The 57,671-nt window shown below is 45.4% G+C and carries 47 protein-coding genes (1 of these 47 only partly in view); all 47 read left to right on the top strand.

Translation table 11 applies throughout. From position 1 onward, the window contains the following. Positions 1 to 381: 381 nt before the first annotated feature. Positions 382 to 4,107 (top strand): S-layer homology domain-containing protein, encoded by a 3,726-nt coding sequence (locus LQ229_RS02500; RefSeq protein ID WP_230190973.1) that lies wholly within the window; start codon positions 382 to 384, stop codon positions 4,105 to 4,107. Positions 4,108 to 4,231: 124 nt separating this feature from the next. Further along, a complete protein-coding gene (locus LQ229_RS02495; RefSeq protein ID WP_216536701.1) occupies positions 4,232 to 4,573 on the top strand; it encodes a hypothetical protein in 342 nt (113 codons plus the stop codon). A gap of 466 nt (positions 4,574 to 5,039) precedes the next feature. Continuing rightward, on the top strand, positions 5,040 to 8,129 hold the full coding sequence (locus tag LQ229_RS02490) for an S-layer homology domain-containing protein (RefSeq protein ID WP_230190878.1): 3,090 nt from the start codon (positions 5,040 to 5,042) through the stop codon (positions 8,127 to 8,129). 164 nt (positions 8,130 to 8,293) lie between these two features. Beyond that, positions 8,294 to 10,801, top strand: a complete 2,508-nt coding sequence (locus LQ229_RS02485) for a hypothetical protein (protein WP_230190877.1) — start codon at positions 8,294 to 8,296, stop codon at positions 10,799 to 10,801. Between the two features lie 21 nt (positions 10,802 to 10,822). Further along, positions 10,823 to 11,359 carry a hypothetical protein gene (locus LQ229_RS02480; protein WP_230190876.1) on the top strand — a complete coding sequence of 179 codons (537 nt, stop codon included), beginning with the start codon at positions 10,823 to 10,825 and terminating at the stop codon, positions 11,357 to 11,359. A 54-nt stretch (positions 11,360 to 11,413) separates the two neighbouring features. Next, positions 11,414 to 11,695 carry an alpha/beta-type small acid-soluble spore protein gene (locus tag LQ229_RS02475; protein WP_230190875.1) on the top strand — a complete coding sequence of 94 codons (282 nt, stop codon included), beginning with the start codon at positions 11,414 to 11,416 and terminating at the stop codon, positions 11,693 to 11,695. A 173-nt stretch (positions 11,696 to 11,868) separates the two neighbouring features. Continuing rightward, positions 11,869 to 13,071, top strand: a complete 1,203-nt coding sequence (gene metK, locus LQ229_RS02470) for a methionine adenosyltransferase (RefSeq protein WP_230190874.1) — start codon at positions 11,869 to 11,871, stop codon at positions 13,069 to 13,071. Positions 13,072 to 13,229: 158 nt separating this feature from the next. Continuing rightward, positions 13,230 to 13,658 (top strand): hypothetical protein, encoded by a 429-nt coding sequence (locus tag LQ229_RS02465; protein ID WP_230190873.1) that lies wholly within the window; start codon positions 13,230 to 13,232, stop codon positions 13,656 to 13,658. Between the two features lie 352 nt (positions 13,659 to 14,010). Then, on the top strand, positions 14,011 to 17,694 hold the full coding sequence (locus LQ229_RS02460; RefSeq protein ID WP_230190872.1) for a SwmB domain-containing protein: 3,684 nt from the start codon (positions 14,011 to 14,013) through the stop codon (positions 17,692 to 17,694). A gap of 413 nt (positions 17,695 to 18,107) precedes the next feature. Further along, positions 18,108 to 20,660: a hypothetical protein gene (locus tag LQ229_RS02455; protein WP_230190871.1), complete on the top strand. Its 2,553-nt coding sequence runs from the start codon at positions 18,108 to 18,110 to the stop codon at positions 20,658 to 20,660. Positions 20,661 to 20,688: 28 nt separating this feature from the next. Continuing rightward, the gene (locus LQ229_RS02450) at positions 20,689 to 21,372 is read left to right on the top strand and encodes a response regulator transcription factor (protein WP_216536710.1); all 684 of its coding nucleotides are present in this window, start codon (positions 20,689 to 20,691) and stop codon (positions 21,370 to 21,372) included. After that, a complete protein-coding gene (locus LQ229_RS02445; RefSeq protein ID WP_230190870.1) occupies positions 21,369 to 22,739 on the top strand; it encodes a HAMP domain-containing sensor histidine kinase in 1,371 nt (456 codons plus the stop codon). The genes LQ229_RS02450 and LQ229_RS02445 overlap by 4 nt, the downstream gene beginning before the upstream one ends. 275 nt (positions 22,740 to 23,014) lie before the next feature. Beyond that, positions 23,015 to 26,128, top strand: a complete 3,114-nt coding sequence (locus LQ229_RS02440; protein ID WP_230190869.1) for an efflux RND transporter permease subunit — start codon at positions 23,015 to 23,017, stop codon at positions 26,126 to 26,128. Further along, positions 26,121 to 27,191 carry an efflux RND transporter periplasmic adaptor subunit gene (locus LQ229_RS02435; protein WP_230190868.1) on the top strand — a complete coding sequence of 357 codons (1,071 nt, stop codon included), beginning with the start codon at positions 26,121 to 26,123 and terminating at the stop codon, positions 27,189 to 27,191. Before LQ229_RS02440 ends, LQ229_RS02435 begins: the two co-directional genes overlap by 8 nt. Before the next feature lie 619 nt (positions 27,192 to 27,810). Continuing rightward, positions 27,811 to 30,471, top strand: a complete 2,661-nt coding sequence (locus LQ229_RS02430; protein WP_356709349.1) for a stalk domain-containing protein — start codon at positions 27,811 to 27,813, stop codon at positions 30,469 to 30,471. Between the two features lie 112 nt (positions 30,472 to 30,583). Further along, positions 30,584 to 31,750, top strand: coding sequence for a sensor histidine kinase (locus LQ229_RS02425; RefSeq protein ID WP_216536714.1), 1,167 nt, complete (start codon positions 30,584 to 30,586; stop codon positions 31,748 to 31,750). Continuing rightward, on the top strand, positions 31,740 to 32,465 hold the full coding sequence (locus LQ229_RS02420; protein ID WP_216536715.1) for a response regulator transcription factor: 726 nt from the start codon (positions 31,740 to 31,742) through the stop codon (positions 32,463 to 32,465). The genes LQ229_RS02425 and LQ229_RS02420 overlap by 11 nt, the downstream gene beginning before the upstream one ends. A gap of 272 nt (positions 32,466 to 32,737) precedes the next feature. Next, positions 32,738 to 33,133 (top strand): hypothetical protein, encoded by a 396-nt coding sequence (locus tag LQ229_RS02415; RefSeq protein WP_230190866.1) that lies wholly within the window; start codon positions 32,738 to 32,740, stop codon positions 33,131 to 33,133. Positions 33,134 to 34,009: 876 nt separating this feature from the next. Then, a complete protein-coding gene (locus LQ229_RS02410; RefSeq protein ID WP_230190865.1) occupies positions 34,010 to 34,294 on the top strand; it encodes a helix-turn-helix domain-containing protein in 285 nt (94 codons plus the stop codon). Next, a complete protein-coding gene (locus LQ229_RS02405) occupies positions 34,291 to 36,300 on the top strand; it encodes a helicase-related protein (RefSeq protein WP_230190864.1) in 2,010 nt (669 codons plus the stop codon). The genes LQ229_RS02410 and LQ229_RS02405 overlap by 4 nt, the downstream gene beginning before the upstream one ends. Next, positions 36,297 to 37,112, top strand: a complete 816-nt coding sequence (locus tag LQ229_RS02400; RefSeq protein WP_216536719.1) for a ComF family protein — start codon at positions 36,297 to 36,299, stop codon at positions 37,110 to 37,112. The genes LQ229_RS02405 and LQ229_RS02400 overlap by 4 nt, the downstream gene beginning before the upstream one ends. 172 nt (positions 37,113 to 37,284) lie before the next feature. Beyond that, positions 37,285 to 37,701, top strand: a complete 417-nt coding sequence (locus tag LQ229_RS02395) for a TIGR03826 family flagellar region protein (protein ID WP_216536720.1) — start codon at positions 37,285 to 37,287, stop codon at positions 37,699 to 37,701. 78 nt (positions 37,702 to 37,779) lie between these two features. Beyond that, on the top strand, positions 37,780 to 38,064 hold the full coding sequence (gene flgM / locus LQ229_RS02390) for a flagellar biosynthesis anti-sigma factor FlgM (RefSeq protein ID WP_216536721.1): 285 nt from the start codon (positions 37,780 to 37,782) through the stop codon (positions 38,062 to 38,064). A gap of 9 nt (positions 38,065 to 38,073) precedes the next feature. Continuing rightward, the gene (locus tag LQ229_RS02385; protein ID WP_216536722.1) at positions 38,074 to 38,574 is read left to right on the top strand and encodes a flagellar protein FlgN; all 501 of its coding nucleotides are present in this window, start codon (positions 38,074 to 38,076) and stop codon (positions 38,572 to 38,574) included. A gap of 63 nt (positions 38,575 to 38,637) precedes the next feature. Continuing rightward, positions 38,638 to 40,218 (top strand): flagellar hook-associated protein FlgK, encoded by a 1,581-nt coding sequence (gene flgK / locus LQ229_RS02380; RefSeq protein ID WP_216536723.1) that lies wholly within the window; start codon positions 38,638 to 38,640, stop codon positions 40,216 to 40,218. Between the two features lie 13 nt (positions 40,219 to 40,231). Beyond that, positions 40,232 to 41,137, top strand: coding sequence for a flagellar hook-associated protein FlgL (gene flgL / locus LQ229_RS02375; RefSeq protein WP_230190863.1), 906 nt, complete (start codon positions 40,232 to 40,234; stop codon positions 41,135 to 41,137). Positions 41,138 to 41,151: 14 nt separating this feature from the next. Then, positions 41,152 to 41,556: a DUF6470 family protein gene (locus tag LQ229_RS02370; RefSeq protein ID WP_290370005.1), complete on the top strand. Its 405-nt coding sequence runs from the start codon at positions 41,152 to 41,154 to the stop codon at positions 41,554 to 41,556. After that, positions 41,556 to 42,005 (top strand): flagellar assembly protein FliW, encoded by a 450-nt coding sequence (gene fliW, locus LQ229_RS02365; protein ID WP_230190861.1) that lies wholly within the window; start codon positions 41,556 to 41,558, stop codon positions 42,003 to 42,005. The genes LQ229_RS02370 and fliW overlap by 1 nt, the downstream gene beginning before the upstream one ends. Next, entirely contained in the window at positions 41,999 to 42,241 is a 243-nt protein-coding gene (gene csrA / locus LQ229_RS02360) for a carbon storage regulator CsrA (RefSeq protein ID WP_230190860.1), read from the top strand. The genes fliW and csrA overlap by 7 nt, the downstream gene beginning before the upstream one ends. A gap of 33 nt (positions 42,242 to 42,274) precedes the next feature. Further along, positions 42,275 to 42,643, top strand: a complete 369-nt coding sequence (locus tag LQ229_RS02355) for a flagellar protein FlaG (RefSeq protein WP_230190859.1) — start codon at positions 42,275 to 42,277, stop codon at positions 42,641 to 42,643. A gap of 23 nt (positions 42,644 to 42,666) precedes the next feature. Further along, positions 42,667 to 44,064, top strand: a complete 1,398-nt coding sequence (gene fliD, locus LQ229_RS02350) for a flagellar filament capping protein FliD (protein WP_230190858.1) — start codon at positions 42,667 to 42,669, stop codon at positions 44,062 to 44,064. Positions 44,065 to 44,088: 24 nt separating this feature from the next. Beyond that, positions 44,089 to 44,490 carry a flagellar export chaperone FliS gene (gene fliS / locus LQ229_RS02345; protein ID WP_230190857.1) on the top strand — a complete coding sequence of 134 codons (402 nt, stop codon included), beginning with the start codon at positions 44,089 to 44,091 and terminating at the stop codon, positions 44,488 to 44,490. Next, on the top strand, positions 44,471 to 44,875 hold the full coding sequence (locus LQ229_RS02340) for a hypothetical protein (RefSeq protein WP_230190856.1): 405 nt from the start codon (positions 44,471 to 44,473) through the stop codon (positions 44,873 to 44,875). The genes fliS and LQ229_RS02340 overlap by 20 nt, the downstream gene beginning before the upstream one ends. Positions 44,876 to 44,980: 105 nt before the next feature. Next, complete coding sequence (locus tag LQ229_RS02335) at positions 44,981 to 45,796, top strand: flagellin (RefSeq protein WP_230190855.1); 816 nt, start codon at positions 44,981 to 44,983, stop codon at positions 45,794 to 45,796. Positions 45,797 to 45,898: 102 nt separating this feature from the next. Continuing rightward, positions 45,899 to 46,522 carry a hypothetical protein gene (locus LQ229_RS02330; RefSeq protein WP_230190854.1) on the top strand — a complete coding sequence of 208 codons (624 nt, stop codon included), beginning with the start codon at positions 45,899 to 45,901 and terminating at the stop codon, positions 46,520 to 46,522. Then, entirely contained in the window at positions 46,506 to 48,386 is a 1,881-nt protein-coding gene (locus LQ229_RS02325) for a 6-hydroxymethylpterin diphosphokinase MptE-like protein (RefSeq protein ID WP_230190853.1), read from the top strand. Before LQ229_RS02330 ends, LQ229_RS02325 begins: the two co-directional genes overlap by 17 nt. Next, positions 48,383 to 49,396: an NAD-dependent 4,6-dehydratase LegB gene (locus LQ229_RS02320; protein ID WP_230190852.1), complete on the top strand. Its 1,014-nt coding sequence runs from the start codon at positions 48,383 to 48,385 to the stop codon at positions 49,394 to 49,396. Before LQ229_RS02325 ends, LQ229_RS02320 begins: the two co-directional genes overlap by 4 nt. After that, entirely contained in the window at positions 49,393 to 50,586 is a 1,194-nt protein-coding gene (locus LQ229_RS02315; RefSeq protein WP_230190851.1) for a LegC family aminotransferase, read from the top strand. Before LQ229_RS02320 ends, LQ229_RS02315 begins: the two co-directional genes overlap by 4 nt. Beyond that, positions 50,579 to 51,247, top strand: a complete 669-nt coding sequence (locus tag LQ229_RS02310; protein WP_230190850.1) for a class I SAM-dependent methyltransferase — start codon at positions 50,579 to 50,581, stop codon at positions 51,245 to 51,247. The genes LQ229_RS02315 and LQ229_RS02310 overlap by 8 nt, the downstream gene beginning before the upstream one ends. A gap of 10 nt (positions 51,248 to 51,257) precedes the next feature. After that, a complete protein-coding gene (locus tag LQ229_RS02305; RefSeq protein WP_230190849.1) occupies positions 51,258 to 52,415 on the top strand; it encodes an ATP-grasp domain-containing protein in 1,158 nt (385 codons plus the stop codon). A 22-nt stretch (positions 52,416 to 52,437) separates the two neighbouring features. Continuing rightward, positions 52,438 to 53,346 carry an ATP-grasp domain-containing protein gene (locus LQ229_RS02300; RefSeq protein WP_230190848.1) on the top strand — a complete coding sequence of 303 codons (909 nt, stop codon included), beginning with the start codon at positions 52,438 to 52,440 and terminating at the stop codon, positions 53,344 to 53,346. Beyond that, positions 53,315 to 53,962, top strand: coding sequence for an HAD family hydrolase (locus LQ229_RS02295; RefSeq protein WP_230190847.1), 648 nt, complete (start codon positions 53,315 to 53,317; stop codon positions 53,960 to 53,962). Before LQ229_RS02300 ends, LQ229_RS02295 begins: the two co-directional genes overlap by 32 nt. Positions 53,963 to 53,964: 2 nt before the next feature. Next, complete coding sequence (gene neuC, locus LQ229_RS02290; RefSeq protein WP_230190846.1) at positions 53,965 to 55,125, top strand: UDP-N-acetylglucosamine 2-epimerase; 1,161 nt, start codon at positions 53,965 to 53,967, stop codon at positions 55,123 to 55,125. Continuing rightward, entirely contained in the window at positions 55,125 to 55,802 is a 678-nt protein-coding gene (locus LQ229_RS02285; RefSeq protein WP_230190845.1) for a PIG-L family deacetylase, read from the top strand. Before neuC ends, LQ229_RS02285 begins: the two co-directional genes overlap by 1 nt. Beyond that, positions 55,799 to 56,881: an N-acetylneuraminate synthase gene (neuB, locus tag LQ229_RS02280; protein WP_230190844.1), complete on the top strand. Its 1,083-nt coding sequence runs from the start codon at positions 55,799 to 55,801 to the stop codon at positions 56,879 to 56,881. Before LQ229_RS02285 ends, neuB begins: the two co-directional genes overlap by 4 nt. Before the next feature lie 14 nt (positions 56,882 to 56,895). Next, positions 56,896 to 57,540 (top strand): acetyltransferase, encoded by a 645-nt coding sequence (locus LQ229_RS02275; RefSeq protein WP_230190843.1) that lies wholly within the window; start codon positions 56,896 to 56,898, stop codon positions 57,538 to 57,540. 1 nt (position 57,541) lies between these two features. Further along, positions 57,542 to 57,671 carry the 5' portion of a nucleotidyltransferase family protein gene (locus tag LQ229_RS02270; protein ID WP_230190842.1) on the top strand. Its footprint extends 917 nt past the window's final position, so the window shows 130 of its 1,047 coding nt (coding positions 1-130); the start codon lies at positions 57,542 to 57,544; the stop codon falls past the right edge of the window.

Here is a 57,671-nt window from a genome sequence, read left to right as displayed (position 1 = left end):
TCCTTTCCGATTCTAACGGAACCCAGCACTCTTATTCGTTGTTTTTGGAGGGAGAAATGAACGTATTTACGGCCAATAAGGTCTCTCACATCCGTTAGATTTTAAAAAGTGTCGATTTTGATCAAATAGAGTCCCCTGGTTCCGTTAGCCGCGATATATATGTTTCCATCATTTACGAACCTCCTTAAATTTTGCCGCAACATCTAAAATTTCGCCAACTTTCGACCGATAACAGAAATACGTGACTATTTTTTGTAGAAAGGTCTCTTACCAAGGGGATTTCAAGTAAAATCAGGGAGAAGGTGGAGATGAATGGACAAGTTATCAAATCTGCTTCGTGCGGATGTTGAATATAAGAAGGAGGGACGAAGAGTGTCGAGAATGTGGAGCAAGTTGGTTATTATGATGTTGGTGCTTTCTCTAGTTGTCGCCTGGCTGCCCGTAGGGTCGCATCAAGCGGCGGCGGCATCGGATTATTTTCAAATTGCCAATTTTAACGATGACGTAAAGAATCCAACCGAAGTGAATACGCAAACGGTCGATTTGGTGGGGACGTTTACCGGGGTATCGGCGAATAGCATATCCTATGAGATCGATACGATTATTTTGAAAGAGGACGGTTCCATTGAAGTGGTGTCAAGCCGCAAAGGGACCGATGTCAAACCGGTGATCGAGAACTCGATGACGTTCCGTTTTCCTGGGATCAAGCTTGATTCGGGGCTAAACCGGATCACGGTGAAAGGGAACAATTCGTTAGGCAACGTTGTTACCGCGGAAGTATTCGTCAGATATTCGAACGCTCCGATGTTATATGATATTAAAGCGGCGGACGGACGCATTTTGCGAGACAGCACCGATCCGACGGTTATTGATACGAAATCGATCACACTGCGGGCGACCAATGCGAAAGAAGTTTACGTAAACGGCAAGAAAATGTATTCCGGAGACGGAAAAAATTACGTCGCATCGGACATTCCGTTGGTAGACGGGTTGAATACGCTGGTTATTACCGCGAGCAACGAAGGAAAGACGATCACAGAAACCCGCGAGGTCGTTTATTACGGCGGGGGACCGACCGCTTACAATTTGGAAATCGGCAATACGAAGGTTGAGAAAAACGGAACGGTGAACAAAACGGCTGCGAGCGCCGAGCCAGTAAAAGTTGCGGTTGTTTTTAAATTGGAGAACACTGCGCAAGAGCAATTAAATAACTTGAAATTGACTTTAACCGATCCGAATAACAATCTCGAATCGGTAACCGGTACAGCAAGCAATTTGAACAAGGTATCGAAAGACAGCCGGTTTATCACTTTCTTCTATTCCAATTTAAGCCCGGGATTAACCGTGAATGCGGAGGGGCGGCATAATGTGCACGTGCAGGGCGAATACGGGAAACAAACGGTCAACTATGCCATCAATTTCACGAATCGCACCTCTTCGTCAGCTTACATTACGGATATCCAACAGCTATTTAACGTCATTGACGACGGTTCCAAAATTACTTATGACAGAAGCGCGCCTTTGTCGTCCAATGCAACGTTTCTAGGGCTGCCTGTTTATATTTTGGTAAAAACGAGCGCCGCGACATCCGTAGATTTGAAATCTTTGGTCAACGGCAATGCTGCTTCTAATTTTAATTACGAATCGCGTACGCTTGCGAACGGAGAAACGGGGATTGTATTTAAAATAACAAGCATGCCTCCGGGGCAGCAAAATCTCGTGTTTACGCCGGGAGCAAGCGCGGCGGACAGCAGAACGGTTACGGTCAGTTATGTATCCGCGCCTTACCTGGAAATTGTGAATATTCAGGATGGAACGATCTTAAATAAGAATAAAGATCTTGAGAAAATTGTTATCAAGCATACGAATTTTTCCCAATCCGACTTGAGTTCGATTAAGCTGTCTATTAACGGCAGAGAATTGACGGGAGCGCCAAATAATAACAGTACAGATAACTTGTTGGAATATACAATTAGCGATGCCGAACAAAATTTATTGGTTGCCGGCCCGAATACGATCAAGATTACGGGAACGACCAACGGCATTCCGGTATCCACGACAATCACGATCTATATTTTCGCTAAATATTCGCCAGAGATCAGCGCAGTCTTCCCGGTTCCTTTCGTTGTAGATCCGGCCGGCATTCCGATTCGGCAAAACGACGATCCAAGCGGTTTGTTCAAGCTTGTATCGGATAACAAATACGCCACTTCGGAAAAAGCGCTGGAAGTGCTGTTCACGGTTCGAAGCGCCGATAAGTTTGACGTCCGGGTAGACGGAAAGTTATGGACTGACGCCAAACAGGACGGCGACGCATGGTTGTTTGACAATAACCGGCTCTTTATGGAAGGATCCGAACCGCTAAAAGACGAAAACGGGAATCCAATGACGGATGAAAACGGAAATGAAGTGATTCTGTATCATTTCCGCTTGCTTAAACAGCCGAACGAGAACACCGATGCGCTCACGCTTTCCAAAACGGGAGAGAAAAGCATTACGATCACCGCGCGCAAAGGTTCGGCCAACGTATCTCATACCATCACGATCGTCAAAGAGAACGCGTCTTTCTCGATTCTTTCTCCGAAACTGCCGGACGAAAGTGTCATCAACCAAAATTTCTTGAAGGTAAGCATCGAAGCGGAAGGCGCCAATCAAGTGCTTATCGGCAAGCAGGAGCTTGTTAAGGATAAGACGAACGATATTTTCCGCGGCGAAGTGAATAATTTAAAGGTAGGGAAAAATACGATCAAATTTACGGTCATTCAAGGCGATCAAAAAATTAACGGCCAATTTACCGTAAATTATGCCGGCGAGAAATTGCCCGGCGCATTATTTAAAACGGAAATTCCGAAATCAGGCAAAACGACGCTGTTTAAAGGCGACATGATCATAAGTTTGCCGAAAGGGACGTTGCTGAGGGAGGCTAACACCTTGCCTGGACAAGCGCCTCCTGAAATAAACATGTTCGACAATCAGCAAATCCTGTTCGGTATAGCGGATAAAAATGACGGCCGTATTCTCAAGAAGTATAATGCGGTAGGCGAGGAAGTTTCCGGAAGACCTCAAGACGGTATTATTAAAGAAATTCCGGCCGATTTTTCGGCTATTCAATGGTTGACTCTGCCAAGCCGTTACGGCTACGCTTCCGAGTTGTTCTGGATGGACGCGGGCTATATCGAGAAAGACAGCATGGGGAATGTCACGAAAGTCATTGAAGGAAAACTTCCGTATAAATCGTATAACGATCCGATCGAAGATCCCAACTTCTATGATCGTTCCAACATTCAATGGATGGAACCGACACAACGAGGAACCATTACGATGAAGTACGATCCGAACATTCGCGACGCGATTTCCGCAAACCTGGGGATATGGCGTTGGGTAGACCGCGACCAAATGTGGGTTCCGCTCGGAGGGACCATCGATGCGAAGAAACAAACGATAACTGCGCCGTTCGACGGTTTCGGTTATTATGCGATTCTTGGCCTTCGTTATACGTTTGACGATATTATCGGGCATCCATATGCGCGCAATAGCCTGGAAATTATGCTTTCCAGCAAAATTATGAATCCGATCGACGATTATGAATTCGGTGTATACGAGAACGTATCGAGAGGCGAATTCGCCACGATGCTGGTGAAAATACTGGACATCCCATTGGAGTACGATGAGAATAATCCTACATTCGACGATGTCGGCAATTATGGCGGTTTTAACGTACTATGGGATTACAGATATGTCGAGACAGCGGTTCGCAAAGGGATTATTCGCGGAATCGCTCCCCGGGTCTTCGACCCGAATGGCGATTTGACGCGGGAGCATGCGGCGACGATGATCGCGCGTGCGCTAAACTTGAAGTTAGGCACGAAGGAGAAAGACCTTCCGAAGTTGCAAAAGCAATTTACCGACGCGAATACGATCGATCCTTATATGGTTCCGGCAGTACTTGCTGTCAATAAAGCGGGGTATATCGAAGGTCTTCCGAATCAAATGGTGGAAGGACAGAAAAAACCGACGTACCGTTTTGATCCGACATCTAATTTAAAACGGGCCGATGCGGCTGTTATTGCCGAAAGAATCATGAGAAAGTTAAGGAAAATCAAGTAAATGAATGCTTTGGCAAGCTACTGGGAGCCCTGCGGGGCTCTCTTTTCCTCTCACTACCTTTTGTAATTCTCTGCGCTTTACGTTACAATAACGAAAAAAGGCATAAAGGGGAGAATCCGACTCGATGAAACTGATGAAATCGAAGCCTCAGTTAGAATACGACAAAGCCAAAACGAAATTTGAAGAGAAAGCCAAAATTCTTCAACAGAAAATTGAGGAAGTTCGCCAACATAAAGAAATTACGCAAGAAGTTATGGAAGAGATCGTTCTTGAAACCGGGTTTCATGACGCGTTCAACTCCTTGACGAAGGCGGAGAACGAACTGATTGATTGGTCGCATCGCACGATTAAGCATGAGAAAATGTACAAGGATAATCGCGAGCATTTCGACCGGATGTATGAAAATCTGCATACGAATCCGAAAGCGCGTGCCACGATCATCGAATTGGCCATGAAAATCAGATAATGTTGAGGCAGTTTGACCAGGACTAGGCGTCTTTTCTAAAGGCGCCTTTGTTTTTGGCTTGATTATTTTACAATTTTTTCTTAATGACGGGCTTCTAACACCGTGCTATACTAGCAACCGTGGCTTTAAAATATATCATGCCGATATGATCTGGACTGATAGCTGGCCATATGCAAAATTTCTCAAATTTTTTTTGAAAAAAGAACGCAACTTTTGCTCGTTTCATGCGTTTAAGATGATGACAAGAAAAAAATGAATAAATTTTAACCGATTCGACACAGGTTCTTCCTAACTTGCGAAATTATGGCTTTACGATTATTGGGACTCATTGTATAATGTTAGGGTAGGCTACGAATCTACATTTTTTTCATATGTCGCTTGTCTTGTTTACTAGTTTCTGTGATCGATTCGATTGCAGACATGATTATAGCAATTTGCTCAACTCGGGGAAGGGGGTGAATCGGCAATGAGTAACAAGAGCTACCATTTTACTAAACAAGGTTCTCATGATAATCAAGGAGGAGAAACAAAGGTTATGAAGAAAATTTTATCAGTCGCACTTTCTACAGCGATGGCATTCTCCATGTTCGCGTCTGTAGCGTTCGGTGCGGAGGCAGAAAAGAAACTTACTACTCAAGAGAAATATGATTTCCTGAAAGAGGAAGGCATATTCACTGGCTACAAAGACGGCACTGCCGGTCTTGACAAAACAATGACTCGCGCAGAGTTCGCAACGGTTGTAGCAAGATTGTTGGATCTTGACCTCAACTCCAGCACTGTATCTTACAACGATAAGCTTTCCGGTGGCGGTGTGTATAACACTGAATACTGGGCTCATGGAGCTATCGAAGCCGTAACAGCAGCTGGCTTGATGCAAGGTAAAAACGCAAAAGCTAAATTGTTCGATCCAAACGGCGACGTAACTGTTGAAGAAATGGCAAAAGTATTGGTGTTGGCACTGGACATCGAAGTTCCGGCTGAAGAGCCAGGCGCTAACTGGTCCAAACACTATGTTGCAGCAGCAGTTGAAGCTGGCTTGATCCCTGCAGGATCCGAACTGAAAGCTCCGGCTCTCCGCAGCTTGTTGGTTGACGCTTCCTATGCAGCGTTCCAAGCGATCGAAGACGCTAAGCTGAACGTTAAAACTGCAGAAGTTATCGATGCTAATAACGTAAAAGTAACTTTCACGGATGGTGAAGTTGTAGAGGTTAAACTTGAAGAAGCTCTTCAAGCTAACAAAGAAACTGAAATCACTGTAACTCATCCAAACGGGAAAGAATACAAAACTAAAGTTACTTATGTAGTGACTGCAGCTACTAAAATTGAGTCTGTTTCCGCGGATAACTTCAAAGAAGTCGTAATCAAATTCGACGGCGAAGTTGATGAAGCGAGCGCAGAGAATACAGCTAACTATGGACTCGATGGATTTAAATTCGAATCTGCTTCTTTGTCCGATGATAAAAGAGCTGTAACTTTGTTGTTGAAAAACGAAGTGGAAAGCACTCTTGAGAAACAAAAAGAGTATGAACTTTCCATTAAAGTTAAAAATTCCGACGGTTCCAAAACTTTTGATCAAAAAATCAAATTTACCCCAGTTGACTTGACTCTTCCTGAAGTTAAGGAAGTTGTAGGTCTTGGTACAAAAGCATTCAAAGTTGAATTTAGCGAGCCTGTTAACGAATCTAGCGTGAACACTTCTTCCAACTTTGAAATTGACGGCAAAGCAATTGCTGGATATGTAACATACTCTTATCCGAAAAAAGCAATTATTACTGCTGACTTATCCGTTGGAGAACATAAACTGGTTGTAAGAAATGTAGAAGATTTTGCTGGAAATAAAATTGCTCCTCGCGAAATTACATTTACTGTAGCTGAGGATACAGAAGCACCACAAATCGTTTCGGTTAAAACAAAAGATTTAACTAAAGTTGAAGTTGAATTCAATGAAACTGTTAAATCCGTCAGCAAAGCTTACCATACTTCGACATACAACGAAGCGAAAGAAATCAAAATTAATGACAACATCGTAACGCTTGAGTTTGAAGACGAGAAAAAGCTGAACCTGAATGAAACAACTGTTTACTTAGAAGGTGTAACTGACTACAGCAATAACACTGCTAACCGTGAAGCAAAAGTAACGCCTGCATTGGATTCCACTAATCCGGTTGTTACATCTATCAAAGCAGAACTGAACGAAGAGGAAAATGTTCATCAATTTGTAATTGAGTTCAGTAAAGAAGTAAATAGAACTGACGCTGAGAAGAACGAGTACTACACCTTGAAAAACGAAAAAGGCGAGTTAGTTAAAGGTACTGGTTTGGATTCGAAGGGTCATCCATCGCTGAAACCGAACCTTGATAGCAACAATAAAAAAGTCACTATCAAACTGTTAGGTAAACTGGATAGCGGTAAATACACGCTTGAAATTGCGGGTATTCGCGACAGAGCGGCGATTGCTAACACATTGATTCCTTACTCCGGTACAATTAACATCGGAGACATCGAGAGCCCACAAGTTGCGAACTCTTGGTTTAAGCAAACTCAAGTTGGAAGCAAATGGGACACTGAAATCTTTATTCAATTTAACAAAGATGTAGCAAATGATGGATCCGGTAAGGCTGATGACATTAACAAATATAACTACAACAAAAATTATGACGGCCAAACTGAGAGTGGTTTCTCGCCATTCCCAAAAGATTCAAAAGCTTACTTGACAGATGGTAGAACAGTTAAAATTGTATTACCTCGTCAAGACAATGCCTTCATCGGAAATGGTCAAGATCTTGGCCTGCGTATTATCAGCGTAGCTGATACAAAAGGTAACTTCCTGCAAGGATCCATTGCTTATACTGCAGTTAAAGATTATGACAACGCAAAAGTAGTTGTTAAAAAAGCGGAAGCTACTGCTAGAGACACATTTAAAGTTGAATTCGATGCAATTCTTTCCACTGTTTACGCGAAAGATTTCACTGTAGATGGAAAAGAATTGAAAGTTGACAAACGTGAAGAAGATAACGGTAAGTCAATCGTTACATTCAAATTTGTTGACAAAGACGCCAAAGTTAATCCGGATCCTACTAGCACTGAATTTGTAATTGCTGCTAAACCGCAATCTCAAACATCCTACGGTTTGAAAGTGGGTTATGGCACAGACGCAAGTGGCAATGATGAAAAAGTGTTCTTGCGAGACAAAATTAAACCTGAACTTGTTGAAGAGGGTACTTACAAAGGTTTAACAGTCGCTAGTGTAACTAATGGCGTATATGCAGAACTTGAATTCAACAAAGAAGTAACTGTTCTTAACAACCCGGATCTGTTCACAGTTCGCGTTGACGGCAAAAAAGTTGATTCCGACAAAATTGTTAGCGTAGCTTTGAAAAATCCTGTAAATGGAGCTTCTAAAGTTGTTGAAATTAAAGTGAATCTTGGCGAAGCAGTTCCTGCTGGTAAACTTGTAGAAGTGTTCTTGGAAGAGCATAATGCTGATTCCAGAAACCTTAGAGATACACATGGAAATGCTGCTGCAAGCTTCTACGTTTCCAAAACATTAAATTAATAAGATTTTTAAGAACTCATCTTCTTTCGAAGATGAGTTCTTTTTTACTTTATAAATTGAAATTAAGAATTTAAAAACAGAAGATTTAATAAGGTAAAAACGAAACTTTATGCCTCTTCAATACGTTTAATAAGATATAAGCATTTAAACAAGGAGGAGAAATCTTGAACAGAATGAAAAAAGTGGCCGCCGTACTGTCAGTCACCCTTTTGTTAGGACAAATGGCAGCAATAGCAGAGGCCAAGGAAGCTACTAATAAAAATGCCGTGACTATCAATAAGCCTCAACCAACATATACCTTGGATCAATTAAAACCTGTAAAAGTCTCGGCAAAAAGCAATGTTAAATTAACGGATGTCAATATTTTAACGACAGATGAAGGGGATGTGTTAACTTATACGTTAACCTTCTATAATAACGATGCTAAAGATATTTCGTTAATCGATTACTGGTCAAGAGTTAAATCAAAAAGCGGAACTGTGTATTCCAGCAATCTTCTCGCTAAGGATAAAGAGAAGAAACGGGTGTCACCGCAATCTCAAGTAAGTGTTACATATTTTTCGAAAATAGGCAAAAATACGAAACTTAACGATCTTATTTTTGAAGTTGTGAAATGGGATTTTAGTAAACCGAATTATGAGGATAAGCTAGGAACGTTTCAAATTCCAAACACGTTTACTACCGCAACTCAGTTCAATAAAATTAAAAATATGAACATTAACGACGTTTGGGGTAAAGTTACTGTAAACCAATTTTTCATGTATCAATCCGACGATTATTATTATGCGACGGTTGCATTACAAATTGAGAACGCCGGCTATAAAGTCATTGATGATCCTAAATACAAATTTATGATTAGAACTTCTGATGGAGCAAGCTATCCGTTGCAAGCAGACGCGACAAGCGTTGATTACAAAATACAACCGCATGATAAAAAAACACTAAATTTAATGACAATGATTCCGAAAAATGTAAAAACGGATAATCTGCAGTTACAGATTATCCAAGAAGATGGCGGAGGGGAGAAAGCGCCTTCCAGCAATTTGGCGGTCGCTACATTCCAATTGCCGAACAATAGTATGGAAGAAATGGTTACGGGAAGTTATGAAGCAAAGGATATTACTGTAGGCAATTCAAAAGTATCGACAAAAATTACAAATACTAGAATCAGTCAAGGAACCGACGAATATCAAGTGTCCTTAAACTTTAATTTTAATAATACCAGCTCGCAAACAGTGAAACTTCCTAACTATGAATTTGTTGTTTTGGGAACTGACGGTTATAAATTCCCGATAACGACAAAAGTTTTGGAAGGTACTACACTTAAGCCTTTGGAGGAAAAAGACATACGACTAAGTGTTTCCATTCCGAAGAGCGCGGGAATTCAAGATTTAAAACTTTCGTTAAACCAACCGACCGATCCGAATCAGAAAGAAGAAAAATTGGATTTTCCGGTAGCAATATATGATATTCCAGCAGTAAATCCGACAACAAATTCTCAAGGAATCAAGTATAATATTACAAATGAAAAAGGAAACTTTACAATTAAATTGTCGTCCATTCAACGGCTTCCCTGGGTAGATGGGGATATCGTTGCAGCGAATATGACCATTCAAAATGAGGGTGTTAAAGCGATCGAATTGCCTAAAATGGAAGGTGTATTCAAAATCGACGGGGCTTTGGCAAGCGGAGATAATAAATTGGTTCAAAGTAACAGCAGCATGGTCGTAGGTCCTAAATCTTCGCTAGATTTATATATGGTAGCAAAAGTTCCTAATGGATTAGACTTCAAAGAGTTACAAATTGACTTGATGGAAAAAATCGGGGAAACTAGTGCCGAACTAATTCAATTTATTAATACTGGAAAACTCAAAGAAATTCCTGAAGTAGAATTCGGAACCACTTATGATATTAATACCGCAGGACGCCAAGCGCAGATTAAAGCTAGAGAATCAATCATTTACCCTGGATCCGGAACAAATATCATTTACACTGATTTGGAAATGGAAAGCTTAGAATCCCGTCAGGCTAATCTTTCCCAACTTGTAGGCTACTATGCTACAGAGGATGGACAATATTATCAGGCAAATGCTATTCAAGTTGATCATGCTACAAGCCCAGGCGGAAAAAACATTGTCACATTATGGGCAAAAGTTCCAAAAAATATTAATACAACAAATATGAAGCTAATTGTCGGCGAAGGCATCACTGAAGATAAAATGACTCCACCTAAGGGTGAGTCGAGTGCTTATGTAAATGCTTCTGCTCTCAATTTGAAGTTCAGTACTAATCAATATAAACAAGTTTTCCAAGAAATTGAGATGTTCCCATACACCATTTCGATTACAAATATGAAGGGCACATTGGCTGGATCTTCAGTTACGATCGGCATAACTTATAACTTAAGAAGAGATTTAAGTTATGAAATGGGTGAATACGGACACAAACTTGTATTCGAGTTTATCGATGCAAGGGGTGTTTCCCATGAGAAAGAACTATCGTTTGATGGAGATCTTGAAGAAGGAAACAGCAGAACTGTAACAGTAAGTTTTAGCGGCTCGAGTATGGACGATATGAATGCTGGAGTTTACCATGTGAACATCCACGATAAATTCCAAGGGTTGAAACGCAAGCTTGCAAATAACGGTGTTAATTTGACGAATGAATTTTAGATCTGAAATAGGAGTCCTAAAATGAAAAGAAACATATACAAATTTGCTGTTGTACTGGGTATGCTAAGTGTTGGCTTCATCCTCGGCAACGTCCTATCCACCAGCGCGGACGGAGTCGCCTCGGGCGGCTCCCCCGGGTCGGCGGATGATCCGGTGGTGACGAAGAGTTATGTGGATCAGCAGATCCAGAAGGCGCTGAACGGCGGTTTGCCAGTGTCTAATAATGGCAATGCAGGACAAGGTTCCGAAAGCGGCCAAACAGGCAATGGAGGGCAATCGGCTAGCAAAGAACTGCAAATCGTCGATGTGAAAGTCGGGGAGAAGCTGATCGCCAAGGGAGGCACCGAATTTATCGTCCGTGCGGGCAAAGCGGTTGTACACAGCCCGGATGAGAATGGAATCTCCGATTTGACGGACGGTAAGGATATAAAAAATGGACAAGCAGTAACAAATAACCACTTGCTGCTGTTTCCGCGCGACGGAAGAGGCGTCATGCCTGATCCGGGGCAGAAAAACGGGCTGACGGTGATGGTTCGCGGCAATTATGAAATTCAATGATTCCACACATACTAAGGCTGTATCACCAAAATCATTATGGAGGTGCAGCTTTAGATGGCAAATCGCAATCAGTTAATTGTGAAGGAAAGCCGGAAAGCGATGGATCAACTGAAATACGAAATTTCGGCTGAACTGGGAACGCCGATTGGTTCGTCCTTCGGTTCTAGCGGATTCGGGGATACGGAGTTCGCTTCCGAACTGGGAGAGCAAGGAAGTGCCGGTCATGCGGTTCGCGGATATTACGGCCATATGACATCCCGGGAAACCGGCGCCATTGGCGGCCATATGACTAGGAAACTGGTCCGCGACGCGGAAAGCACCGTTTCCCATTCTTGAGCATATTATGGCTATTATCCCCAGTATTCATACATTGACATGCTAAGACAAATAAAGTATTATGTGTTTCGAAGGATTGTATAACAACCTTTTCCATACGGGAAAGGTTCATTTTTTGTGTAGGGACTCATTGTTTTTCGCATAATAATTGATGGTTGGAGGTTGAGAACGTTATGTCTGTAAAAGGGCGACATTTATTTACATCCGAATCGGTGACGGAAGGACATCCCGATAAAATTTGCGATCAGATCTCGGATGCGGTATTGGATGCGTTTCTGGAGAACGATCCGAATGCGCGCGTTGCATGCGAGGTATCCGTAGCGACAGGTTTAGTGCTTGTCATTGGAGAAATTTCGACGAAATCGGAATATGTCGATATTCCGTCAATCGTACGCAATACGATTAAAGATATCGGATATACCCGTGCCAAATACGGTTTCGATTATAATACCTGCGCCGTGCTGACTTCCTTAAACGAGCAGTCGGCGGATATCGCGCAAGGCGTTAACGCTGCATTGGAAAATCGCGATCCGAATCAAATGGATAAAGAAACCGAAAATATCGGAGCGGGCGACCAAGGGTTGATGTTCGGTTTTGCCACCAACGAAACGCCTGAGTTAATGCCGTTGCCGATTGCTTTATCGCATCGTATCGCTCGACGTTTATCGGAGGTTCGGAAGGACGGCACACTCGATTACCTTCGACCTGACGGCAAAACGCAAGTAACGATCGAATATGTTGATGAAAAACCGGTGCGTGTCGATACGATCGTCGTTTCCACACAACATGCGGAGAGCGTTACTTTAGATCAAATTCAAAAGGACATTATGGAGAAAGTTATTGCTCCGGTTGTCCCTGCCGAATTGCTTGACGACCAAACGAAATATTTCATTAACCCGACCGGACGCTTCGTCATCGGCGGACCGCAAGGCGATGCCGGACTGACGGGGCGCAAAATTATTGTCGACACATACGGCGGTTACGCGCGCCATGGAGGCGGCGCATTCTCCGGGAAAGATCCAACGAAGGTCGACCGTTCCGCGGCTTATGCTGCGCGCTACGTGGCTAAGAATTTGGTTGCCGCAGGTCTTGCCGATAAATGCGAAATCCAATTGGCCTATGCGATCGGCGTGGCGAATCCCGTCTCGATCAATGTAGATACTTACGGTACGGGCAAAGTGAGCGAGGAGAAACTGGTCGAATTAATCCGCAACAATTTCGACTTGCGTCCGGCAGGCATTATCAAAATGCTTGACCTGCGCCGGCCGATTTACCGTCAAACGGCGGCATACGGTCATTTCGGCCGTACGGATGTCGATCTTCCATGGGAACGCGTCGACAAGGCGGAGCAATTGAAACAGCAAGCGCAAAATTAATCTTGGAAATTATTAGAGCTGAGACTTGTCTCGGCTCTTTTTTATATTTTGGCTAAAACGTCGTATAACATCCCCTTTATTGGAAATGATATTACGTATCGTACATATTGTACAATTCGTACGAATAAGATACAATTGGAGGTGAAGGGGGAATGTTTATGATAGGCTATGCAATGAAATCGTCAGATGTCAGAGAACACTTTAGTGAATTTATCGATGAAGTTGTTCACAAGTCGCCTAAAATCGTAAATCGGCGTAGAGACCACTTTATGGCCATCAATTTGCAGCATATACAGCCTCTCGTTCAAAATGTGATATTAAATGCCTTTTTTGAACAAGACGAAGAGGGGAATTTTATTTCGTCATTTCACGAAATTACGGACTTGATTGGTTATGGCCGTACAAAAGAAGAATCTTTAGACCACTTGATCGATGATCTGATTGAATATGCCCAGGATTACTTATTTAACAGCTTCTCCTTATATATTCATGCTCCTAATAGACGAGAACACTTCCCTTTTGTTCTAAAAGTAATGATGCAGAAAGAGGCAAAGGAAGTAAGAGAATTCATAAATGTCGAATACTAGAGATCATCGGAAATTCTGTGAAAACGACGGTTGGGAACTATTCAAGTCTACTGACCATGATTTTTACAGAAAGAGGTTAGAAGACGGGAGCTATAAAATAACCAAGATATCTAGGGGATATCAAGATTATTCCAAAGGACTTTTTGCCAGAATACTAAAGGATCAACTCCAAGTTAGCCGAGATGAATTTAATAGAAAAATATAGCAAGTCACCTTTACGGTGGCTTTTCCTTATTCTGCTCTAAACTTCTTCCTCCTTTATGCCGATTTAATTTATACAGGTATGTTCAGATTGCCGACAGCAGGTCAAGAGATTCATGAAGCATTTTTAAACAATGGGGAGCGGAAATACATGAAGACAAAGATTGCAAAAGTCTTATCTGTTTTACTATTCTTTGAACTTTTTATAGGAATTCTAGCCGTTTCGGAAACCCCAGGGAGCAAATCGTGGGCTGGCGGCATCATGCCCTACGACATTCAAACTGTAACTGCTGCGACGGATGCGGTTTACTCTACTGATGTGTATCCGAGAGACAACGTGGAGCTAGGAGCGAGCTTAGTCATTACGTTTAACGAACCCGTTTCCAAAGCGTCTGGGTATATTCGAATTGACGATCTTAATAGCAATGTTTCATTCGATTCTTTTTCGGTTACTTCCAGCAGGGTTTCAATTAATAATAATGTAGTCACGATCCAACCTAGCAAAAATTTCAATTCGGGAAGGCGGTACCTCGTCAGCATCGACGCCGGCGCTTTTCGAGGCAATTCGGGCGGGCTCTCTAACAAGGTAGAGTGGAGCTTATCGACCAAAGGTTCCGCAGGCGCCCCTTACATTACTTCGCTGAGCCCGAGCAACGGATCGAGCGGTGCCGGCACCTATCCGACGCTGCGTATTACGTTCAACGAAGCCGTAAAATACGGTTCCGGGGATATTACGATTTACGAGGAACGGTACAATCGCTTGGTCAAGCGAATCCCGATATCTTCCAGCGACGTTAGCGGGGGAGGAACCTCGACGATTACGATTAATCCCCGGATAAACCTATCGACGGGAACTTGGTATTACGTAAAAATCGATAGCGGAGCTTTCAAAAATCTGTCGAACGTGAATTTCTCGGGCATATCCAGCACAAGCGACTGGAGATTTCGCGCAGACTCTTATTCCGGGTTGTACGTCACCGATTTGACGCCGTCAAATCGTTCGAGCAGCGTCCCGGTCAATTCCGATTTAACCATTCGATTCAACAACGAAGTTTCTATTTATTCGGGGACGATTCGTATTTACAAAATGGGCACTTCTTCTTCTATCATCGGCGATCCGATTATTTACTCGAATAAGCGGGAAGTGACGATTCGTCCCGAAACGAAATTCGATCATAACGCCACATATTATGTGGAGATCCCTTCGGGGCTTTTCAGAGACAATTCCGGCAATTATTATTCCGGCATGTACGGCAGCGGGGAATGGAGCTTTACGACCGGAGACCCGGATCGAACGCCGCCGACTTTATCGTCGGCCAAGATGCACAATAATAACACGATCAGGCTGCAATATAATAAGTCGCTGGATAGCTATTACGAATCGTCCGCCTCGAACTATACCGTTACCGTGAACGGCGAGAAGCGCGGGGTGTCATCCGTGAGAGTAAGCGGGGACAGCGTCTATGTTTCGCTTTCCAGCGGCGTCGCCGTTGGGCAGGTGATCAAAATCTCCTATACTGCCGGAGGATCTTGGCCGATTCAGGATTTATACGGAAATAAGGCCGCAGGCTTCAGCAATTATACGGTAACCAACACCGTAGATACGACATTGCCTAAAATTACAAGCGGAACTGTAAACGGAAAGTCTATGACTTTGTATTTCAGCGAGACATTGAAAAGCCCGTCGTCATATGCACATACGCAGTTCACGGTAAAGGCGGACGGGAAAACGATCGGCACGAGTAGCAACGGCACGAGCAGCAGTTCTTCCTTGGTTATCACTCTGGACACAAGCGTTGCTAACGGCGAAGTCGTACAGATTGACTATACGCCGGGATCGTATCCGCTCGAAACCTATAACGGCAATCGCGTAGCGACGGCTTCCGACCTTTTCGTGAAGAATGTTAACGACAATAAAGCCCCAGTGCTCAAAGAAGCGACGATTGCCGGGAATAAAGTTACGCTGACGTATAATAAACCGATGGATTCCAATAGTATACCGATGAACAGTCATTTCTCGGTACTTGTTGATAATGCGGCGCGCTACGTCAACAAAGTCGAGTTCGACAGCAACAAAGTCATACTGACGCTCGTGTCGTCCGTTGCCAAAACCCAGAACGTAACCGTTTCGTATGTGCCGGGAAGTCCGCGTTTAAGAGACTGGAATTACAACAATGCGCCGGCATTCGATGCGGTGAAGGCAACCAACGCGACGGATAGCCAAATCGCAACCGTCAAGACGGCAGTCGTACGCGAAGACGTATTGACTCTAACTTTAACAAAAACGGTGACGGCGACATCGGAACTTGCAAGCAATCAGTTTGCCGTAAGAGTAAACAATGCGCCGCGGCAAATCACATCGGTTTCTTTAAACGGAGCGACAATAACGATTATGCTCGCCCAACCCGTGGATGGCGGGCAAGCGGTAACGCTAACTTATGTGCCGGGGAACAATCCGTTGAAAGACTCTAGCGGCAACGCAATGAAAGGTTTTACGAACCAATCGGTCGTGAACCAGACGAATTTACCGGACGGTACGCCAGGGTTTATGACGACGTCGCCGCGAGATTTGTTTATAGACGAGATTTTTTTGCTTAAACCGGAAGGAGCGGCTAAGAGCGCGGACCGTTCGCGCGGAGGCAAAACGATTAACCGTTATACGATCAATAAAGAGCAATTGCAGCAAGCGTTCGAGTACATCATTGAAAATGCATACGGCGCCGATACGATCGAGTTGGCATTTGACGTTCCGGGAGGAGAAGGAGCCGCATCGGTAGCGGTTCCGTTAGAGACGCTGCAAGCGGTGTACAAGCTCGATAATGATACGGTAATGTCCGTACGATATGGCGATACCGTATATCGGCTGCCGCTGAAAAATATAAACGCGGACGCCATTGCACGACAATTCAACACAAATGTTAGTTCGATCCATTTGCTCTTCCAAATTGAGAGACAAAGCAGCTCGACCGGCGGCAGTTTCGGCATCTCTCAATTGAATGCCGAAGGCGCGAAACTTATCGTCGAGCCATATGAATATAGCATTTCCGTTCTCATCGGAAACACCACTAGAGCGTTGAATGTGAATACGGAGCATTTGTTGCGGGTGAGACAAAATATCGTGCGCGATCGCACGACGATGATAAGCTTTGACGCTCTGGTAAACAAATATACTTACGCCCCTACCTTCATTATCCAGGAAGGAACTTTGACGGTGATGAATTTTAAGGGCGTCAGCAACAATATTTATGCAGCCGTAACGAGAAACAAAGATTACAGCGATATTCGCAATCATTGGGCTGCCGCGGATATTCGGCAACTGGCTTCCAAATTCGTGATCGACGGGCAAACCGTGTCGTCGTTCGTGCCGGGCAAAAATATTACACGAGCGGAATTTGCCGTGTTTATAGCGCGGGCGCTTGGCCTTACCGGCGATCGAAGCGCCACGGCCAAATTTTCCGACGTCGCCCCGAATACCGCAACAGGCGTGTATATCGAGGCGGCGACGAGAGCGGGTATCATTACGGGTCATACCGACGGCACGTTTAAGCCGAACGACCCGATTACGCGCGAGCAAATGGCGCTCATGATGATTCGGGCGATGGAACATACCGGAAATCCGGTAACCTTGACTCAAAACGCCAACACGATCCTGCAAAAATTCAAAGACCGCAATCAAATCAGCAGTGTCGGGGCGGATGCGGTCGCTAAAGCGGTGCAAAGCGGGATTATTCAGGGAAGAACGATTGATACGTTTGTACCGAGAGGCAATGCGACACGCGCGGAAGCAACTGTGATGCTGAAGCGCATGATGCAAGCGATTGAGTATTTGGAATAACATTATTGCATAACGATGCAGCACAAAAGAGCGAGGTTCGTGGTTTGATTCCCACAACCCCTTGCTCTTTTTGCTTTACTGTTAGGGGAGCGAGAGCCCGCCCGACGTTCAGCCCGCCTAATGAATTTGAGTACCGCTATTACCGTAAAAACGGTACCATTGCAAATTTAGCGAAACTCAGAGTCGTTATCAGGGCGAAATCCTGCTCCATAACCTTGTTTTTTGGGCAATAGCGATGTCTAGTTTCGCTAGAAAATATAGAAACTTCATTTTTGCCCAAATAACGATTGCAGGTTTCGTAAGCAATAGTTTCCTTTCCGGTTTGTTCATACTCTGTTCATATTCCTTCGGTACGCTGACCTCGAACGAATCTTTCAAGTTTATTTACAGAAAAAGAGGAGAGGAGTACACAGATGAAAGGAATAAAAGGAATAAAAGGAATATTGTTCGCAGCGCTAAGCGCCTTGCTGATCGGACAGATGGCGCCTATGGCGGCGCACGCGGAGGAAACGAAGACCGGATCGGCTGCGAACGGGACCTCGCAAAAAATCGCGAATCGGGAAGCGGGCGGCAAAACGGCCGACGCCGCAAAGGCGAACCTTTCTTTGCCTGCCGTGACATTATCGGCGAATATTAGCGCCAAGCTGGCGGATATTCAGCTATTGCGGCAGGATGAAGGGAATGTCGCGGCGTATATGTTAACTTATATCAACAACGGGGCCAAGGAATTGCAACTGCACGATTATTGGTCGAGAGTCAAGACGACAAGCGGGGCTGTGCTGCCCTCCAAGTTGGTTGGCGCAGATCAGGTCAAGAAACGGCTGGCGCCTCAATCGCAAACGGATATCACATACTACGTCAACCTTGGCAAGGAGGTCAATCTGGGCGACCTGCGGATTGAGGTCGTAAAATGGGACTTCAGCAAAAACGGGTACGAGCAAGTAATCGGTTCGTTTGCCATCCCGAAATCCTATAACGCGGCAACCCCCTATCCCAACGCCAGGACGGTAAAATACAACGATTTGCCGTTGAAGCTGCGCGTCGAACATTTCTATACATATCGTTTGGACGACTACGATATGGCGGCCGTTGCCGTTGAAATTGAAAACAGCGGTGCCAAGGCGGCAGATAACCCGCCATTCATGTTCGTCGTTGCAGCGGCGAACGGAGCCAATTATCCGCTCCAGCCCGATGCGGCAAGCGAGGAATACACGCTTCAGCCGCTCGATAAGAAGACGCTGCGTATGATGGCGAAGATTCCTGCCAGCGCGATGAAGGAACGTTTGCAATTGCAAGTGATCCGGAAGGACGGCGGAGAACAGGCGGTGGGGAAACCATACGCGGTAGCGACCTTCTCGTTGCCGGAACCGTCGCTCGACGCATACGCGGCCGACAATTATGCGGCTAAAGAAATAGCGGTCGGCAGCAACAAAGTAACGGCGAAACTAACCTCGGCGCGTCTGCATCGCGGTGCCGAGGACGATGTGCTGTCCCTCCAATTGAACTTGCGCAACGCCGGCGCGCAAACCGTAAAATTGCCCAATTACGAATTTACGGTACGAGGAGAGAGCGGAATTTCTTTTCCGATTACGACCGCCGCTTTGAACGAAGTTGCATTAAAGCCGCTTGAAGAGAAAAATTTAACGCTGTCCGCAACCATTCCCGGAGCCGCTCAGGTCCGGCATATGACGCTTTCCATAAGCGAACCGATGCTACCGACTCAACAGCGCGGCGAACTGTCGTATCCGATTGCCGTCTTTCGCGTTCCAGACGTACAACCGATGACCGATTCGCTCGGTGCCAAGTACACGATTGCAGGCAAGCAGGGCAATTATACGATGAGACTGATGTCCGTTCAACGTTTGCCCTGGGTGGACAGCGATCTTGTAGCGGCCCGCATCGCGGTGAACAACGAAGGTCTGAAAGCGGTAGAACTGCCGAAAATGCAAGGATTGTTCAAACTGGACGGAGCCGAAGCGGAAGGCTCCAATCTGGTGCCGAGCAATGCCAATTACGTTCTCGCTCCGAAGAGCGCAGTAGACTTGTACCTTGTTGCCCATGTTCCGCATAATTTGGATTACTCTCAATTGCAAATCGGGTTGCTCGAACAAATTGGGGGAACGCCCAACCCGCTGGTAGATTTTATCCATACCGGTTCAATGAGCGAAATCCCCGTCGTCGGCAACGGCGAAACGTATACGATCGCAACGGCAGGCCGCCAGGCGGAAATCAAAGCGCGCAAGTCGGTTCTGTATCCCGGCGCAGGTTCGAACATTATCGCTACCGATTTGGAAATGAAAAATTTGGAGACGCGGCAGGCCCACCTTTCGCAACTCGTCGGTTATTATATGTCGGAAGACGGCTTGTATTATCAGGCGAATGTGACGCAGGCGGATTATGCGACGAGCCCGCAAGGGGTGAAGCTTGTTACTCTATGGACCAAGGTGCCGAAGCATGTTACGACCGGCAATATGAAATTAATCGTCGGCGAGGGCGTAGCGGAGGGAAGGATGTCGTTGGCGAAGGAATTGCCGACCGGGTACGTAAACGCCGCCGCTCTGGAACTGGCGCAGGATACGAATCCATATAAATCCGGCTTTGCCGGACTGGAGATTTATCCGTACAAGTTCTCGATTACCCAATTGAAAGGAGAACTGCTAGGTTCGTCGGCCAAAATTAATTTTACTTACCAGTTGGATCGGGATTTGCAGTATGAGATGGGAGACTACGAACATAGACTTGTCATCGAATTGATCGATTCGGGCGGACATTCGAGCGAGAAAGAGATTGAGTTTGAGAAGGAAATGGCGCTTGGCAGCAATAAATCGATGTCTGTCGTGTTCGACGGCGCAAGATTTGACGAGAAGAGCAGCGGGAATTATCAGGTGGTGCTGCACGATCGTTTTCAAGGACAAAAAAGGAAGATCGCACATAATGGAGTCTATTTTTACGAACGAATAGATTGATAGAATGATCTTGAGGGAGGCAGCAACGATGGCAACCATCTTGGTCGTCGATGACGATGCGCATATTCGCGAGCTGATGTGTTTATTTTTGAACAATGAAGGATTCGAGACGATCCAGACCGAGAATGGGGCGGAAGCGATGTCCGTCATGGAAAGCGCGTCGATCGACCTGGTCGTGTTGGATATTATGATGCCGATCATGGACGGATGGCAATTATGCAGCGAGTTGCGGCGCAGCTATCCGGACATTCCGCTGCTGATGGTGACGGCGAAAGGGGAAACCGGACAGAAGGTGAAAGGTTTCAATCTTGGCACCGACGATTATCTGGTGAAGCCGTTCGATCCGGTCGAACTGGTCGTTCGGGTGAAGGCGCTGCTGAAGCGTTACCGGATCGCCCTGTCGCAAACAATTCAAATCGGCGATGTCATTCTGAACAGACAAACGCATAAAGTGATCCGCGGATCGGAAGTGTCTTCGCTGCCTCCCAAAGAATTCGAACTGCTGTTTAAATTGGCAAGCTATCCCGGACAAATTTTTACGAGGGAACAATTAATTGTAGATATATGGGGCATGGACTACGAGGGAGACGACCGGACGGTGGACGTACATATTAAGCGACTGAGGGAACGTTTTGCAGGCGAGGCCGCGCCTCAGCCTTTTCGCATCGAAACGGTCTACGGGCTCGGCTACAGGCTGGAGGTTACGGCGTGATCAAATCCTTATACATCCGGATCGTCCTTATGTTTCTGGCGGCTGTCATCGTGAGCCTGATCGCGGCTGCCGTTCTGACTGGGTATATGTATGAGAAAGCGTTGGACGAAAAAGTTCAAGATTCTATGGTTACGCTCGGGCAAGGGCTGATCAATGTCTACGAACGCGCCGGGGTGGAAAATCGGGCGCTGCTGATGGACGATGTCAAAGAATTATTGCACGGAATGAGTTTGCGCGTATTTACCGATGAAGGAGAAATTGAAACTTACGGTACCCAAAATCGATCCAGCGTTCCGATAGATCGGGAAAAGATTCGGCAAGCGCTCAACGGCGAGACCGTTCGCGGCAAGAGCGTAGAGGGTGTTTTCGTCGGACTGGGTTTTCGAGATGGAGATCGGAAGTACGCCCTGTTCGTGGAGCCGGCGGATGAGTTTAAAGATGACAATACGGTAGGCAACATTATTCTAACGATGCTGGGGATCGTACTGGCGGCCGGCAGTTTGTTTTTCGTCATCGAGGCTACTTTTCTGGTCAGACCGCTCCGCAAAATGACCGAAGCGACCCGGCGCATGGCCAAAGGGGATTTCGATTCGGATCTCAAAGTCAAGCGCAAGGATGAGTTGGGCGTGCTCGTCCAAAGCTTCGACGATATGCGGCGCCAACTGAAGCAGATGGAGCAAATTCGTCAGGATTTCGTGTCGAACGTGTCGCATGAAATCCAGTCGCCGCTTACTTCGATCGGCGGTTTTGCCAAGGCGTTGAAGAACGATCGGCTTGTGAAGAACGACCGCGATCGTTATGTGGATATTATTTTGTCGGAAACGGAAAGGCTGTCTAGGCTAAGCGATAATTTGCTCCGGCTGGCTTCGCTCGATTCCGACCATCATCCTTTTCAGCCGGAGACGTACCGTCTGGACGAACAGATCCGCCAAGCGGTCGTTTCCTGTGAGCCGCAATGGTCTGCCAAACTGATCGCCGTCGACCTCGATTTGCCGACCGTCAAATTGACGGCGGACCGGGATCAACTTGGTCAAGTATGGATTAACTTGTTGGGCAATAGTATCAAATTTACCCCGGAGGGCGGAGAGATTTCCATCCGCATCCGTCAGGATGTACGGCTCGTCTCCGTCACATTCGCGGATACCGGCATCGGCATTTCCCCCGATGACCAGAAGTACATATTTCAGCGGTTCTACAAAGCGGACCGGTCGCGTAACCGCAATATCGGCGGCAGCGGACTCGGTCTTGCCATCGTGCAAAGAATCATTCTTCTTCATAACGGGACGATTCGTCTACATAGCGAGGTCGGTAAAGGAACGGCGATTACCGTCACTCTTCCGTACGATTGCCGGGCGAAGATCTTATAGGAAGATACTTTCCACCAACTCGCGCAAGCTGCGCGACGGGGCGAGCGGACGTTCGATTCGCCGTCCCGTCAGCTTCGCGCCGTAAGCGTGCCTATCGAAAGAATTCGCCGTATCCTCGAAAAAATCTTTTCCGCACTGTTTTTACACCTCTTGTTCATATTCAGTTCATAATTCCCTTTTACTCTATCTTATAAAGAGAGAAGTTCGTTCGATCCGGTTCGCTTACGGCGGTAACGTGCAAGAGTTGGATTGAACGGACGAAAAGGAGGGAAACGATGAACAAACTTGTCAGCATCTCGATGAAACAGGCCGCGGCCGTCATCATCGCCATTGTGATGTTGTTCGGCGGGGGCATCTATGCGGCATCCGGCTTGAAAACCGAGCTGATGCCGGATATTTCGGTACCGATGGTTTTTATTACGACCCAGTACCCGGGGCCGCCTCAGGATGTGATGGAGCAAGTCACGAAGCCGATTGAGAAAAAAATAGCCGGTCTGGACGGCTTGAAGTCGGTCGCTTCCACGTCGAGCGATAATTTCTCGACCATTACGGTGAGTCTTAAGGAGAAGGCTGACCCGGAGAAGAAGAAGACGGAGATCGACAGCTTGCTGCAGGAAGTCAAGCTTCCCGATTCCGCGAGCCGTCCCAAGGTGGCGACTTTCGGATTGGCCTCCATTCCGTCGTTATACTTATCCATTACAGCGGACGGCGGGATGAGCCAGTCGGAACTGGATCAATGGTTTGCGAAAGAAATCAAGCCCGCATTCCAGGCGCTCAGCGGTTTCGATCATATGGACGAGATCGGTTCGCGGGAAACGACGCTGCGGATTAAACTGGATGCGGAGCAGCTTGCCGCGTACGGGTTAACTCCCCCGCAAGTATCCAATGAACTGCAACAAGTGTTGACGAGCGCTCCGGCCGGTTCCGTCGAGATGAACGGCAACACTTTGATGGCCAGAGTCAAGGGCAACATTAACAGCGTGTACAGCCTGGAAAATATCGGTTTGACGACCGGCGCGGGAAATACGGTTTTACTGCGGCAGCTTGGGAAAATCGAGGCGATTTCGGAGTCGGGCTTTGTGGCCAGAATGGACGATAAGCCTTCTATCGGCATTATTTTGTATAAAACGAAAGACGCGAACGCTGTGGAATTTGCCGACAACGCCTTGCAATTGGCGGAGGATTGGCAAACCAAGCATCCCGGCATCGTGTTCAAGACGATCTACAACTCCTCGACGGAAGTGAAAAAATCGATCCAGGGCATGCTGAAAGAAGGCATCACCGGCGCGCTGCTGGCTGCGCTGATGATCTTGCTTTTCCTGCGCAACATGCGGATGACGTTAATTGTGCTCGTCTCGATCCCGCTCTCGATTTTGATCACGTTGCTCGTTATGAATTATTTGAACATTACGCTGAACATATTGACCCTTGGCGGTATGTTTATTGCGGTCGGGCGCGTCGTGGACGACAGTATCGTCGTCATCGAGAATATATATTCTCATTTGCAGAAAGTAGAGGAACGCAGCGAATCGGTTATAAAACATGCGACCGTACAAGTCGCCTCCGCGATCACATCCTCAACATTAACGACCGTCGGCGTCTTCGCGCCGATCGGTATGGTCAGCGGCATGGCGGGGCAAATGTTTCGTCCGTTCGCGATCACGCTGGCCGTCGCGATGCTGGCTTCGCTGCTGGTCGCTCTGACGGTCATTCCGCTGTTGGCCAAACTGCTTGTATTGCGGAGCGGCAAAATTAAACATGAGGAACATAAGGAAGGCCGAATTACACATACGTACCGTAAAATTTTAGAAGTGACGCTTAATCATCGGTTTTTGACGCTGCTTATCGCAGGCGGTTTGTTTATCGTATCGATCGTGGGGACGGTGCCGTTTCTGCCGATTACCCTGATGCCGGAAAACGAAGAGCCGCGCGCTTTCTACTATACTATTAAAATGCCGTACGAAACCTCGCTGCAAACAACCGACGCCAAAGTGAAAGATATGGAGCGAATTTTGCAGGACGCGAAGGACGAAAACGGAGACATGCAGTTTACGTTTGTTCAATCCTTTGTGGGATACAACGACGGGACCGATCCTTTGCCTTACAGGGCGCAAATTTATACGGAAGTAAACGAGCATAGCGAAGTCAAGCAGGTCAGGGAACACTATAAAACCAGATTGATGGCCGAACTGCCCCAAGGCGCGGAATTGGAAGCGAGGACGTTGGAAGGCGGCGGAGGCGGAGGCGCCGATTTCCAATATTCGCTAAAAGGCGACGATCAACGACTGCTCACGGAGGCAGCGGCGATGATAAAAGAGAAGCTAAAGGAGTATCCGGAACTGAAGGAAGTGAGGGATACGCTGAGCGATGCCAAGAAGGAATTGGAAATCGAGGTCGACCAGAACAAGGCAAGACAATACGGTCTTAATGCCGCGTTGGTCCAGCAAACCGTAGGAAGCTGGCTGTTAAAGGACGATATCGGCGATCTGAAATTGGATAATGTTCTGTATAAAACGACGTTGGAGCTCGACAAATCGAATATGGGTACGATGGCCAAATTGGGGAAAATCACTTTCCGGACAGCCGACGGAGCCGTCGTTTACTTGGATGACATTGCGAAACTGAAAGAGGTGGAAGCGCCGGCAAGCATTAGCCGGGATCGCCAAGAACAGGTGGTCACCATCTCCGCCAAAATCGAAGGTCAGAACAAAGGCGGTATTAGCTCGCAAGTTGCCATTGACCTTGATCAAGTACCGTTACCGGACGGCGTATCGCGCGAAGTCGGCGGCGTCAATGCCGATATCGGGGAAAATTTCTCGCAGTTATTCGTCGCCATGGGCGCGGCCGTATTCATCGTCTATCTCATTATGGTCGTAGCGTTCAGCAACGCCAGCGCGCCGTTCGCGATTTTGTTCTCGCTGCCGCTTGCGGTCATCGGGGGATTGGTCGGACTGTTCGTGACGGGCGAATCGATCAATATTACATCGCTGATCGGATTTATGATGTTGATCGGGATCGTGGTGACCAATGCAATTCTGTTGATCGACAGGGCGCAGCAGTTGCGCAAGGAAGGCTATACGGTTCGCCATGCGCTTGTGGAGGCGGGAGCCGTCCGGCTTCGTCCGATCGTCATGACGGCGGTCGTTACGGCGGTTGCCATGTCGCCGCTTGCGCTCGGCATTTCCGAGGGCGGAACGCTCATTTCGAAAGGGATGGCGGTGGTCGTCATCGGCGGCTTGACATCGTCGACAATATTAACATTGGTCGTCGTACCGGTCGTGTACGAACTGATCGAATCGTTTAAAAATCGGGTGGCGCGACTGTTCGGCAGAAGAGAAAAGACGCATTCGTCCGACGACATGTTGAAAGGGGTAATGATCGATGAATAATAGGGGTTGGCACAAGCGTCTGCTCGGCGCCGCGACGATCGCACTGGTTGCCCTGCTGGGGGCGGGATGCGCAGGCGGCGGTTCCGAAGCGAACAAGCAGGCCGAACAAACCGCGAACGCTCCGCAGAAACCTATGGTCAGGGCGGGCGCTGTCGAGACGCGAAGCATTGGCGAGCCGGTGGAAGTGGTAGCCGAAGTGGCTCCGTCGGCCAAACGCGAAGTTGCGTTAAAAACGAACGGCGAAGTGTTGAAAGTTTATAAGAAACGCGGCGATCATGTACGGCAGGGCGAATTGTTGTTTGAACTCGATCCTGCGGATACGCTGTTGCAGAAGCAGAAGGCGGAATTGACGCTGCGCGGCGCCCAGGAAAACTTAAAAAACGGAAAGTGGACCAATCCCGATGACTCCGAAGCGCTGCGTCCGCTCGAAGACGAAGTTCAAGTGGCGCAAATCGGCATGAAGGAAATCCAGCGCACGCTAGAAAACTACAAAGTGACGGCATCCATAAGCGGCATTCTGACGGAATTTGGGGTGGAAAAAGGAATGTGGCTCTCGCCGGGAGTCGTTGGGGAAGTACAGCAGCTCGATCCGGCGAAAATTGTCGCGAATATCACCGAAGAGAACGTTGGGTTGATTCGCGGCAAGCAAGAACTGGCCTTTTACGAGGCGGATCGGCCGGACCTGTTGATTCGAGGGAAGATCGTTTTCCTGGCCGATATTATGGATACCAAGACGAGAACGTATACGCTGGAATTGGAAGCGGCGAATACGGAGAAGACGCTGAAACCGGGTTCGAAAGTTCAACTCCGCTTGACCGAAGAAGCGGAGCAGGAAGTGCTGACGATTCCGTCTACCGCGATCGTTCGTGAAGAGAGCGACACATTCGTATATGTGTACGCTCAGGGCAAAGTGGAAAAACGCGCGGTGAAGCTGGGACGTCTGAACGAGGGATTCCAGGAAGTGCTTGAAGGCTTGACACAAGGGGAACAAGTCGTTATTTCCGGTCAACACCAGCTTCAAGACGGGCAGGAAGCGGATATTATACAAGACACGACGTCGTAACGACCCCGCCGCTTTTTATACAAGAGCGCTGGCGTTTGTTGTCAGCGTCTCGACATTACTCTGGGAACGAATGTACATTCGTTCCCAATTTTTTGGTTCTGCCGATCCCGGAATTACCGCTCCCTCCTTCTATCAAAATCCCTCTCACTCAGAAGACTCAAGTATAAATAGTGAGCTCGCTTATAAACACATAGACGGGCTTTCCGCGACCAAGTCACGTTTCAAGAAAAGACTTCACGCAGTGACCATATCAAGCTCTGTTTGAAATCGCCCTCTTTCTGAACGAGGGGGATTTTCACAAAGGGCCGAAAAATGCTTCAATGGCTTTGTAAGCCATGAAAATCATGAAGCGTCGCACAAAACTTTGAAACGTCGTATCCGGCAAGTTGTCGGATTGCTGGTTCGCAGGCTGTTAACGGACATATGCCTTCTTCTCGAATCTCGCAAAAATACGCGAAATGCGTAACTTTTTCCTAAAAAATGAGTCTATTAATAGGGAATGTAAAAATAGATTCATAGGCTATAACTAGCCGAGGATAGCGAATGGGAGAGTTGCGAGAAAATGAATCGGGAGCATCAGAAGGCACGTTGGATCGTTCGGTTAGCGGGAAATAAATTTGTGATTGTAACTATAACGGGTGCGTTGCTGCTGCAGCCGCTTTTAGGCGGAGCGCCTCATGTTGGCGCGGCGCCGGCGGACAAGCCGGTAACGGTCGCTTCGACCGCGTCGGGGCCCGTTGTCGCCAAGTTGAGCGAAGATATGCTAACGGCCGGCGCAAAAATAGTAAAATATCAATGGAAATCGACGAGAAGCAACAAAACGGTGCAATCGCAAGTAGACGTGATTGAAATCGATCTCACCAACCCGTACGTCCAGTTGGACGTCATGACCGGCAAGGGGAATCAATTCACGACCGTACAGTCCGTGACCGGTATGGCGAAAGAGACGGGAGCCGTCGCCGGGGTCAACGGGGACTATTTCAACATGAATTCCGAAGGCGTGCCGATGGGGGCGCAAATTTCGCAAGGCGATCTCATGTCAAGTCCGTCGCAATTGGAAGGCATGTATGCGTTCGGGCTGACCAAAGACCGGGTTCCGGTTATCGATCAATATGAATTTCATGGAACGGTTACGGCGGAGGACGGAGCGGAGTTCCCGCTGACGGGCATCAACAAGGCCGCCTACACGACGGAACCGAATAAAGATTACAGCCATGCCAACGCGATGTATATTTATACAAGCGCATGGAAGGAAATCGAGCGTCCGCGAGCAAGCGCGGCCTCGCCGGTCGAGGTGCTGGTACAGGACGGCGTCATTGCGCAAATCTCCGACCAAGGCGGATTTGCCATGGCTGTTCCGGAGAACGGTTATATTTTGCGAACGCACGGACAAGCCGCGAATTTCGTGCGCGATCATTTGCAAGTCGGGCAGAAGCTCCGCGCGGATTACGGGTTAAAGTCCAAGACGACGCAGGCAGAAGTCGATCCGTCTTCATTCCAAATGATGATCGGCGGGCATACGATTTTGGTAGAGAACGGGCAACCGTCCGGATATACGCGCTCGACGAGCTCGATCAGCGGTTCCAGCGCGCGTGCGCGCACCGCTGTCGGCTATTCGAAAGATCAGAAGAAAGCCTATATTTTAACTGTAGAAAAAAACGATACAAGCAGCGGCATGACGTTAAAGGAATTGCAAAACTTTATGGTCTCGATCGGCGTTTGGAAAGCGGTAAATTTGGACGGCGGCGGCTCGACAACGATGGCGACGCGTCCGCTCGGCGAATTCGATCCGAAGCTGACGCATTTGACCGAGTACGGTACGCAGCAGCGCCGGGTCGTGAACGGCCTGGGCGTGTATACGACGGCGCCGCAAGGCGAACTGAAAGGTCTTGCCATTTCCGGCGAGAAAGTGCTCTTCGTCGGGCAGCAAGCGACTTATGCGATGAAAGGCTACGACACCTATTATAACCCGGTGGATACGAGCAGCCTGCAGCCGGCATGGAGCGCGAAAGATCCGCTCGTGACATGGAACGGACAAACGCTGCAAGCGGTCAAGCCGGGCAAAACGGAAATTACGGCAAAATCGGGCAGCGCCAAGGCAAGCATTAATGTAGAAGTGATCGGCGGCGCGCAAATCGATCGAATGGCGATCAGCACGCAAGCCGGGGCTCTCAAAGAGGGAGCGCAAATTTCCGTTCCGGTCACGGTAACGTTGAAAGACGGACGCGTGTTGACCGCGCCTTCCGGAGCGATGCAATGGGAGTTTATCGGCTTCCAGGGCTCGGTGAGCGAGAACACGTTAACGGTAAGTTCTGTCAATCCGAACGCTTCGATCGGCTACGCCATCGCCCGATACGACGGATTCAGCACGATGCTGACATTGACGGGGGACAGCGATATGATGTGGGAAGATTTCGAGAACGTCAATTATCCGATCCAGTTTAACGGATCGCCTTCCCAAGTGACGGGGCAAGCTGCTGTTGAGAAAGGCGTTCCCGGAAGGGAATCGTCCGGCGTGCTTCGACTGAAATACGATATGACGCAAGGATCGGGCAAAATGTACGCCTATGCCGAATTCAACGGCGCCAATGGCAGAGACATTCCGGGCACGCCAAGCTCGATGAGCATCGACGTGATGGGCGACGGAAGCTTGAACTGGCTGCGCGCCGAACTGACCGACGCGAACGGCTCCGCCGTATACATCGACTTGGCCAAATATATCGATTGGACCGGTTGGCAGACGCTGGAGGCCGATTTAACGCAATATAACTTGAGCTATCCTGTGAAGCTGAAACGGATCTATCCGGTCAACGTCGAGGAGGGTCAAGACGAACGCGCCTTGACGGGAGAACTCGCTTTTGACAATATTATATTTAGAACTCCGATTTCATCCGATCAATTGAAGTTGCCGCGTCCGGTCATGCAGCTGAAGTTGAATCAAAAGACGGTCTCCATCGACGGCAACAGCAAGAAGACCGACGTCGCACCGATTCAGCTTGAGGGAACGACGTATGTGCCGATTCGCATGATACTTGACGAATTTGGCGGAAGTTCCGATTGGAACGCCAAGACGAGAGGGATTACGGTATTGCGCGGAAATCAAATGATCGAGCTGCGGGTAGATCAGAAGGAATATATCGCGGGCGGCGTGCGCAAAACGGCCGAAGTGTCGCCGATTGTACGGGATGGCCGTACGCTGGTTCCGCTGCGGTTGGTGTCCGAACAGCTAGGATTGAAAGTTACTTGGGAACCGGAAAGCAAGTCCATTACGATCAACTGATATAATATGTTATGATAGTATCAACGTTAGCGGTCCGTTCGGCGGAGGGAGACGTTTGTCGCCCCGGCCGGACGGACACTCTGTAGAACTCTGTAGAAATGGAGCAGACCGTGTGGAATACCAAGCCGATGTCATCGATCGCGTTATTAAGAATGCCATTAACGTTATGGAAGACAGCAAATATCAGATCTTCGAAATATTGGATAACGCCAGGGCGGAAATGCGATCGCTTAATCAAGAACTGCAGAGTGTATTTCAGGAGACTAGCGAAACAGTAGATAAGGTGGACAAGCTGGAACTCGAATACCGGCGCGCTCGGATCCGTTTGACCGAGGTGAGCCGGGATTTCGTCCGTTATACGGAAGAAGACATTAAAGCCGCGTATGAAAAGGCGACGCAATTGCAGCTCGATCTGATGATATACCGGGAAAAAGAAGTCTATCTTCGGGCGCGGCGGGACGATCTGCAGAAGCGGGTACGCAACGTTGAAAATTCCATCGAGCGGGCCGAAACGATCGGTTCGCAAATTAATGTCGTGTTGGAATATTTATCAGGCGATCTCAATCAAGTGACCCGAATCCTCGAATCGGCCAAAAACCGCCAGTTGATCGGGCTGAAAATTATTTTGGCTCAGGAAGAGGAACGGAAACGGATTGCGCGTGAGATTCATGACGGTCCGGCCCAGTCGTTGGCGAATCTAGTGCTAAGGACCGAAATTGCCGAAAGAATGCTCGCAAAGAAGGATTTTGACATGGTCCAGCACGAAATAGTAGATCTAAAATCCCAAGTTCGTTATAGTCTGGAGGAAATACGCAAAGTGATCTTCAATCTTCGTCCGATGGCTTTGGACGATTTGGGATTGATGCCTGCGCTGCGCAAATATGTGCAAGATTTCGAAGACAAGTCGAAAATTCGCACCACATTTGAAGTGAAGGGCAAAGAAATTCGCCTTTCATCCGCGATGGAAGCCGCTGTGTACCGGTTGGTGCAGGAGGCTTTTACCAATGCTTTGAAGCATGCGCACGCTTCTTACATTTCGCTGGATATCACCTATCAGGCGCAAATGATTAAAATTGTAGTTCAAGATAACGGCCGCGGTTTTCGAGTGGAGATGTTGGAAGGGAAAATCCAGTCCTTCGGCATTATCGGCATGCGCGAGCGGGTCGAATTGCTGGAAGGCAGAATGGAGATTGAGTCCGCTGAAAATCAAGGCACCAAAGTGATCTTCATTATTCCAACGAACGTTGAGAAACGAAAGGAGCTAGAGGATGGAGAATAGAATATCAGGCAGAGGCAAATTGAAAATTTTGCTCGCAGACGATCATCAATTGTTTCGCGAAGGTTTAAAACGAATATTGAATATGGAAGAAGACCTCGAGGTGATCGGGGAATGCGGCAACGGAATTCAAGTATTGGAATTTTGCAATCATACGAAGCCCGAGGTCGTTTTGATGGATATCAACATGCCGGTAGAAAACGGGGTCGTCGCCACCGAGCGGTTGCGCGAAATTTTTCCCGAGGTCAAGGTATTGATTCTGTCGATTCACGATGACGAGAGCTATGTATTCGAAACGTTGCGCAAAGGCGCTTCGGGATATCTGCTGAAAGATATGGAGGCCGAGTCGCTAATCACGGCCATTCGATCCGTTGCCGCCGGACACGCGTACATACATCCGAAGGTGACGGGCAAGCTGATTCAACAGCTCCGTCGCATGACTTATCTTGACGAAATCGGCGTCATGGGCAACAACACGGGATCGCATGATACCGGAGTGAAATTCATCGCAACCGAGGACAATCCGTTGACGCGGCGCGAAGCCGAAGTTCTTCGTCTCATGGCGGAAGGCAAAAGCAACAAGATGATTGGAGAATATTTATTTATTAGCGAAAAGACAGTCAAAAACCATGTCAGCAGCATTTTGCAGAAAATGGAGGTTGACGATCGCACGCAAGCGGTAATCAACTCGATTAAGCAGGGTTGGGTTACGTTGTAAGGCAAACGTAATTTGAATTTGGAATCGCCCTATTCATTGAAAATGAAATTTATACGGATACGTGTGCCTAACTGGTTACATTTTTGTTATTAATATGGCTGAATATGGGCGGATCGCGATCGTTATGCGAAGCGACCGACCGGGTTTGGTCTTTCCGATCCTTTCTTTTCCGGCACAGGACGCCTGTCTTTGCGCTTTTTCCGTGAGGACGCCTGTTTGGAACCAGCCTCCCGATTGTCGCATATATTGGTGCTAAAGGGAGGTGAGCCTCGATGCTTCAGGCGTTGCTTTGGATTGTCGTCTGTTACGGGTCGGCGATCGCAGTGGTTCATGCCGCGCATGCGCTTTGGAAAAAGAACGGTACCGGCCAACCTTCGGGCAAACATTATATACTGATTACGAACAATAGCGGACAGCACGTGGAATGGGTATTTCGCGCTCTCGCATGGTACGTTCGGATGAAGGGAGTCGGAATAAAGATTACGGTGCTCGATGAAGGCTCGCATGACGATACGATTCCCATCGTAGAACGAATAGCTGCAAACGGCGATTCGAATGTCGCTATTTTATATACAACGGATCGGTTAGCGGAAGATTCGGATGAATCTTCCATAACGGTTCGGCTCAACCATCGGGAGGACTGGTCCAAGCTGCCGTGTGCGCTCTAGCTTTGGAAAACGGTTGCAGGGACGAGTTAAGTGCGAATGAATGAACTTTGCGCAATTGCATCGTTCAATTTGGCATATTTGCCAAGTTCCGACTGTTGTTGCATCGTTTCTTGGTTGATGCACGATTGCATACTATTGCCTCTGGCGGGTATTGGCGACATTCTGCAGGTTTGAGGTAGGTCGAATGGGCATTTTGGAACGAAATTTCCTTATTAAGGACCGATTGGAGTCTAGTATCTTGCGGATTGCGCTTATTGTGCAGGGTCTGGGAACGAAGTTATCTTTTCAACGAATTTCGATTCGCACATAAGGGATGTAGGGGCCATGAAAATATAACGGATTTCCAAGGTCTTATTTTTCAAGTTCCAGTCGATTTTTTGGAATTAACGGATTTTCGAACCGTTAACTTGTCGCGATCGGCCTAAGAATCCTTGGTTTTGCGAAGTTTCGACAAAATAACGCCCTCAAAATCCGCTAACTCCGCTAAAACAGCGTTATTGGACAAAATAAGGCCTTCAAAATCCGTTAACTTTGCTCATTTCGAGCGAACCATCGGCTCAAAACGCAGTATTACATGCGATGCAAGATTAGTGGTACTAAGGCGCAGGAAACAACAAGATCGCAGAAACTATTGCATGACTTGGTTAGGTCAATTATAATATAGGCAAATCAATAGGAATGGGCGTGAAGCACACCCCGGTTAGCGACGATTGGTCGCCGGCTAGGGTGTGCTTTTTTGGCGTTCCGGACAAGGAAACGGGGGAATTCGTTTGCAAATCGAAGTTGAGCGTTATGCGGAGCGGTACGCGGAACATGCGAAGCGCGGCGTTACCTACAGAAAGGAACTGGGGAAAGCGGAGAAGCTCTTCTTGGAGCATGTTTGGGGGCCGGTATTTGATTATCGGTTTGACGGGCTGCAGGCGGAGTATCCTTTTAAGGATTTTAAGGGCCAGGAGACAAGCCGTCTTAAGGCTGGCCCATCGTCAGGGCGGGGATGTGAATTCCGGAGATGCGGCAAAAGCGTTCGGCGTAAACCGCCGTACCGCATTGAAATGGTTGCAGCGCATGGCGAGTCACGGAGATTTGGAAGCGATTCGCCCCAATCTTAGGGCCGTCGGTTTTCGGATCGTACCGCATCAGAAGGGAAGGGGAAAGCGATGAGAGTTCATCTTTATACGGTGAAAACGGAAAAGCAGTGGGAGGCATATCTATCGCTTGATTTGCGCGTGGATTTGTTTTATTGGGCGGAGAGGGGGAAGTTGGTCGTGTTTCGGGAGACCGTGCCGCTAGGCGCGGCCAATTACATCGTCGCGCAATTTCAAAGCGAGACAAAGATGGATGGCTGGAAGGAGGGACAGTGGTTGGCGTATATGCAGAAGATTTATAAAACCGATTTGAAAGATTTTGATACCGGTTGGGAGGGGGACAATCGGAACGAACCGGTTGTCGTATTTGAGAAAGGGATCGCGGGAAGGGGCGATTCGGTTTTGGAATGGAGCGGGACGAACGTGGGCGTCAAGGCGGGGATGTTCCTTGGGGAGATACAAGGTCGCTGCGGTCTGCAGACCAACGAAATTTGGTCTCGTTTGAACTCTGAAGCGGAAAGCATGGCGAGACGGATACGGGGGAGGGCGTTGTTCGCGCATGAGCTTCAAGACATGTTAGGCGGCACCGATATTGAACATGGAGTCGACTATTGGCGTACGTTGGCGCAGTTGGCTTATGTGCGCGGGGAGTTGGATTTGGCGAGCGGACTGGCTTACAAGTTGGCGGCGCGGCGCTTTCCGGGGCTGCGCCGCCAAGGGGAACTGCGCTGCAGACGCTGCGGCAGCGGAGCGGCGCAGCATCATCGTACGGCTTGCGCGTCATGCGGCAGCGCGAACTGCGCGTATTGCGAAGCGTGCCTCACGATGGGGCGGAGCCGCTTCTGCTCGCCGCTTCTGCATGGGGCGAGCCGGACCGGCCGCTCGCATACGCCCGCCCCGGGCACGCGGCCGCGTGCCGCCGCCGAGCCGCAGGCCCGGTGGCGGCTCAGCCCGGCGCAGCACGCCGCTTCGCGCGCTGCGCTGGCCTTCCTGCAGCAGCCGTGCGCTGCTGCAGCTTCCCCCGCCGCCGGCGGTGCGGCGGCGGGGGTGCCGTCTTTCCTGCTCTGGGCCGTGACCGGCGCAGGAAAGACGGAAATGATCTTCCCGCTCATCGCGTATGCGCTCGAGCGGGAACAGCAAGTGCTCATCGCGACCCCGCGCCGCGATGTCGTGCTTGAGCTGCAGCCGCGCCTGCAGCAAGCGTTTCCCGCCGATAAGCTCGTTACGCTGTACGGCGGGAGCGAGGAACGATGGACCGACGGTCGGATCGTCTTATCCACGACGCATCAACTCATGCGGTTCTGGCAAAAATTCGACCTGGTGATCATCGACGAACTGGACGCGTTCCCGTACCATAACAATGAGCAGTTGCAATATGCGGCGGCCAAAGCTTGCAAGCCGGATGGGAAATTTATTTTCCTGTCCGCGACGCCGCCGGAGCCGATGCAGCGGGAGGTGCGGGCGGGGCGTCTGCAGCATGCCAAGGTGCCGGTACGCTTTCATCGCCATCCGCTGCCTGTTCCGAGGTTGTTACCGATCAAACCTGTTCACTATTACTTGCAGCGGAATACGCTCCCCTCCAATTTGATCGGAAAGCTGCAACATTCTTTAGACCGCGGAGCGCAAATATTCGTTTTTATTACAAGAATTAAACATGCAGAACCCCTCGTCCGTTTATTAAGGCGGTATTTCGCCGATATTCCGATTGCCGGCACCTCCTCCGCGGACGTCGAGCGCGCGGAGAAGGTCCTCGGTTTTCGCCGCAAAGAAACGCGCATGCTTGTGACGACAACGATATTGGAACGGGGAGTGACCGTTCCGCGGAGCGATGTATTCATTCTTGACGCGGACAGTTCCTTGTTCGACTCCGCTTCTTTGGTGCAAATGGCGGGAAGAGCCGGCCGGTCGAAAGACGCTCCGTATGGGCAAGTCTATTTTTGCGCTGAATACAAAAATCGCTCCCAGATGTCGGCCATCCGGCAAATTCAAGCGATGAACCGGTTGGCGCGTCGGGAAGGATATTTTCAGAGGGAGACAAGGGCGGAGGGAGTTGCCGAGGGAGGAGGCTGCGGTTCGTCATGATTGGAGGATGGAAAGAACGTTGGCGTTGGCTGAACACCTTATTGCGGGCGCGCCAACATCCATGCATGATTTGCGGCAAAAGCGCCGCTTCGTTATTCTACGGCATATGCGACGGCTGCGGCTCCGTCATTCCGTGGATCGATCGCGTCAACTGTACTGTTTGCGGACGCCATGTGCCTTGTCCGGATTGTATCCGTCGTCCGCAGGACTCCACCTATTTTATTCAAAACCGCAGTGCCGTACAATACGACTCTCATATGAAGGAATGGCTCGCGCAGTATAAATATAGAGGGAATGAACGATACATCGGATTGTTCGTGCATATGTTGAATCAAGCGTACGTCCGCATGCTGAATGAGATACGTATGAACGACGCCGCGGCAGATGACGATGCGATATTCGATTGCGTCACGTTCGTTCCGGTCAGCGAAGCTCGGCTGGCGGAACGCGGATTCAATCAAGCGGAACAGCTGGCCAAAGGGCTCGCCGCCATTCATCGGCTGCCCGTTTACCCGCTTATTCGGCGCGCGCGGCATACGGCCAAACAAAGCTTCAAAGCGCGCGGGGAGCGTATCCGGGATTTGAAGGACGTGTTCGTGCCGGATTCGGCCGCGCTGTCGCAGATTGCCGAATTGGCTCGTTCGCGTCGCTCAGAGGACAAACCTCTATTGCGAATTCTTCTGGTAGATGACGTCTATACGACCGGCAGCACGGTGAACGAATGCGCGCGGCAAATTCGGACGATCCCGGGCCTTGCCGGGTTTCCGGAGATGAGAATGGAAGTCTATTGTTTAACGTGGGCGCGCTCGTAATTATTGTAAATAATTCCTCTCTTTCAACCGATAATAGTACTATATCGTTCTAGTGAAATACCATGGAAAATGGTAAAATAGATATATTCAGTGATCGGAGGAAGGCGCATTCCTCGCGGATGCGTGGATTGAAATAAATGTGGAAAGAAGGAAATGTAGGAGGTTGTCGGTGATGAACGTTGAGAACTGTCCGCGCTGCGGAAAAATTTTTGCCAAATACTTCAGAGACCTTTGTCCGGCTTGTTTGCGCGAAATCGAAGCGGAATACGAATTATGCGTCAAATACTTGCGCGAGAACAAGGAAGCGACCATTCAGGAGCTCTCGGAAGCGACGGGCGTGACGATGCGGCAAATTACGAGATTTGTCCGCGAAGGGCGAATTTCGATGAAAAACGCGCCGAACTTGACGTACCCATGCGAAATTTGCGGAGTTCCGATCCGCGAGGGGCATATGTGCGACTCCTGCAGAGGAAGGCTTGCGAGAGACATCTCCAATTTGGCGGAAGATGAGAAGCTTAAAGATCGAAATGCGAAGGGGCATAATGGAAATCACGCCTACAGTGTTGTAGATAAATACAGAGATCGCTAAACTATAAAGTATTATAAACAACTAACCGATAAACTTAGTAAAGATTATCGGTTTTTTATTTGGAGTGGGGTGAACGTTTTGAAAATTAACGATATCGGACGACTCGGAGCGTTAAATCAGTATATGCGAAATATAGAATCACGCGAAGGCAATTTGGGAAAAAAGGGACTGCAGCGCGATAAGGTGTCCATTTCGTCGGAGGCGAAGGAAATGTTGGATGCACAAAGCCGGGTGAAGGATCCGGAGCGCGCGCAGCGGATTGAACAGTTGAAGGAAGCGGTTGCGACAGGAACGTATTATGTGGACGCAGACAAAATTGCGGAGAAGCTTCTCCCGTATTTTAAGCAAACTCCGGGGAAATAGGTGATCCAAGTGACGGTTCGATCTTTAATTGAAACGTTGGAGCGTTTGAATGACTTGCATGTGGACATGATCGAAATCGGCGAACGGAAGAAGCAAGCGATTATTCACAACGATATTGACGAATTGACGAAGACGATGCAGCAGGAATCCAAGAAGCTGAAGCAGATTACCGAAGCCGAGGCGCAGCGCCAGGAGGCGGTATACGATTTTTTGCGGGAGAAAGGGATTAAATCCAATCTCAATCTTACGATCACGGAGCTATTGCGGCTGGTGTTCCATCCGGACGAGAAAAAGGCATTGACGGAGGCGCAGCAATCGCTTGGCGACACGCTGCAGCGTATGAAACGGCTGAACGCGCATAATCAGGAATTGATCGAACAATCGCTGTCGTTTGTTACTTTTTCGCTCGATGTCATGATCGGCGGACCGGAAGACGAAGCGGTTTACCATAATCCGACCGGGCAAGCGCCTGTCGTCAATCGCAGCGGCTGGCTGGATACGAGGGCGTAGCCTGGCATACGAGGGCAAGATACTTTAGCGCTTTAGGAAGGCGCAACGGAAAGGGGCAACAACATGCGATCTACTTTTCACGGTTTGGAAACGAGCAAGAGAGCGCTCTTCGTACAAACGACGACGATGCAGACGCTCGGGCACAATATAGCGAACGCCAATACGGAAGGCTATTCGAGACAGCGCGTTAACGTCTCGGCTACGCGCCCGATCGAGGCGATCGGCATGTCGAAGAGCAGTGCGCCGGGCCAGATCGGTACCGGGGTACAATACGACAGCATTACCCGGATTCGGGACAGTTATTTGGATATGCAATTCCGTCGGGAAAATCAAGGGCTTGGCTCCTGGAGCATTCTAGATTCGACGCTGCGTTCGATCGAGGGGATATTGAACGAGCCGTCCAATAACGGAATTCGCGGCGTCATGGATAAGTTCTGGAATTCCTGGGAAGTGTTGAACCGGGATCCCGCCTTGCTGAGCGCGCGCGTCGACGTTGTCGGTTCGGCCGTCAACATGGTCGATACGCTGCGCCATATGGACGAGTCGCTCACAAATGTTACGAATGACTTGCAGGCCAACATTACGAAGAAAGTGAACGAAGCAAACGATCTGGCGCAAAATATCGCTCAGCTTAACGGCATTATCCGCAAAGCGGAGGGGCTTGGCGACAATGCCAACGATTACCGGGACCAACGGGATTTGCTGATCGATAAACTTTCGACGATCGTCGATATTCAGGTGACGGAAGCGCCGAACGGCGATGTGACTATTGTGGCGGCGGGTGTCGAAGTGGTGAACGGGGACAATGCGACGCAGCTTACGGATGCGAATGCGGCGACGGCCACGTCCGGACAGCTTCACGGCTACGTCCAGTCGCAAGCTCAGGTGGATACCGTTCGCAATCAATTGAATGCGATGGTTCAATCGCTGGTGACCGGGAAAGTGACCGTCAGACTGGAAAACGGCTATGTGGCGGCAAAAGACATTACCGCTAAGAACGATGTAGAGTTGGAGAACGGCACGACGATTCCGGCGGGAACGGTCATTCCGGCAGGCAGCCGCGTCAAGTCGCCGATCGAACTGGAAGTGAACGGCTTCAACGGGCTGCATGAGCTTGGCTACAGTTTGTCCGACCCGGCGACATCGGGAATTCCGTTCTTTACAACATCGGACGGAAGCGGGACGTTCAACATAAACAATATTCGCGTCAACCCTGTGATCGTGAATGACACGAGCAAAATCGCGGCAGCCGGCAAATACGAGACGAACAATAACGGCGATAACTTGACGATCAAAGGAAACAGCGATATCGCGCATGCCTTGGCAGGATTGCGGGATAAGGCGTTCGAATACCCGCAAAACTTGACGACATTGTCCAAGGGTACGATTGACGATTACTTTCGTGCCGTAACCGGCGACCTCGGCGTTCGAGCCGCCAATACGACGCGAAATATGGAGAATCAGCAAAATCTGGTCGATTCGCTGCTGCAGCGGCGCCAATCGGTCAGCGGCGTCTCGCTCGACGAAGAAATGGCGGATATGATCCGCTTTCAGCACGCATACAACGCAGCGGCCCGCAACATGACGACAGTGGACGAAATGCTGGACCGCATCATTAATCAAATGGGTATCGTAGGCAGATAGGAGGTAGTGTAAAATGCGCGTAACAGGTCAAATGCAGAATATTCAATTGCTGCGCAATCTGCGCAACATTAATGCCGATTTGCTGGACAAAAACAACAAGCTAAGCACAGGCCAACGCATCAACCGCCCCGGCGACGACCCCGTCGGCATCGGTTATCAAATGCGTTACGACACGGAACTGCTGCGCAGCAACGAGTTCATGGAGAACGTCAAAACCGGCAGCGGCATGCTGCGCACGATGGATTCGTTGATGCAGCAGGCGAGCGATGTGTTGAAGCGGGCTAGAGTCTTGACGCAACAAGCTTCGACCGGAACAGTTCCGGCTGAAGTTCGAAAGAACATCGCTGCGGAGATGCAGCAGCTTAAGGAACAAATGGTCATGATCGGAAACAGCAACTATAACGGCCGATTTTTGTTCAACGGACAGAAGACGGACCAACCTCCATATACGTCCGCCGGAGCTGCCGGCGAATCGACGGACCCGGGAGTATATTTCCTGAATGTCAGTCCATCGGTGACCGTTCCGGTGAGCATTACGGGAGAAGTGATCTTCGGCGCGGCGGATACGGCGGGGAATCCGAATCCCAATAACGTGTTCAAAGTGTTCGACGATATCATTTCGCATTTAAACAATAACGAACAGGATCAACTATTAGCCGATCTTGATAGAATTGATACGGCAATGGACCGAATTTCGGTAAGCTGGGCGGAAATCGGCGCACGGATGAATCGGTTTGAATTGATGGAAGATCGTATTTTGGACGAACAGGTCGGCTTGAAAGATCTTCGTTCTAAAGTAGCCGACGTGTCTTATCCCGAAGCCATTACGGAATTGAAGATGAAAGAAAGCGTATTGCAAGCCGCATTATCGACAGGAGCGCGTATTATGCAAACCACTCTAATTGATTTTATTAGATAAAGTGAGGTGATGCCGTGTTATCGTCTATCATCGGAAGCATTCAAAATGCGACCCAGTTTACTTATGTACCGGCTGAAATGCATATTCGGACTCATACTGCGGAGATGGAGGCGAACTGGACTCCCGTATGGGAAGAGCTCGGCTTGCCTCGACCGTTAACCGTTGCGCATGAGATCAAGCAACAAGCGCAATCTGAGATAATGAACGGCATCGCGCAAAAAGCTCGCGACGGTGATCGGATCGCGAATTTGAAGACGCGGGAAAAGAACGTGTTCGGAAATATGGCGATGGAAAGATATATTCAAAAAGGCCAGCGCGAAGTAACGCTAGTGGCCGCACCCGCTTTTGGCGTGAACATTGATGTAAAGATCATTCCTCCGGAAATACGGATCGAAACAAGAGGGGTTGAACGGAAGTAATGAAAAGTCAAGCAGAAGAAATCGTCATTCAAAGTTCGTTGTACGGTGAATTGCGCCCGCAAACGCATCAATTGTATACACTGGCCAAGGGTTTGCTCGGATTCCAAGAGCTACGGGACTTTGCGTTGCTTCCGCTGGATAACTCTCCGTTTTTTATCCTTCACGCTCTGGACGGGGATACCAGTTTCGTTCTCATACCTGCCAATGAGACGGTTGTAGACTTCGGCTTTACGATCGATCAGGAAACGATTGAATTGTTGCAAATCAGTAGGCCTGACGAAGTAGTCGCCATGTTCATTGTAAACGCCGAAGAGCGCCAACTCTATGCGAATATGAAAGCTCCTATTTTGTTTGCCCCGGAACAACGGATCGGCTGCCAATTCGTCATCATGGACCGCGATTATCCCTTGCGATATTTATTAAATCCGAAGGAGAACGGGCCATGTTAGTATTAAAGCGCAAAGTGGGCGAAACCGTCATGCTGGGCGATCATATCGAGGTGCAGGTGTTAGGTGTAGAGGGAGAAACGGTCAAACTCGGTCTTGTCGCTCCGAAAGAAGTGCAAATATTGCGTAAAGAACTTTACATAAGCATCGCCGAAGAAAATTTGAAAGCAGGACATAATGAATCGAACCAAGCGCAACTACTGGATTTGCTGAAAGGTTTTAAGCCAAATTCAGAATAGGCCAAGGAAGAGAAAATCGTTGAGGTGAGAAAGATGAACAGCATTCATCGAGTCGACTTGAACGGTATCGACACCAGACCTGCACGAACGACATTACCTATGAACGATGCCGTTGCATCCGTTATCGCTCCGCAAGAATTACAAAAAATTTTTGATTTTGAAAAAATGGACCAAGAGAAAAAAGAAAAGCTGGAACAGGAATTAAAAAAGATAAACCAAGCGATCGAGTCTTACGGGAAGGAAATTCACTTTGTTTATAACGAAGAAGCGCAACAATTGTATGTCGAAGTGGTCAACTCCGAAACGAAAGAAGTGATTACCAGCCTGCCCCCGGAATTTTTGATCGATCTATCACTCAAGATGAAGGAACTGGTTGGTCTGTTTATCGACAAAAAATTATAAATGTAACGAAGGAAGGTGCAAATATGTCATTTAGTATTGGCGGAATTGCTTCGGGGTTGAATACGAATTCGATCATAGAAAATTTGATGAAGATTGAAAGAATCCCATACACAAGGTTAGAAGCAAAGAAAACGAAATTGACGGAAATCCAGGCTTTTTATCGCGCGTTTAATACAAAGGTAAATACGCTGAAAGATGCGGCGGCAGATTTAACGCTGCGCAGCAATTTTGCACAATATACGGCCAACAGTTCCAATGAGTCCGCCATTCGTGTGTCATCGGGAAATGCCGCGTCAACCGGTACTTTCTTGGTGGAAGTCACTCAGCTTGCAACGCCGCATGTGCTGACTTGGGATGCGGCTAATCCGGACCAGAAACTTGCCGACGATCAGCAGAAAAAAACGCTGACATTTAGAACAGGCGACGGGGATAAAACGATAGATATAGAAGTCTCGGGGACAACCCTCGGAGAAATGATGGAAGATATTAAAAATAAAATTAACAACAATGGCGAGCTCAAAGGCATTTCCGCCAGCGTGATTAATACGTCAAGCGGTAAAAAGTTAATGTTTACGGCGAGCGAAACCGGGAAAGACGGCAAAATCGAGGGTGCAAAGTATGCGGGCGCTTTGAGTGAAATCAATTCAATTTTTGGCGCTGCCGCAAGCAAAGAACCCGACGATGCTATCTTTACAGTAAATGGCGTTGAAATTACAAAGAGCAGCAATGAAATTAAAGACGTCATTGATGGCGTAACGATAACCTTAGTGGGCAAGGGCTCTTCTACTCTTAATGTAAAGACGGATGCCGACAAAGTGGCCAGTGCAGTTGAAAAATTCGTAAAGGCTTATAACGACGTGGTGAGTACGATTCGGGAGTTTACAGGGAAAGAGAAAGCGTTGCAAGGAGATTCTACATTACTTTCCCTGGATTCGAATTTAAGCGCATGGATTTCGTCGGTGGTGGATTTAGGAGAGGACGGCAAGCATACGTTAGCCGAGTTCGGTCTAGAGGTCGACAAAGGGGTTACGTCGGCAGACTTAATGACGGGGAAAATTTCTTTTGATAAAGAAAAATTTAAGACAGAGTATTTGAAAGACCCGGATAAAATGCTGCAAATGTTTAACAAAACAGTTAAAGCAGACGGTGAAACGAAACCCCTTGGCATTGGCGCAATAATAAAGGACGGCCTTCACCAATGGACCAAGTCGGTCGACGGAATCATAACGACTCAAATCAAAGGATATGATTCCGAAGTTTCTTATGTATCGGACCAAATGGAACGAATGGAGCTTCAATTGCAGAAGAAGGAAGAACGAATGAAAAAACAATTTGTTGCGATGGAAGTAGCGCTTTCGAAATTGAAAAACGAACAAGATTGGATGTCCGGTCAATTAGGCATGCTTACGAAAAAGAGTTAGCTCAACGTAAGGAGATGAGATTGCATGTTGATGCCAAATCAAGCGGGTTATCAAAGCTACCAACGAAATAAATATGAAACTGCATCTCCGCATAAGCTGATTTTGATGCTCTACACGGGGGCGATCCAATTCGCTTCCAGGGCGCAAACCTCCATTATGGAGAGACAATATGTCGAGGCCAATAAACAGATCCTCAAGGTGCAAGATATTTTGTATGAGTTGATTTCTACGTTGAACGAACAAGAAGGCGGCGAAATAGCCAGCAATTTAAAAGCACTTTATTTGTACATGCTAGACAAACTCGTACAGGCGAATCTTAAAAAAGAGGCGGAGCCGTTAACCGAGGTGATCGATATACTTCGAAATGTGAAAGAGGCTTGGGAACAAATCGGAAAGGGTGTTACCCTTGGACAAGCTACAACATGAAGCAGGCAGCGGAAGATATGGAGCTTACCGCAGACTCTTGGACATTTCGGCCGAGAAGCTGGAGATTCTTCGACAAGGTGCGTTTATGGATCAACTGGAACGGTTTAACGATCTGGGAGATGAATGGGATTCGCTGCAAAAGGAGATCGAAGGCTTAGAAAAGATTTTGGAACCAACTTCTTTGGCGGCCGAGAACGAACGAATTCATGAGATCAGCCTGCAAATTGTACGCAACCAACAGCAAGCGGAACATCTATTGCAGCAAGAGATTGGTCAGTTATCAGGAGATCTGAAGTCGGTGCATGATTATAAAACGCTGATAAACGCTTACTACGGTATGAATCGCAAAGATCAGATCGCTTATTACTTTGATGAAAAAAAATGAGAATATTAGCAATAAAACTATAAAATAATGGTATTCATTTGCCGATATACTATTTAGAGCCGCAAGGACGCGGCTAATCAAATTAAATCATGGAGGATGATTTCAATGTCTATGTTTATCAACACTAACGTGTCCGCGATCAACGCGCACAGAAACCTCGGTTTCAACAATACGCAAATGGGTAAAACGATGGAGAAGCTTTCTTCCGGTTACCGCATCAACCGCGCCGCAGACGACGCTGCAGGTTTGGCGATCTCCGAAAAAATGCGTTTCCAAATTAACGGCTTGAACCAAGCTATGCGCAACGCGCAAGACGGTATCTCCTTGATCCAAACGGCTGAGGGTGCTTTGACTGAAGTACACTCCATGCTGCAACGTTTGAACACGCTCGCAAACCAATCCGCGAACGGAACGTATGACGGCACTGACCGTGGAAACTTGCAAAAAGAAGTTAGCCAATTGTTAACTGAAATTGGCAGTATTGCAACAAACACGAAGTTTAATGATATCAATTTGTTGAATACAACTGGGAAAGTTACTTTCCAAATTGGAGTTGACAAAGATGTCACATTGACTGCTTCTCTTGCTAATGTTGCGGTAAGCGCACTCGGAATTGCCGGTCTCAATATCTCCACCGCTACTGGCGCTTCATCTGCAATCGGTCTAATTAAATCAGCTATAAACATGGTTTCGACAACTCGTGCGAACTTCGGTGCGGTACAAAACCGTCTTGAGCACACGATCAATAACTTGGGTGTAACGGCTGAGAACTTGTCCGCGTCCGAATCCCGTATCCGTAACGCTGATATGGCGAAAGAAATGACTGATTTCACAAGAAATCAAATTTTGGTTCAAGCTGGTACTGCAATGTTGGCGCAAGCTAACTCTGCTCCACAAAGCGTATTGAAACTGTTAGGCTAATCAGTTTCCTTTCGAAATCCCTGTTCATCTCGTGAACGGGGATTTTTTCTATTTAATTTTTGTGGTATAAAAACCGATAATGTAAATATAACATGAAAAGGTGTGAGTCCAACGATGAATATCCGTCTTGATTCGGAACAAATTTCACAAACAGTAACATCATTAGAAGTTTTCCATTCGATATGGCAATCGATATTGCAGCAAATCGCCTCGATTAATAGATATATTCGTTGTGTACAAATTGATGGTGAAATATATTACGACGGATACGAACTGTACATTCAACATCACTTTTATGAAATTAAACATATTAACATTATTACAATTACTCCTCAAGACAGTCTTGATGAAACGATAACTGAAATTCAAAAATATAACGCCAAATTAATTTTAGCGGTTGAAGACATTGGAAAAGCATTCTACGGCGATCTAACTGAGGAGAACTGGAATCAATTTTCCAATCTATTTGAAGGCATTGGTTGGTTATATCAGTCTTTAGAATTTTGCTTAATATTAATCGAAAAGACGAAAATGAAACGAGAATTAACGGAGACATTAAGAACAGCAGCGGACAAGTTAAAGATTTCTCTTTCTGATATAGAACAAGCCTTAAATGAGCAAGAATATATTACGGTTGGCGATATCATTCAATACGAACTCGGAAATGTATTTGAACTGATTCATGAAAAAATACGTATAGGTGAAATCGATGAACGAAAAATATGATCATAATATTTATATTAAAAATAATGAATTTTTAAAGAAAAACTATAACAATATATACAAATACATTTCAAATATAAGTAGAAGCGATCAAGACATATCTGCTAGTTATTCAAAATCCGGATTGCCTAATTTATCAATATTATGGAAAGGTAAAATTACCCCTCTTCACAGCCGGTATAATCCAATGGAAGAAGCGGGTAGTTGGATCTCCTCGGTATCCGATAAGATCAGCGAAATAAAAAATATTTTATTGTTTGGCTTAGGTCTCGGCTATCATTTGGAACGATTAATTGAGCAGTATCCAGATAAAAAGTTTTATATTTATGAACCAAACCATGAAATTTTTTTGGCTATGTTGGAATTGCGCGATATTCGGAGACTATTAAACCATCCGAATATTGCTGTATTAGCGGTAGGTGATGAGAAAATAATACGAGATGCCTTTTTAGGACACATTATACAGCACATCACCGAATCCATTGAGATAATAACGACCCCAATTTATAAGAAATTGTATGGAGAGTTATTTATGCTTCTTCAAGAAGAAGCAACTAACTTAATTTTATCTTATCGAGGTTTCTTAGCGACAACATTATTTTTTCAAGAAGAATGGACAGAAAATATTGTTTTTAATTTAATTCATAATCTTAAGAACCCTCATATTTCCGGGTTGAAGGACGTCTGCAAGGATATTCCGGCGGTGATCGTTGGATCAGGCCCTTCACTGCAATACGACATAGAAAACATTCGAAAAATAAAAAAACATTGTATACTTATTTCTGCTGGTTCTAGTATTCAAGCATTACTGCATCATGGAATTGAACCTCATATCATTGTTACAATGGATGGCAGTGACTCTAACTATCGTGTCTTTGAGGATTTGCAAATTTCCCATATTCCAATGATATACGCCCCAACGGTTAAGTATAAAATATTAGATAATAAAACTGAAAACTTGATTCATGTATTTTTTTCATTTGATAAATTTTCAAAATATGTTATGTGTGCTGAAACACAAGAACCGCAATTTTTTTCTAATTCAACAGTAACAGGTACTGCCATTCAGGCAGCGGTATACATGGGATGCTCTCAAGTTATTTTAGCAGGACAAGATCTTTCCTATCCGAATGAACAATTTTATACGGAAGGGGTGGATCATATCAGCGAGATAAGAATAAAAACTGTTTTGACGAAAGCGGATCAATGGGTTAATAATGTAAATGGCGGGAAGAACAAGACGAATAAAAAGATGTTGAATACCTTAAGAGATGTTGAAGCACTATTGACTTTATTCCCTGGTGTTGAATTTATAAATACTTCAAAAAATGGTGCGAATATTAAAGGGGCATCTTGGTGTAATATGGAGAAACTGGTGGAAGAATTTAATAACATCACATTACAAGAAGATTGGTTTCGACAAATATATTGCAGTCTCAAGCGATATGACAAATCACGGATTCAACAAATAAGGAATAGGTTGGACGAAATAATTGATGAAATCTGTAAAAATGAGGAAGAATTAAATAAACTTGATGACGCATTAGTTGAATTAGAAAAGGGTGTAAATTCAAAATCTACAAAGATTATAAAGAGACTAGAAAAGGTTGATAAGTATTGGTCTAAGATTGTCAATAAACAATCATTTGAACACATTTATGGGGTGTGTTTGCAGGCTCATGTTACCGTATATGCGAGATTTGTACATGATATCGTCAGTGAAAAGGATCCCTATAAAAAAGGGACGTTAATTGTTAAACATTTGGGAACTCTAGTATCCCAAATCATTGTCTTCAATCCATTACTAAAAAATGTGTTGCAGCAAGGTAAAGCTCGAATAGATCAAAATATAACTATGGAGAGATGAAAGTGGGTAAAAATAATAAAGTTCTTGTAACAGGTGCTGATGGATTTATAGGATCCCATTTAACAGAATCATTGGTTCGGAAGGGGTATGACGTAAGGGCGTTTGTTTTCTATAACTCCTTCAATTCTTGGGGCTGGCTTGAAGATTTACCAAAAGATATTTTGGACCAAATCGAAGTATTCCCAGGAGATATCCGTGACCCTCATGGAGTTAAGGAAGCAATACGAGGTTGCGATACTGTTTATCATTTAGCTGCATTAATTGCAATCCCATTTTCCTATCATTCACCGGACACTTATATCGATACTAATATTAAAGGAACGCTGAATATTGTTCAGGCTGCAAGAGAATTAGAAATATCTAAAGTCGTACATACATCAACAAGTGAAGTATATGGAACTGCACGTTTTGTTCCCATTTCAGAAGAACATCCATTGCAAGGACAGTCTCCCTATTCCGCTTCAAAAATAGGAGCAGATCAAATTGCGATGTCTTTTTATAATTCATTCAATACACCGGTATCGATTATCCGACCTTTTAATACATATGGCCCGAGGCAATCTGCTCGTGCAATTATTCCTACCGTAATTACACAAATAGCAACGGGACAGAAGAAGATAAAATTAGGATCTATCCATCCAACACGAGACTTTAATTTTATTAACGATACAGTTAGGGGGTTTATTGCTTTAGGAGAATCAAGTAATGCCGTTGGAGAGGTAATAAATATAGGAAGCAATTTTGAAATATCTATAAGGGATACAGTACATCTCATTTCTGATATCATGCAGGAATCGATAGAAATTCAACATGAAGAGATAAGGCTTCGTCCGGAAAAAAGTGAAGTGGAAAGACTTTGGGCTGATAATACTAAGGCCCAAATGTTAATTGGATGGGAGCCTGAATATGCAGGGTATGATGGTTTAAGAAAAGGACTAACCGAGACGATTAATTGGTTTGTACAAAGTAATCGCCTACGCCATTATAAATCGGGGCTATATAACTTATGAGCAAGATGGTTATATTAGGTGAACAGATTATTAAGAGCTTCGAGAGGTTATTCCCTAATAGGGATGCAATTATTCCGTTACACGAACCCTCCTTTATTGGTGAAGAATGGGACTTGGTCAAAGATTGTTTAGATACGGGGTGGGTTTCTTCCGTAGGAAAATACGTAGAGGAATTCGAAGAGAGGATCGCTAATTTTGTCGGGGTAAAAAGAGCAGTTGCGGTAGTAAATGGCACAGCGGCTTTACATATTGCACTAAAAATCGTCGGTGTCCAGAATGGTGATGAAGTTTTAATTCCGACTTTAACATTTGTTGCTACAGCGAATGCTGTAGTATATAGCGGAGCCGTACCTCATTTTGTGGATAGTGATGAAAAGACTTTAGGAATTAATTGTATTAAATTGCTAGAATATTTAAAAGAAAATACATTTCTAAATAATGGATATTGTTATAATCGTAACACTGGTAGAAAAATAGCAGCTATAGTACCAATGCATACGTTTGGACAGCCGGTAGATATGGATCCATTATTAGAAATATGCAATTTATACAATATTAAATGTGTTGAAGACGCTGCTGAATCTTTAGGGTCGTATTACAAAGGGAAACATACCGGTTCCCTAGGCGAAGTCGGGGTTCTAAGCTTTAATGGGAATAAAATAATTACAACAGGTGGCGGAGGTGCAATTGTAACCAATAATAATCAGTTAGCAGATTATGCAAAACATTTAACAACAACTGCAAAGGTTCCTCATGCTTGGAGATTTACTCATGACGATATAGGATACAATTATCGGCTGCCCAATATAAATGCTGCTTTGGGTTGCGCTCAAATGGAACAATTACCGTTATTTATTCAAAATAAAAGATTGTTAGCTAAAAATTACAAGGAAGTCTTTCAAAACATAGAAGGTATTTCTTTTTATGAAGAAATGGAGTTTTCTAAAAGTAATTATTGGCTAAATATATTATATCTAGATGAAAATTATCGTGTAGAAAGAGATGCATTGCTAGATTACCTGAATCATCATGGATTCATGTGCCGTCCTGTTTGGGATCCATTACACAGTTTAGATATATTTAAGGGATATCCTAAAATGGATCTGTCTGTAGCGAATCAACTTTCATCCAGTATTATTAATATTCCTAGTAGTCCTAATTTAATAAAAAGAGGTGCATCTAATGTCTAATATTAATGTTGAAACATGGAACTCTGTATATTCTCAAGGAAGAAGCCTATTACAATATCCAGATGAGGTTATTGTATCGTATTTGGCAAAGAATAGAGGGGTATTTAAAAAAGGATTAGATATTGCATGTGGAGCAGGTAGGCATACATTTCTAATGAATGAGTTTCAGATTGAAGCATATGGGTTGGATAGTTCTGAATCATCAATTGCCTTCGCACAGGAAAAAGTTTTAAGAGAAGGAAAACAAGGTTGTTACTTCTATAATAAGAAAGTCCAGGAAATTGAATTCGATAATGAATCTTTTGATTTAATTATTATATGGGGTCTAATCCATTATCTGGATGATAGTGATCAACATAAATTACTAGCTAATGTTAAAAGAATATTAAAAACTGGGGGTACATTATTGTGTACCTTACGTTCGACACTCGATTCTAGATTGAACAATAGTAAAGAAATTGAACCTAATCGTTATCTAGTTAACTATTTTGACGATAATACCCAGTCTCCAAAACAAACACTTATGTATTTTTGGGATAAGCAAGGAGTTAGTAATTTTTTCTCTGAATTTCAGAATGTCACCATAGGCCATCGTATCATCGAGCCCCTAGGATTGTTGGGAAACAAAACTGGGCATTGGCTAATTTCAGCACAAAAATAAACTTTGCCTAATGAGACATATTATTTCTATTGGAGCTGGGAAGAATCAAATTCCTTTGATCAAAAAGTTATACAATAGCGGTTATAAAATAATTGGGTTTGACTTAAATGAAAAGGCCCCTGGAAGACAATATTGCGAATACTTTAAATCAATTAGTACTTGGTCTTTTACAGAGGCGATAGAATGGTTAGAACAATTAGAGTTAAATTATGAAGGTGTTGGGTGTTTTTCTTGTGGAAATGCTTTGATTACTCAACAGGTGATATGTAATTACTTTGAACTACCTGGGAAGATAAATGAGCGAAGTTATACATCAACGCATAATAAAAAATTGTTGCGTAAAGTGTTGGAGCAAAATGGCCTAAGTACAATCAATGAATGGAATTTAAAAGACATTAACGAATCACAAATTCATGATGATGTTGTATATATTTTAAAGCCCTCGTCTGAAACCAATTCCAGTGAAGGTGTAATTAAGGTTATTGGGTCTGAACTTAAGAGGAATTTTAAGATTAATACTCATCAAGATATGATCATTCAAGAGTATTTATGGGGAGTAGAGTTTCGAGTTTCTGTTTTAGTCAGTGAATCTCAAGCTGTATTCCTCGGATGTTTATCAAGGGAGTGTTATGGGGAAACACTCTATACAGCAAGATTTCGACCGATTTTTACAGAATTAGATTGGTGCAATACAATAGTGAATCGTCTAATTAATATTTTTAGAATTATTAATGGAGTATTAAAACTTGATATTATTAAAAATCATGACAGGGTTGAAATTATTGAATTGGATTTTGGCATTTCCGGTGATTACTTTGAAACTCATATATCCCCCTTTTGTTTGGATTACAATTTCATTAGCAACTATATTAAAGTGATTACTAATGATCCTATAAGGGAAATATGTATTGGGGGAAAACAAGGGAAATACTCCTGTTTTGATTATATTTACTTCGCTAAATGTAACAATTATAAAATTGATTATAGGATACTTAAAAAGATCATCTCTCACTATATTGACGACTTTATGTTAATAGAAACAAAGGAAGATCAATCAATACTAACTAAACCAAAAAGTAATCAAGATAATATAGCGGCCATATTACATAATCGTCCTGATATAACAAACGCTGAACTTAATCAGTTAATTAATCAGCATTTAGTATAAAGATGGATTGGAGCTTATTAATATGTTTAAAGTCTTAACCGAAGCTTCAGGTAGTCTTGTTTCAACATATTTGTTACGGGCCATTCAACAGGCGGGGTTTATTGCAGTCGGTTCAGATATTACTGATCAATGTGCGGCTAAATATATTGCAGATGATTTCATGATTATGCCTTCAAAAAACGATCCGAATCTATGGGCCGACATATTAAATAATTGCTTGGAACACCAAATTGATATGGTAATTCCTTCATTTGATGAAACACTATTGGGCTGGAGTCAAAGAAAAGTTGAATTTTCTGGAAATGGAATACATGTGTTAATTTCTGACGCTGCGACATTAGAAATTTGTCAGGATAAATGGAAAACATATTTATTTTTTGAACGTAATGGAATACCGACGCCAAAAACCAGTCTTAGTCAAATTTATCCATTGGTGAAGCCTCGCGAAGGAAGAGGAGGTCAAGGCATTCGGGTTGAAGAGCAGGAAATTGATATGAATGGAATGATTTCACAAGAATTAGTGTCTGGAGAAGAAGTTACAATAGATATTTTTTGTGACAAAGATTCTACTCCAGTATATATTGTGCCCCGAAAACGCATGCTTGTGAAAAACGGAAAATCAACAGCAGGTATAGTTATACAAAATAAAAAAATTGAAGAAGAAGTACGGAAAATTTGCGGGATATTGCCGTTCTATGGACCAATCAATATTCAATGTTTTTTGTGTGACGATGGTTCTATTAAATTTATTGAAATAAATCCACGAATTGCAGGAGGAATGGCTCTAGGGTTTGCAGCTACGGAAAATTGGGTTAGTCTGGCGGTTGAACATTTTATCAGGGGAGGGGCGATTTCTCCCAAAAAAGTTCAATATGGAATGAAAATGATGAGGTACTACCATGAACTCTTTATTGCCGAAGGAAAATCTTGAAAAAATAAAATATGTGGGATTTGATATGGACGGAACATTATATGATGAATTTCAGTTCATATCTCAGGTTTATAAACCAATTTCTGATTATTTATCTTATTGCATATCAAAGTCGGCTGATGAAATATATTCAGTGTTATTAAAACGTTGGAAGGAAAAAGGCAGCTCTTATCCCTTTATATTTGATGAAGTACTACGGTCTGCTGTTGATAATGAGGGAAAGCGTAGGGATGTAGTATCGAATTGTCTAAATATCTACCGAACATATCAACCTAAACTGAAGTTAGCTGCATACGTAAAAGAAACACTAGATGAATTATCATCTAAGTACTCTTTATTCCTAATAACAGACGGTAATTATGAACTTCAAAGATCAAAATTTGCCGCTTTATCTTTGAATATTTGGTTTGATGAAGAAAATTGTTTTTTTACAGGACTTTATGGGAAGGAATTTTATAAACCTTCAAATAATATTCTTGAAAAAATACCCATTTTCCAAAATACAAAAAATCCTTATGAAGAGGTTCTTTTCTTTGGTGATCGGGATGTGGATTGCGAGTTTGCGAAAAATGCAAACATTCAGTTTGTCAAAGTCTATGAAATGAGAAGGTGTTAACGGTGTCTCTTAGAAAAATATTGGGCGTTACTGGGATACGGTCAGAATATGATATTATGTCATCGGTTTTTCAAGCAATTCAGCAGCACCCAATGCTCCAGTTAGAGCTGATAGTTACAGGAGCACATTTATCAAAGGGATATGGAAATACAATCGATGAAATAAAAAAGGATGGTTTCGTAATTGCCGATCAAATAGAAAGTCTAATCAATGGCGATAATAGTTCATCCCGGGTTAAAGGCTTGGCTATACAATTACAAGGGATGATTCAGACGGTAGCAAGAACGAAACCGGACATTTTATTGGTTCTTGGAGATCGTGAAGAAGCTATGTCAACTGCGTTGGTAGGTGCCTACATGAATATACCTGTAGCACATATTTGTGGGGGGGATCGTGTAGTTGGGAATGTCGATGATCAAGTTAGACATGCTGTAACGAAGTTATCTCATTTACATTTTGCTAGTAACGAAGAAAGCTATAATCGTATTATAAGAATGGGTGAGCAACCATTTAGAGTTTTTAACACCGGAAACCCTGGGTTGGATCGTCTCCTCCATGTAGAACAACTGTCTTCAAACGAACTCTCAAATCGTCTCGGATTTCATTTTTCTGAAGAAGAACCAATATTATTGCTAATACAGCATGTTATTTCCACAGAGATTGAAGAATCATACTTCCAGATGAAACAAACCTTAAAAGCTATCGAACGTCTGGGTATTAAAACTATACTTAGTTATCCAAACTCCGATGCAGGAACTCATGGTTTAATTGAAGCGATAGAAGAATATGAGAAGCTTCCTAATTTATATACTGCTAAAAATATACCTCGAGTAGAATTTGTTAATATTATGAGAAGGGCTTCGTGTTTGGTAGGAAATTCAAGTGCGGGAATATTAGAAGCCCCGTTGTTGAAATTGCCAGTTGTAAATGTGGGCAACCGTCAGAAAGGCAGACTTCATGCAGAAAACGTTCAGTTTGTAAATCATGATGAAGAGGAGATATATCAAGCAATATACAAAGCGGTATATGATTCAGCGTATCGGGAAATGGTTCAACATTGTAAAAATCCATATGGCGATGGAAAAGCATCGTTAAGAATTGCACAAATATTAGCTTCAGAACCTCTAGATGATAGATTATTAATAAAGGATTTGACTTATTGATGAAAAGTAACAAAGTTTTAGTCGTTGCTCCTCATCCCGACGATGAGACTCTAGGATGCGGGGGCACTTTATTGAAACATAGACAACAAGGAGATCAGATTCATTGGCTGATCTTCACGCAAATGATTGGTCTTTCAGGCGTAACAGAAGAGCGCATACAAACTAGGGAGAGAGAAATAGAACAAGTGGTAGAGGCGTACGGGTTTCAATCTGTTGAACGTTTTGACTATCCTACTACCAAATTAGATACATTCCCCTTGGATATTATAATTCGAGATATAAGTGAAGTATTAAACCGTATTCAACCAGAGATTATTTATTTACCATACCGAGGAGATATTCATTCGGATCATCGCGTAGTTTTCGATTCAGTTGTCGCATGCGGTAAATGGTTTCGGTATCCGTTTATTCATAAAATATTAGTTTATGAAACTTTATCCGAGACCGATTTTGCTTTGAATCCTGATTTAATTGGCTTTAGGCCAAACGTATTTGTGAACATCGAAAATTTCCTCCAAAACAAAATTGAAATTATGAATATTTTTAAATCGGAAATAAGCGACTTTCCTTTTCCTCGTAGTAATGAGGCAATAAGAGCATTGGCACAATATCGAGGACAAATGTCAGGATTTAAAGCAGCTGAAGCTTTTATGTTGTTAAAGGAGACTATTATATGAACCGAACATTTATCATCGCCGAAGCAGGAGTTAATCATAATGGTTCAATAGACTTAGCTAAAAAACTAATAGAAGCAGCGGCAGATGCCGGGGCAGACGCGGTTAAATTCCAAACATTTAAAACTGAAAAATTGGCCACTCCACACGCCCCGAAAGCTCAATATCAAAGGAAAGAAACTGCATCTGAGGAATCACAATTTGAAATGTTAAAAAAACTTGAGTTAGACATTGATACTCATTATAAGTTAAAAGAATACGCTAGACAAAAAGGTATTATGTTTCTTTCCACACCTTTCGATGAAGAGAGCGCTTTAATGTTAATCAATGAGTTGAAACTGCCTATGATTAAGATTTCCTCTGGAGATTTAACAAATGCACCTTTATTGCTTAAAATTGCTAAGACAGATATTCCTATAATATTATCAACAGGAATGGCGGATCTGGAAGAAATCGAGTTTGCGCTGAAGGTTGTGGCTTTTGGCTATATAAATAAGAGAACTCCACTTTCATCATACGAAATTAATCAATCTTTCGATTATCATATTGCAAAGCCCATTTTACGGGAAAAAGTAACTCTATTACATTGCACTACAGAATATCCTGCGTCCATATCCGACATAAATTTAAAAAGCATTCAAAGTATGTATTCCAAATTTGATATTAAGACCGGATATTCTGATCATACTATCGGGATTCATATTCCTGTTGCAGCAGTCGCTATGGGTGCCACTGTAATCGAGAAGCATTTTACTTTGGATCGCGAAATGCCTGGTCCTGATCATAAATCTTCTTTAGAGCCTGATCAATTAAAGGAAATGGTACTGGCTATTCGGGATATAGAAAAGGCGCTCGGAACAGGCGTGAAGAAACCAGTTCCGTCGGAATTAAAGAATAGGTTGGTTGCTCGAAAAAGTATTGTGGCTGTTGATCACATTTCAAAGGGAGAGATATTTACGTCGCGGAACATTGGGGTGAAACGGCCAGGCAATGGATTACCGCCTTCATTTTATTGGGACTTAATTGGTAAGGTTTCGGACTCGAATTATGAAATAAATCAACCTATTAAACAAATAGAATAGGTAAGGTGGTATGTTTGGAAAAACCAGTTATTATTATCGGTGGCGGAGGGCATGCCAAAGTTGTATTTCAAACTTTAAACTTGTTGGGAAGAAAAGTATTAGGTTATACGGATCCAAATTCGCCAAGTAATTATCTGAAAGAGTTCGAACATATGGGGGACGATTCAGAAATCGATCGATTTCATCCTCATGACATTTGCCTTGTTAATGGAATTGGCTTCAGCTCAAACATGAATCGACGCAAAAAAATTTATAAATATTTTAAGCAAAAAGGTTACTATTTTCCTCCGGTTATTCACCCCCATGCTATCGTTGCAACGGATGTAAAAATAGAAGAGGGGGCACAAGTTATGGCAGGAGCCATCATTCAACCGAATGTTACATTAGAATGTAATACGATTGTAAATACTAAGGCTTCAATTGATCACGATACTTTTATAGGTCCCCATTCCTTTATAGCTCCCGGTGTAACAATTTGCGGGAATGTATATATTGGTAGTGAATCTCTAATAGGGGCGGGCTCAACCATTATTCAAGGAGTAAAAATAAATAATAACTGCATGGTGGGGGCCGGTTCGGTTGTTGTTCGTGATGTCGTGTCCAATGAAATAGTCCTTGGAGTGCCTGCAAAGACAAAAAATTCAATCAGGGGGGATTAAAATGGATTGGAGAAGTATAGCAGTACTCCCCGACCATACAATATTACATACGATGGAAGCAATTGATCGAGGCACAATGCAAATTGCATTGGTTACCGATTCCGATAAACGTCTACTAGGAACGGTAACAG

Source organism: Paenibacillus sp. CECT 9249 (genome assembly GCF_918697855.1).
GTDB lineage: Bacteria > Bacillota > Bacilli > Paenibacillales > Paenibacillaceae > MSJ-34.
Note: the sequence above shows the minus strand (reverse complement) of the source record. Positions and strands in the feature narration are given on the sequence as shown.

Excerpts from the sequence above, each read along its gene's own strand:
- metK (WP_230190874.1), top strand. The coding sequence starts at position 11,869 with ATGTCTGTAAAAGGGCGACATTTATTTACATCCGAATCGGTGACGGAA.
- LQ229_RS02310 (WP_230190850.1), top strand. The coding sequence starts at position 50,579 with ATGTCTAATATTAATGTTGAAACATGGAACTCTGTATATTCTCAAGGA.
- LQ229_RS02295 (WP_230190847.1), top strand. The coding sequence starts at position 53,315 with ATGAACTCTTTATTGCCGAAGGAAAATCTTGAAAAAATAAAATATGTG.
- LQ229_RS02480 (WP_230190876.1), top strand. The coding sequence starts at position 10,823 with ATGAAAAGAAACATATACAAATTTGCTGTTGTACTGGGTATGCTAAGT.
- LQ229_RS02440 (WP_230190869.1), top strand. The coding sequence starts at position 23,015 with ATGAACAAACTTGTCAGCATCTCGATGAAACAGGCCGCGGCCGTCATC.
- LQ229_RS02410 (WP_230190865.1), top strand. The coding sequence starts at position 34,010 with ATGTTTGGGGGCCGGTATTTGATTATCGGTTTGACGGGCTGCAGGCGG.
- LQ229_RS02465 (WP_230190873.1), top strand. The coding sequence starts at position 13,230 with ATGATAGGCTATGCAATGAAATCGTCAGATGTCAGAGAACACTTTAGT.
- LQ229_RS02320 (WP_230190852.1), top strand. The coding sequence starts at position 48,383 with ATGAAAGTGGGTAAAAATAATAAAGTTCTTGTAACAGGTGCTGATGGA.
- LQ229_RS02415 (WP_230190866.1), top strand. The coding sequence starts at position 32,738 with ATGCTTCAGGCGTTGCTTTGGATTGTCGTCTGTTACGGGTCGGCGATC.
- flgL (WP_230190863.1), top strand. The coding sequence starts at position 40,232 with ATGCGCGTAACAGGTCAAATGCAGAATATTCAATTGCTGCGCAATCTG.
- LQ229_RS02315 (WP_230190851.1), top strand. The coding sequence starts at position 49,393 with ATGAGCAAGATGGTTATATTAGGTGAACAGATTATTAAGAGCTTCGAG.
- flgK (WP_216536723.1), top strand. The coding sequence starts at position 38,638 with ATGCGATCTACTTTTCACGGTTTGGAAACGAGCAAGAGAGCGCTCTTC.
- LQ229_RS02305 (WP_230190849.1), top strand. The coding sequence starts at position 51,258 with ATGAGACATATTATTTCTATTGGAGCTGGGAAGAATCAAATTCCTTTG.
- LQ229_RS02475 (WP_230190875.1), top strand. The coding sequence starts at position 11,414 with ATGGCAAATCGCAATCAGTTAATTGTGAAGGAAAGCCGGAAAGCGATG.
- fliS (WP_230190857.1), top strand. The coding sequence starts at position 44,089 with ATGTTGATGCCAAATCAAGCGGGTTATCAAAGCTACCAACGAAATAAA.
- LQ229_RS02300 (WP_230190848.1), top strand. The coding sequence starts at position 52,438 with ATGTTTAAAGTCTTAACCGAAGCTTCAGGTAGTCTTGTTTCAACATAT.
- LQ229_RS02400 (WP_216536719.1), top strand. The coding sequence starts at position 36,297 with ATGATTGGAGGATGGAAAGAACGTTGGCGTTGGCTGAACACCTTATTG.
- LQ229_RS02325 (WP_230190853.1), top strand. The coding sequence starts at position 46,506 with ATGAACGAAAAATATGATCATAATATTTATATTAAAAATAATGAATTT.
- csrA (WP_230190860.1), top strand. The coding sequence starts at position 41,999 with ATGTTAGTATTAAAGCGCAAAGTGGGCGAAACCGTCATGCTGGGCGAT.
- fliW (WP_230190861.1), top strand. The coding sequence starts at position 41,556 with ATGAAAAGTCAAGCAGAAGAAATCGTCATTCAAAGTTCGTTGTACGGT.
- fliD (WP_230190858.1), top strand. The coding sequence starts at position 42,667 with ATGTCATTTAGTATTGGCGGAATTGCTTCGGGGTTGAATACGAATTCG.
- LQ229_RS02455 (WP_230190871.1), top strand. The coding sequence starts at position 18,108 with ATGAAAGGAATAAAAGGAATAAAAGGAATATTGTTCGCAGCGCTAAGC.
- LQ229_RS02335 (WP_230190855.1), top strand. The coding sequence starts at position 44,981 with ATGTCTATGTTTATCAACACTAACGTGTCCGCGATCAACGCGCACAGA.
- LQ229_RS02285 (WP_230190845.1), top strand. The coding sequence starts at position 55,125 with ATGAAAAGTAACAAAGTTTTAGTCGTTGCTCCTCATCCCGACGATGAG.
- LQ229_RS02495 (WP_216536701.1), top strand. The coding sequence starts at position 4,232 with ATGAAACTGATGAAATCGAAGCCTCAGTTAGAATACGACAAAGCCAAA.
- LQ229_RS02450 (WP_216536710.1), top strand. The coding sequence starts at position 20,689 with ATGGCAACCATCTTGGTCGTCGATGACGATGCGCATATTCGCGAGCTG.
- LQ229_RS02355 (WP_230190859.1), top strand. The coding sequence starts at position 42,275 with ATGAACAGCATTCATCGAGTCGACTTGAACGGTATCGACACCAGACCT.
- LQ229_RS02435 (WP_230190868.1), top strand. The coding sequence starts at position 26,121 with ATGAATAATAGGGGTTGGCACAAGCGTCTGCTCGGCGCCGCGACGATC.
- LQ229_RS02405 (WP_230190864.1), top strand. The coding sequence starts at position 34,291 with ATGAGAGTTCATCTTTATACGGTGAAAACGGAAAAGCAGTGGGAGGCA.
- neuB (WP_230190844.1), top strand. The coding sequence starts at position 55,799 with ATGAACCGAACATTTATCATCGCCGAAGCAGGAGTTAATCATAATGGT.
- LQ229_RS02395 (WP_216536720.1), top strand. The coding sequence starts at position 37,285 with ATGAACGTTGAGAACTGTCCGCGCTGCGGAAAAATTTTTGCCAAATAC.
- LQ229_RS02490 (WP_230190878.1), top strand. The coding sequence starts at position 5,040 with ATGAGTAACAAGAGCTACCATTTTACTAAACAAGGTTCTCATGATAAT.
- LQ229_RS02460 (WP_230190872.1), top strand. The coding sequence starts at position 14,011 with ATGAAGACAAAGATTGCAAAAGTCTTATCTGTTTTACTATTCTTTGAA.
- LQ229_RS02420 (WP_216536715.1), top strand. The coding sequence starts at position 31,740 with ATGGAGAATAGAATATCAGGCAGAGGCAAATTGAAAATTTTGCTCGCA.
- LQ229_RS02500 (WP_230190973.1), top strand. The coding sequence starts at position 382 with ATGTGGAGCAAGTTGGTTATTATGATGTTGGTGCTTTCTCTAGTTGTC.